The organism is Novosphingobium colocasiae (genome assembly GCF_014652555.1).
Classification (GTDB): Bacteria; Pseudomonadota; Alphaproteobacteria; order Sphingomonadales; family Sphingomonadaceae; genus Novosphingobium; species Novosphingobium colocasiae.
Genome location: NZ_BMZA01000001.1, coordinates 581,156 through 637,082, shown reverse-complemented (window position 1 = coordinate 637,082; position 55,927 = coordinate 581,156). Strand labels below are relative to the sequence as shown.

Annotated in this window: 57 protein-coding genes (2 of these 57 cut by a window edge); 23 read left to right on the top strand and 34 right to left on the bottom strand. The window is 66.6% G+C overall.

The genetic code is table 11. The annotated features are described in order from the left end of the window. The 8 genes from IE122_RS03155 to IE122_RS03120 all read right to left on the bottom strand — a co-directional run. A protein-coding gene (locus IE122_RS03155; protein WP_505830951.1) for a peptidoglycan D,D-transpeptidase FtsI family protein crosses the window boundary here: on the bottom strand, nt 1-1,027 show its 5' portion. It extends 761 nt beyond the left edge of the window; 1,027 of the gene's 1,788 nt are visible here — the first part of the coding sequence; the start codon lies at nt 1,025-1,027; the stop codon falls past the left edge of the window. After that, entirely contained in the window at nt 1,024-1,557 is a 534-nt protein-coding gene (locus IE122_RS03150; protein WP_189619598.1) for a hypothetical protein, read from the bottom strand. Before IE122_RS03150 ends, IE122_RS03155 begins: the two co-directional genes overlap by 4 nt. Next, nucleotides 1,554-2,564: a 16S rRNA (cytosine(1402)-N(4))-methyltransferase RsmH gene (gene rsmH, locus IE122_RS03145; RefSeq protein WP_189619597.1), complete on the bottom strand. Its 1,011-nt coding sequence runs from the start codon at nt 2,562-2,564 to the stop codon at nt 1,554-1,556. The genes IE122_RS03150 and rsmH overlap by 4 nt, the downstream gene beginning before the upstream one ends. Next, nucleotides 2,561-3,025: a division/cell wall cluster transcriptional repressor MraZ gene (locus IE122_RS03140; protein WP_229813678.1), complete on the bottom strand. Its 465-nt coding sequence runs from the start codon at nt 3,023-3,025 to the stop codon at nt 2,561-2,563. The genes rsmH and IE122_RS03140 overlap by 4 nt, the downstream gene beginning before the upstream one ends. A gap of 410 nt (nt 3,026-3,435) precedes the next feature. Further along, the gene (locus IE122_RS03135; RefSeq protein WP_229813676.1) at nt 3,436-4,197 is read right to left on the bottom strand and encodes a motility-associated ABC transporter substrate-binding family protein; all 762 of its coding nucleotides are present in this window, start codon (nt 4,195-4,197) and stop codon (nt 3,436-3,438) included. 25 nt (nt 4,198-4,222) lie between these two features. Then, the gene (locus tag IE122_RS03130) at nt 4,223-4,591 is read right to left on the bottom strand and encodes a hypothetical protein (RefSeq protein ID WP_229813674.1); all 369 of its coding nucleotides are present in this window, start codon (nt 4,589-4,591) and stop codon (nt 4,223-4,225) included. Nucleotides 4,592-4,606: 15 nt separating this feature from the next. After that, a complete protein-coding gene (locus IE122_RS03125) occupies nt 4,607-5,641 on the bottom strand; it encodes a cysteine synthase A (protein ID WP_189619594.1) in 1,035 nt (344 codons plus the stop codon). Between the two features lie 132 nt (nt 5,642-5,773). Further along, nucleotides 5,774-6,091, bottom strand: coding sequence for a 2Fe-2S iron-sulfur cluster-binding protein (locus tag IE122_RS03120; protein WP_189619593.1), 318 nt, complete (start codon nt 6,089-6,091; stop codon nt 5,774-5,776). Nucleotides 6,092-6,225: 134 nt separating this feature from the next. Here IE122_RS03120 and IE122_RS03115 point away from each other — a divergent pair, with 134 nt between their 5' ends. The 3 genes from IE122_RS03115 to IE122_RS03105 all read left to right on the top strand — a co-directional run bounded on the left by IE122_RS03115 (nt 6,226) and on the right by IE122_RS03105 (nt 7,582). Further along, the gene (locus tag IE122_RS03115; protein WP_189619592.1) at nt 6,226-6,843 is read left to right on the top strand and encodes a DNA-3-methyladenine glycosylase family protein; all 618 of its coding nucleotides are present in this window, start codon (nt 6,226-6,228) and stop codon (nt 6,841-6,843) included. Between the two features lie 100 nt (nt 6,844-6,943). Further along, entirely contained in the window at nt 6,944-7,297 is a 354-nt protein-coding gene (locus IE122_RS03110) for a type II toxin-antitoxin system RelE/ParE family toxin (protein ID WP_308430393.1), read from the top strand. Between the two features lie 3 nt (nt 7,298-7,300). Beyond that, a complete protein-coding gene (locus tag IE122_RS03105; RefSeq protein ID WP_189619591.1) occupies nt 7,301-7,582 on the top strand; it encodes a helix-turn-helix domain-containing protein in 282 nt (93 codons plus the stop codon). Between the two features lie 137 nt (nt 7,583-7,719). On the opposite strand, the gene IE122_RS03100 is transcribed toward IE122_RS03105, so the two are convergent. Together IE122_RS03100 and IE122_RS03095 are read right to left on the bottom strand one after the other, a co-directional pair. After that, complete coding sequence (locus IE122_RS03100; RefSeq protein WP_229813716.1) at nt 7,720-8,268, bottom strand: suppressor of fused domain protein; 549 nt, start codon at nt 8,266-8,268, stop codon at nt 7,720-7,722. 366 nt (nt 8,269-8,634) lie between these two features. Continuing rightward, nucleotides 8,635-8,928, bottom strand: coding sequence for a 4a-hydroxytetrahydrobiopterin dehydratase (locus IE122_RS03095; RefSeq protein ID WP_189619589.1), 294 nt, complete (start codon nt 8,926-8,928; stop codon nt 8,635-8,637). Between the two features lie 81 nt (nt 8,929-9,009). On the opposite strand from IE122_RS03095, the gene ccmA reads away from it, so the two are divergent. The 4 genes from ccmA (at nt 9,010) to malQ (ending at nt 13,089) form a co-directional block, all read left to right on the top strand. Next, entirely contained in the window at nt 9,010-9,603 is a 594-nt protein-coding gene (gene ccmA, locus IE122_RS03090) for a heme ABC exporter ATP-binding protein CcmA (protein ID WP_189619588.1), read from the top strand. Further along, nucleotides 9,600-10,259, top strand: coding sequence for a heme exporter protein CcmB (locus tag IE122_RS03085; RefSeq protein ID WP_189619587.1), 660 nt, complete (start codon nt 9,600-9,602; stop codon nt 10,257-10,259). The genes ccmA and IE122_RS03085 overlap by 4 nt, the downstream gene beginning before the upstream one ends. 297 nt (nt 10,260-10,556) lie before the next feature. Next, entirely contained in the window at nt 10,557-10,994 is a 438-nt protein-coding gene (locus IE122_RS03080) for a hypothetical protein (RefSeq protein WP_189619586.1), read from the top strand. A 160-nt stretch (nt 10,995-11,154) separates the two neighbouring features. Beyond that, on the top strand, nt 11,155-13,089 hold the full coding sequence (malQ, locus tag IE122_RS03075; RefSeq protein WP_229813672.1) for a 4-alpha-glucanotransferase: 1,935 nt from the start codon (nt 11,155-11,157) through the stop codon (nt 13,087-13,089). Between the two features lie 126 nt (nt 13,090-13,215). Here malQ and IE122_RS03070 read toward each other — a convergent pair whose 3' ends face one another. The 3 genes from IE122_RS03070 to IE122_RS03060 are packed head-to-tail and all read right to left on the bottom strand — an operon-like array spanning nt 13,216 to nt 20,010. After that, nucleotides 13,216-14,097 (bottom strand): transglutaminase family protein, encoded by an 882-nt coding sequence (locus IE122_RS03070; RefSeq protein WP_189619763.1) that lies wholly within the window; start codon nt 14,095-14,097, stop codon nt 13,216-13,218. Then, the gene (locus IE122_RS03065) at nt 14,097-16,583 is read right to left on the bottom strand and encodes a circularly permuted type 2 ATP-grasp protein (RefSeq protein ID WP_373299102.1); all 2,487 of its coding nucleotides are present in this window, start codon (nt 16,581-16,583) and stop codon (nt 14,097-14,099) included. Before IE122_RS03065 ends, IE122_RS03070 begins: the two co-directional genes overlap by 1 nt. Before the next feature lie 46 nt (nt 16,584-16,629). Beyond that, entirely contained in the window at nt 16,630-20,010 is a 3,381-nt protein-coding gene (locus tag IE122_RS03060; protein WP_189619585.1) for a transglutaminase family protein, read from the bottom strand. Nucleotides 20,011-20,233: 223 nt separating this feature from the next. Here IE122_RS03060 and IE122_RS03055 point away from each other — a divergent pair, with 223 nt between their 5' ends. After that, nucleotides 20,234-22,348, top strand: coding sequence for an RNA degradosome polyphosphate kinase (locus IE122_RS03055; RefSeq protein ID WP_229813714.1), 2,115 nt, complete (start codon nt 20,234-20,236; stop codon nt 22,346-22,348). A gap of 54 nt (nt 22,349-22,402) precedes the next feature. After that, nucleotides 22,403-23,872, top strand: a complete 1,470-nt coding sequence (locus IE122_RS03050; protein ID WP_189619583.1) for a Ppx/GppA family phosphatase — start codon at nt 22,403-22,405, stop codon at nt 23,870-23,872. Nucleotides 23,873-23,887: 15 nt separating this feature from the next. Here IE122_RS03050 and IE122_RS03045 read toward each other — a convergent pair whose 3' ends face one another. After that, the gene (locus tag IE122_RS03045) at nt 23,888-25,186 is read right to left on the bottom strand and encodes a dicarboxylate/amino acid:cation symporter (protein ID WP_189619761.1); all 1,299 of its coding nucleotides are present in this window, start codon (nt 25,184-25,186) and stop codon (nt 23,888-23,890) included. A 58-nt stretch (nt 25,187-25,244) separates the two neighbouring features. Continuing rightward, the gene (gene dapE / locus IE122_RS03040; RefSeq protein ID WP_189619582.1) at nt 25,245-26,408 is read right to left on the bottom strand and encodes a succinyl-diaminopimelate desuccinylase; all 1,164 of its coding nucleotides are present in this window, start codon (nt 26,406-26,408) and stop codon (nt 25,245-25,247) included. Nucleotides 26,409-26,474: 66 nt separating this feature from the next. On the opposite strand from dapE, the gene IE122_RS03035 reads away from it, so the two are divergent. Next, complete coding sequence (locus IE122_RS03035; RefSeq protein ID WP_189619581.1) at nt 26,475-26,936, top strand: cupin domain-containing protein; 462 nt, start codon at nt 26,475-26,477, stop codon at nt 26,934-26,936. Between the two features lie 785 nt (nt 26,937-27,721). Here the strand turns inward: IE122_RS03035 and IE122_RS03030 are convergent. Then, nucleotides 27,722-28,396: a glutathione S-transferase family protein gene (locus tag IE122_RS03030; RefSeq protein ID WP_189619580.1), complete on the bottom strand. Its 675-nt coding sequence runs from the start codon at nt 28,394-28,396 to the stop codon at nt 27,722-27,724. A gap of 108 nt (nt 28,397-28,504) precedes the next feature. Here IE122_RS03030 and IE122_RS03025 point away from each other — a divergent pair, with 108 nt between their 5' ends. Continuing rightward, nucleotides 28,505-29,104, top strand: a complete 600-nt coding sequence (locus tag IE122_RS03025) for a hypothetical protein (protein ID WP_189619579.1) — start codon at nt 28,505-28,507, stop codon at nt 29,102-29,104. 119 nt (nt 29,105-29,223) lie between these two features. On the opposite strand, the gene IE122_RS03020 is transcribed toward IE122_RS03025, so the two are convergent. The 8 genes from IE122_RS03020 to IE122_RS02985 form a co-directional block, all read right to left on the bottom strand. Further along, entirely contained in the window at nt 29,224-30,225 is a 1,002-nt protein-coding gene (locus tag IE122_RS03020; RefSeq protein ID WP_189619578.1) for an inorganic phosphate transporter, read from the bottom strand. A gap of 15 nt (nt 30,226-30,240) precedes the next feature. Continuing rightward, complete coding sequence (locus tag IE122_RS03015) at nt 30,241-31,392, bottom strand: DUF47 family protein (RefSeq protein WP_189619760.1); 1,152 nt, start codon at nt 31,390-31,392, stop codon at nt 30,241-30,243. Nucleotides 31,393-31,531: 139 nt separating this feature from the next. Then, entirely contained in the window at nt 31,532-32,191 is a 660-nt protein-coding gene (gene yihA, locus IE122_RS03010) for a ribosome biogenesis GTP-binding protein YihA/YsxC (protein WP_189619577.1), read from the bottom strand. Beyond that, entirely contained in the window at nt 32,175-33,947 is a 1,773-nt protein-coding gene (yidC, locus tag IE122_RS03005) for a membrane protein insertase YidC (protein ID WP_189619576.1), read from the bottom strand. The genes yihA and yidC overlap by 17 nt, the downstream gene beginning before the upstream one ends. 51 nt (nt 33,948-33,998) lie before the next feature. Beyond that, nucleotides 33,999-34,256: a membrane protein insertion efficiency factor YidD gene (gene yidD / locus IE122_RS03000; RefSeq protein ID WP_189619759.1), complete on the bottom strand. Its 258-nt coding sequence runs from the start codon at nt 34,254-34,256 to the stop codon at nt 33,999-34,001. A gap of 17 nt (nt 34,257-34,273) precedes the next feature. Beyond that, on the bottom strand, nt 34,274-34,657 hold the full coding sequence (rnpA, locus tag IE122_RS02995; RefSeq protein WP_189619575.1) for a ribonuclease P protein component: 384 nt from the start codon (nt 34,655-34,657) through the stop codon (nt 34,274-34,276). Between the two features lie 134 nt (nt 34,658-34,791). Continuing rightward, nucleotides 34,792-34,926: a 50S ribosomal protein L34 gene (rpmH, locus tag IE122_RS02990; RefSeq protein WP_011444236.1), complete on the bottom strand. Its 135-nt coding sequence runs from the start codon at nt 34,924-34,926 to the stop codon at nt 34,792-34,794. 149 nt (nt 34,927-35,075) lie between these two features. Then, nucleotides 35,076-35,804, bottom strand: a complete 729-nt coding sequence (locus IE122_RS02985; RefSeq protein ID WP_189619574.1) for an alpha/beta hydrolase — start codon at nt 35,802-35,804, stop codon at nt 35,076-35,078. Nucleotides 35,805-35,952: 148 nt separating this feature from the next. Between IE122_RS02985 and IE122_RS02980 the strand changes: the two genes are divergently transcribed. Next, nucleotides 35,953-37,473, top strand: a complete 1,521-nt coding sequence (locus IE122_RS02980) for a YifB family Mg chelatase-like AAA ATPase (protein WP_189619573.1) — start codon at nt 35,953-35,955, stop codon at nt 37,471-37,473. 40 nt (nt 37,474-37,513) lie between these two features. Here IE122_RS02980 and IE122_RS02975 read toward each other — a convergent pair whose 3' ends face one another. Then, entirely contained in the window at nt 37,514-38,275 is a 762-nt protein-coding gene (locus IE122_RS02975) for an esterase/lipase family protein (protein WP_189619572.1), read from the bottom strand. Between the two features lie 162 nt (nt 38,276-38,437). Next, nucleotides 38,438-39,007, bottom strand: a complete 570-nt coding sequence (locus IE122_RS02970; RefSeq protein WP_189619571.1) for a DUF3617 domain-containing protein — start codon at nt 39,005-39,007, stop codon at nt 38,438-38,440. Nucleotides 39,008-39,143: 136 nt separating this feature from the next. On the opposite strand from IE122_RS02970, the gene uvrB reads away from it, so the two are divergent. The 5 genes from uvrB (at nt 39,144) to IE122_RS02945 (ending at nt 42,741) form a co-directional block, all read left to right on the top strand. Beyond that, entirely contained in the window at nt 39,144-41,348 is a 2,205-nt protein-coding gene (uvrB, locus tag IE122_RS02965; protein ID WP_189619570.1) for an excinuclease ABC subunit UvrB, read from the top strand. Between the two features lie 101 nt (nt 41,349-41,449). Then, a complete protein-coding gene (locus IE122_RS02960; protein WP_189619569.1) occupies nt 41,450-41,740 on the top strand; it encodes a type II toxin-antitoxin system RelE/ParE family toxin in 291 nt (96 codons plus the stop codon). Next, nucleotides 41,712-42,032, top strand: a complete 321-nt coding sequence (locus IE122_RS02955) for a HigA family addiction module antitoxin (protein WP_189619568.1) — start codon at nt 41,712-41,714, stop codon at nt 42,030-42,032. The genes IE122_RS02960 and IE122_RS02955 overlap by 29 nt, the downstream gene beginning before the upstream one ends. A gap of 233 nt (nt 42,033-42,265) precedes the next feature. Continuing rightward, complete coding sequence (locus tag IE122_RS02950; protein WP_189619567.1) at nt 42,266-42,520, top strand: type II toxin-antitoxin system HicA family toxin; 255 nt, start codon at nt 42,266-42,268, stop codon at nt 42,518-42,520. Continuing rightward, nucleotides 42,520-42,741, top strand: coding sequence for a type II toxin-antitoxin system HicB family antitoxin (locus tag IE122_RS02945; RefSeq protein WP_189619566.1), 222 nt, complete (start codon nt 42,520-42,522; stop codon nt 42,739-42,741). The genes IE122_RS02950 and IE122_RS02945 overlap by 1 nt, the downstream gene beginning before the upstream one ends. A gap of 10 nt (nt 42,742-42,751) precedes the next feature. Here IE122_RS02945 and IE122_RS02940 read toward each other — a convergent pair whose 3' ends face one another. The 4 genes from IE122_RS02940 to tsaD all read right to left on the bottom strand — a co-directional run bounded on the left by IE122_RS02940 (nt 42,752) and on the right by tsaD (nt 47,120). Beyond that, the gene (locus tag IE122_RS02940; RefSeq protein WP_189619758.1) at nt 42,752-43,351 is read right to left on the bottom strand and encodes a helix-hairpin-helix domain-containing protein; all 600 of its coding nucleotides are present in this window, start codon (nt 43,349-43,351) and stop codon (nt 42,752-42,754) included. 204 nt (nt 43,352-43,555) lie between these two features. Then, nucleotides 43,556-45,034 carry a lipopolysaccharide biosynthesis protein gene (locus IE122_RS02935; protein ID WP_229813712.1) on the bottom strand — a complete coding sequence of 493 codons (1,479 nt, stop codon included), beginning with the start codon at nt 45,032-45,034 and terminating at the stop codon, nt 43,556-43,558. Between the two features lie 53 nt (nt 45,035-45,087). After that, entirely contained in the window at nt 45,088-46,089 is a 1,002-nt protein-coding gene (locus IE122_RS02930; RefSeq protein WP_189619564.1) for an NAD(P)H-dependent glycerol-3-phosphate dehydrogenase, read from the bottom strand. Next, nucleotides 46,086-47,120, bottom strand: a complete 1,035-nt coding sequence (tsaD, locus tag IE122_RS02925) for a tRNA (adenosine(37)-N6)-threonylcarbamoyltransferase complex transferase subunit TsaD (protein ID WP_189619563.1) — start codon at nt 47,118-47,120, stop codon at nt 46,086-46,088. Before tsaD ends, IE122_RS02930 begins: the two co-directional genes overlap by 4 nt. 71 nt (nt 47,121-47,191) lie before the next feature. Here tsaD and hemC point away from each other — a divergent pair, with 71 nt between their 5' ends. The 6 genes from hemC to IE122_RS02895 all read left to right on the top strand — a co-directional run bounded on the left by hemC (nt 47,192) and on the right by IE122_RS02895 (nt 53,775). Continuing rightward, nucleotides 47,192-48,130 (top strand): hydroxymethylbilane synthase, encoded by a 939-nt coding sequence (hemC, locus tag IE122_RS02920; RefSeq protein WP_189619562.1) that lies wholly within the window; start codon nt 47,192-47,194, stop codon nt 48,128-48,130. 5 nt (nt 48,131-48,135) lie between these two features. Next, entirely contained in the window at nt 48,136-48,828 is a 693-nt protein-coding gene (locus IE122_RS02915; RefSeq protein ID WP_189619561.1) for a uroporphyrinogen-III synthase, read from the top strand. 31 nt (nt 48,829-48,859) lie between these two features. Continuing rightward, on the top strand, nt 48,860-49,849 hold the full coding sequence (locus IE122_RS02910; protein ID WP_189619560.1) for an MICOS complex subunit MIC60: 990 nt from the start codon (nt 48,860-48,862) through the stop codon (nt 49,847-49,849). A gap of 55 nt (nt 49,850-49,904) precedes the next feature. Further along, nucleotides 49,905-50,873: an oxygen-dependent tRNA uridine(34) hydroxylase TrhO gene (trhO, locus tag IE122_RS02905; RefSeq protein WP_189619559.1), complete on the top strand. Its 969-nt coding sequence runs from the start codon at nt 49,905-49,907 to the stop codon at nt 50,871-50,873. 94 nt (nt 50,874-50,967) lie between these two features. Beyond that, nucleotides 50,968-52,959 carry a threonine--tRNA ligase gene (gene thrS, locus IE122_RS02900; RefSeq protein WP_189619558.1) on the top strand — a complete coding sequence of 664 codons (1,992 nt, stop codon included), beginning with the start codon at nt 50,968-50,970 and terminating at the stop codon, nt 52,957-52,959. Nucleotides 52,960-53,103: 144 nt separating this feature from the next. Continuing rightward, nucleotides 53,104-53,775, top strand: a complete 672-nt coding sequence (locus IE122_RS02895; RefSeq protein WP_189619557.1) for a spermine/spermidine synthase domain-containing protein — start codon at nt 53,104-53,106, stop codon at nt 53,773-53,775. 26 nt (nt 53,776-53,801) lie between these two features. Here IE122_RS02895 and IE122_RS02890 read toward each other — a convergent pair whose 3' ends face one another. The 4 genes from IE122_RS02890 to IE122_RS02875 form a co-directional block, all read right to left on the bottom strand. Then, nucleotides 53,802-54,689: a bestrophin family protein gene (locus IE122_RS02890; protein WP_189619556.1), complete on the bottom strand. Its 888-nt coding sequence runs from the start codon at nt 54,687-54,689 to the stop codon at nt 53,802-53,804. Further along, complete coding sequence (locus tag IE122_RS02885; RefSeq protein WP_189619555.1) at nt 54,686-54,916, bottom strand: hypothetical protein; 231 nt, start codon at nt 54,914-54,916, stop codon at nt 54,686-54,688. The genes IE122_RS02890 and IE122_RS02885 overlap by 4 nt, the downstream gene beginning before the upstream one ends. Before the next feature lie 177 nt (nt 54,917-55,093). Beyond that, nucleotides 55,094-55,231: a hypothetical protein gene (locus IE122_RS02880; protein WP_189619554.1), complete on the bottom strand. Its 138-nt coding sequence runs from the start codon at nt 55,229-55,231 to the stop codon at nt 55,094-55,096. 35 nt (nt 55,232-55,266) lie between these two features. Beyond that, nucleotides 55,267-55,927: the 3' portion of an agmatine deiminase family protein gene (locus IE122_RS02875; protein WP_189619553.1), read on the bottom strand. 335 nt of this gene lie beyond the right edge of the window; 661 of the gene's 996 nt are visible here — the last part of the coding sequence; its start codon lies beyond the right edge, outside the window; it ends in the stop codon at nt 55,267-55,269.

Sequence of the window (55,927 nt, the reverse complement as noted above, 5' to 3'; positions counted from 1 at the left end):
TGGTGAACCCGGCGATATGCAGCGGCGCGGCGGGCCAGCGGCGACCAAGATCGGTGATCGTGCCGGCATCGAGGGCAGCGGCGACAGTGATCGGCTTGAAGGTGGAGCCCAGCTCATAGACCTGGTTGGTCACCCGGTTGAAGCCATGCGGCACTTCGCCCATGCGCGCCTGTTCGGGCGAGATCATCATGTCGGTCGGCTGGACCCGGTTGGGATCGAACGAAGGCAGCGATGCCAGCGCCAGCACTTCGCCGGTATCGACATCAAGGACCACGCCGGCCGCGCCCTTCGCCGCCGACAGCTTCATGCCCCGGCCCAGTTCGTCTTCCAGCGCCCCCTGTACTCGATAATCGATCGACAGCACTGCCGGCTGACCGCGCCCGTCGGCCGAGGTCAGTTGCTTGTCGAACGCCTGCTCCATGCCGACCTGGCCCTTGCCGAAGCTGTCGACATAACCCAGCACATGCGCCGCCATCGATCCTTGCGGGTAATAGCGGGTGGCCTCCTGCGGATATTCCAGCGCCGGCTCGCCCAGCGCATGAACGCGGTTCGCTTCTTCGGGGAGGATCGACTTGCGCAGATATTGCGCCTTGCCCGAAGCCAGCTTGGCGGCGGTTTCAGTCACGTCGAGATCGGGGAAAATGCGATGCAGCCCTTCGGCCACCTCGCGCGGGGAATGGATCAGGGGCGAACCCTCGGTCATCGCGCGGGGGTTGTACCACAGCGAATAGACGCGAAATTCGCGCGCCAGCGGCACGCCCTGGCGATCGACGATCTCGGCCCGCTGCGGCAGCAGGGCATCTGCCGGATTGAACGCCGGGGCAGCGGCACCGACCAGCCCCAGCCAGGTGATGCGCGCCATCGCACACACCCCTACGATGGTGAAGCCCGCCAGCACCCACAGCGTCCGCCACTTGGCCACCAGCAGCGCCCGCTGCCGCACGTTGGCCAGTTTGCGCCGTCCGCCCGAAACCGTCGTCGGGATCGAGAGGCCACCATGGGCGGTGATGGCGGAGTAGGCGTTCACTGCTGGCTGGCTTGCGGCAGTTCGATGCGCGCCAGGCGCTGGGAAAGGTTGGCCGCATCGCGGGCGAGCTTGCGGCGTTCAGCCGCCTCGGGCCCGTTCACCGTCGCCGCCGCTGCCGAAGCGCCGGTCACCGGCGAGACCATCGCCAGCAACGAATTGCCGGTATCCTTCTCGGGCGCTGCAGAGCCGTCATCGTGGGCATAGAGCAGCGGCGCGGGGGCGTTCGGGCCCACCGCCTTGCCCAGCGCCAGCAGTTGCCGTTCGCCTTCCAGGTACTGCTCGGCAGTCGGCGCACCGTAGCCGAACTCGACATCGTTGAGCAGCTTGAGCTGCTGCTGGTTGGAGCGGGTCTGGAATTCGGTTTCGAGGAAGGCGATGTCCTGCTGCACCGCGACGATCCGCTTGTCGGCCTGATGGACCTGGCTCTTGACCGCGTTCACCCGCAGCGTCAGCGCCACCGTCAGCACGAAGCACACCAGCAGGATCGTGGCCCAGCCGATCGAATAGACGCGGTCTCGGGTGAGGTTCATGCGGCACTCCTCTGATCGCGGGGCCAGTGATCGCGGGGGGGAACATCGGTCCTGACGGCGCTGCGCAGCGTGGCCGAACGGGCGCGCGGATTGGCCTGCACTTCGGCCTCGCCGGGGCGCACGGCCTTGGCGACCTGCGCGAACACGGCCTGACGGGGCGGCGCGGCCTGCGGCAGGTGGCGCGATCCGGCGGAGGTTACGGCCGACGCATCGCGCAGAAACTGCTTCACCTTGCGGTCTTCCAGGCTGTGGAACGTCACCACCGCCAGCCGCCCGCCATCGCGCAGCAGCGTTTCCGCCGCACCCAGCCCGGCGTCCAGTTCGTCCAGTTCGCCGTTCACGTGGATGCGGATCGCCTGGAAGCTGCGGATCGCCGGGTCCTTCTGAGCCCCTCCCTTGCCCTTGTAGGCCGGATTGTACCCCAGCGCCTTGCGCACCACGCGGGCCAGTTCGGCGGTGGTGGCGATCGGGCGGGCGGCGACGATGGCACGGGCGACCCGCCGCGACTGGCGCTCATCACCATACAGGAACAGCACGTCGGCAATCGCAGCTTCGTCCGCCTCATTCACGAAATCGGCTGCCGAAGGGCCGTTCCGGCTCATCCGCATGTCGAGCGGGCCGTCAGCGCCGAAGGCAAAGCCGCGCTCCGCCTGATCGAGCTGCATGGAACTGACGCCGATATCCATCACCACGCCGTCGACGCTCTTCACCCCCGCCTGAACCAGCGCATCGACCATTTCGGAGAAGCGACGGGGGTGCAACACGAGGCGCGGCGGATTCTGGGCGATTTCCGGCCATTTCCCCGGATTGTTATGCACAGCCGCAATCGCGTCCGGATCGCGGTCGAATGCGTGCACCGTGGCCCCGCTGTCGAGCAGGCGGCGGGTGTAGCCGCCGGCACCGAACGTGGCATCGACGATGACGTCGCCGCCCTGGGGGTTCAGGGCGGCGACGACCTCCTCCAGGAGGACGGGAACATGGGGGGCGGCACCCTCGACGCCGCTCACTTGCGCTTCGCCTTCGCGGTTTCCTGCGCCACCAGCGTATCGCAGGCGACCTGGGCGACCTTCCAGGCGTCGCCCATCGTCTTGAGGTTGTCCGGGCTCCACACCGTGAAGAAGTTCACGTTGCCGCGGAAATAGAGCGTGTCGGTCACATTGCCGATACCGGCCAGTTCGGGCGGAAGAACGAAGCGGCCGCTATCGTCGAACGGCACCTCAAGCGCGGTCATGATCGAATCCGCCAGCAGCTCGCCATCGAAATCGTTGCGGCCGGCACGCAGGGCATTGTCGCGCAGCTCGTCGAGTTCGGCCTTGAAGTTATCCGCGCGCGAGCGGCCGAAGCCGATCAGGCAGGGCCAGCGATCGTGGCTGGCCAGACACACCACGTTGCCACCGCTCGATTCCCGAAGCGTGGCGCGGAAGCAGTTGGGCAACACAAAGCGGTTCTTGTCGCGAAGCAGCGACAAGCCCTGTCCTTTGTAATTGATCGATTGCGCCGCCACTTGCCCCGACTTCCCCCAAAGGGTTGCCCAAACGGAACACGCCTTTCCCGCCCCTGCGCGCCGTAACGGCACAGGTTGCGCGCCTTTCAACACGACGAGACTCAACCATTCCGATGGACTGTTCTTCTATATCGCGAGATCGGGGGAGGGAAGGGATTTTTGGGGATCATCGGGATTCACTTGTGGGTAAATGCCGCAATTCCCGCGCATCTGGTCTACCCGCCTTCAGAGGCTTTGACAGAAAATCTCGATTTTCAGCCATTTTTTTGGCAGAATTACTGCATTCAGCCCGCGGCAACGCTTTCCCGTCGCATCCCCGGTTGAATCGGAAAAAAGCCGCTTTTGTAGATGTATCCGGGAAATTCGGTGGCGATTCAGCGCGGCGAAGTAACGCGGGCCAACAGGGCCCGAATCCCCTTCCAGCGGCGGGTTCGTTCGCCCCAATCCGCCGAATCATCCAGCATCGCGGCGTCGGCGACGGCCACGACCCGGCCCTTGCCGATCGCGCAGTCGGCCAGCAGGCCACCATCCTCGATCCGGCATCCCGGATTTTCCCCGATTGGCGCGAAACGCCCCGGCAGGTCGACCGGGACATCCTGTCCGGCAAGCTGCACGGGATGCTCCCTCGCCGGTTGGTCCTCGGGAAACTGCAGTTCCAGCCCCCAGTGCGCGAGAATCGGCGAGAGCAGGACGATATCCTGCGGGCGGCGCGGATCGCCGATCGCAAAGCGGCTGTGCGCGGTCAGCATCGGATCGGCGAACAGCAGCAAATGCCCGCCGCCGCGCACCCAGGCATCGAGCGCGACATTCTCCACCGCCGCCAGCGGACGCGGCTGGGCCATGATGAGGGTGCCGCCCGAGGGCAGCGGCAACCGGCCATCAGCATCGGCCAGAACATCCAGCGGTGCCAGGTCGGGCGGCGGCAGGGCATCGCGCAGCCAGTGCCGCGCCTGCCCGCCAGCCAGCAACTCGCCCGGCCCGTCAGCCTCGGCCCACAGGATCGGCAGCGACGTGAACAGGCCGATGCCGGACGCGGCCACGCGGGCGTTCAGCGCCTCATGCCCGGCCGTCGTGTTCTCTGCGGTATCATGCCCTTGCGAGCCGCCGCACGCCGCCAGGCAGGCGGCCAGCAGCACCGCGAAGGCTCCGCGCCGATGGCGCTTAGCGGCGGGGCGCACCCTGCACGGCCGCAGCGGGCTTGTCAGCCGAGGTTCCGCCGGTGCTTCCATCGGCGGGCGAGGGATCGGAGGCGGGCACCACGCCGATATCGGCGAGCGGATCGGCGGCGGATTTCTTGGGCTGTTCGTCCACCGCGACGACGTCCTGGATCGGATCATCGACTTGCGCCAGCCGCGCCCGCTCCATGATGACATTGGCGAGCGCCACGATCATCAGCATCGCGCAAAGGCCGAACAGGCCGATCTGCAAGCGGTGGACCGCCTGCGCACGCCGTTCGCGCACGCTGGGCTGCGCGAAATGGCGGGGCTGGGTCAGCGGCTCGACGACGGGGATGGTCTTGAAATCGGGCACGCGCACAGGTTTATCCTAGTTCGCCAGCCAGGGGAAGACCGGCAGCCCTTTCGCCCGCAGCCAATCGGCGTTGTAGAGCGAGGAGAGATAGCGAAAGCCGGTATCGCACAGGATTGTCGCCACGCGCGGGGCAGCCCTGCCCTGCGCCACCAGCGCGCGGCCCAGCGCCACCGCCCCGGCCACGTTGATCCCGGACGACAGGCCAAGGCACAGCCCTTCCTCGCTCAGCAGGCGACGGACCCATTCGATGCCTTCCTCGTCCGAGATGCGGAACTGGGTATCGATCGGTGCGCCTTCGAGGTTGGCGGTGATCCGGCCCTGGCCGATGCCTTCGGCCACCGATGTGCCCTCGGCCTTGAGTTCGCCGTTGGCGTAGTAATTGTAAAGCGCCGCGCCATGCGGATCGGTGAGCGCGACGGTGATCGCGTCATCGAACGCCTTGAGCCCCATGCCGGTGCCGGCTATCGTCCCGCCGGTGCCTGCGGCGCAAGTGAACCCGTCGATCCGCCCTTCCATCTGCGCCCAGATTTCCGGCGCGGTGGATTCGATGTGCGCCTTGCGGTTCGCGACGTTGTCGAACTGGTTGGCCCAGACCGCACCCTCGGTCTCCTCGGCCAGGCGGCGCGAGGTGTGGACGAAGTGGTTGGGATCGGCAAACTTGGTCGGCGGCACCAGCACCAGTTCGGCACCCAACGCGCGCAGGGTGTCCATCTTTTCCTTGGACTGGTTGTCCGGCATCACGATGACGGTCTTGTAGCCCAGCGCATTGGCGACCAGCGCGATGCCGATGCCGGTGTTGCCCGCCGTCCCTTCGACCACGGTGCCGCCGGGCTTCAGCTCGCCCCGCCGCTCCGCATCGCGCACGATCCACAGCGCCGCCCGGTCCTTCACCGAAGCACCGGGATTAGCGAACTCGCACTTGCCCCAGATCTCGCAACCGGCCGCCTCGCTCGGCCCCTTGAGCAGGACGAGCGGCGTATTGCCGATCAGATCGAGCGTGGAAGTCCGCACCGGGGCGGGCGCGTCGGCGGAAGGAGCGTTTTCGATCATACGGCGGAAACTAGGAAGTGATGCGCGGGCGCGCAATCGAATTGCGCCTTACCCCGGCAAACCGCAGCTTGCCGGGCCGTGCAAGGTCCGTTGCCGCGAACGCACAAGAAGCGCATTCGCGGCCCGGAAAAATCAGTCTTCGGGTGCGATCGTGAACCGCGCCCCGGCGATGTCGCCGGTCACCTTCACCTGGCACGACAGGCGCGACAGTTCGGTGCGGTGGTCCGAGCTGTCGAGCAGATCGTTCTCGTCCTCGGACATCGCCGGCAGCTTGGCGAACGTGTCGGCATCGACATAGACGTGGCAGGTCGCGCAACTGCAGCAGCCGCCACACAGCGCGAGCAGTTCGTCGAACCCGCCCTCGCGGATGACTTCCATCACGTTGTGGCCTTCGGTGGCGTCAACCACGGTTTCGTCGCCGGCATGATTGACGACGGTAATCTGCGGCATTCCCGAGCCCTCCATCAAGCGAACCCGGCTCTGCACGCCGGGATTTTCGCGAATCTCGCGCGGCTGCTAGAGGGTTGGCGGTATTTAGGCAAGCCGGGCACCTCCCGGCATCACGGCGCAGGACAGCGAAACTTATGGGATTGACCGCAGATCTGATCCGCACCGGGCTCGACAGCACCGCCCTGGCCGACGCCCGCTTCGTCCGCGCGCTGGAACTGGCCGGATATCCTGAGCCGCGCATCCGCGAACGCGGCTACGCCACCTTGCTGCGCACCATCGTCGGCCAGCAGGTCTCGGTAGCCGCGGCGGCATCGGTGTGGGGCAAGCTGGAAGCGCTGCTGGGCCCCGACCTGCCGCCCGCAGCCCTGCTCGCCGCCGAATTCGACGCCCTGCGCGCCTGCGGCCTGTCCCGCCAGAAGCAGGGCTATGCCCGTTCGCTGTGCGAACTGGTGGAAGCCGGCACGCTCGACCTCACCGCCCTGCCCGAGGACGACGAAGAAGCCATCGCGCAACTGGTGCGGATCAAGGGCATCGGCCGCTGGTCCGCAGAGATCTACCTGCTGTTCGCCGAGGGCCGCCCGGATATCTGGCCGGCCGGCGATCTAGCCGTCCAGGCCGGCCTCCACCGCATCCTCGGCCTGGAAGCACGCCCTTCGGAAAAGCTCACCCGCGAACTGGCGGAACTCTGGCGACCGCACCGGGGCGCGGTGGCGCTGTTCACGTGGCATTGTTATAATAACCCGGCGTTGTGAGGGCGGGGGCAATCCGGGAAAGCCCGAATCTATTCAGTGGTTTACGCGATCATCACCGTAGTTGCGTGACTATAATCCCGTGATTTCGCTTTGATCTCACTTGTCCTTGTGTATAAAATTTGATACACCCCTCCTGAAACAGATTTCGTTCCTGGGTGACAGACTCGCTCGGCTTCGTGATTTTCCGAATGATGCCCGCTCCGAAGCAGGCCATCAGCTTAACGAGGTCCAGATCGGCAACGATCCCGACGACTGGAAGCCGATGAAGACCATCGGCCCCGGTGTGCGCGAGATCAGGATCAGAGAACAATCCGGGGCTTTCCGGGTGATCTATCTGGCGACGTTATCCGAGGTCGTGCTTGTCCTCCACGCCTTCCAGAATAAAACCCGGGCGACCCCGCAAATGGACATCGAGCTGGCCGGGAACCGGTTGCGGGCATGGAAGAAGGAATAGGCGATGGAAGTCCAGACTTTCGATAGCGTCTTTGACGCACTGGCCGACACCCCGGCTGAAGCCGCGAACATGAAGGCACGTTCCGAACTGCTGTCGGCGCTGAAAAGCCGTATCCGCACCTGGGACATGCCGCAGGAAGCGGCGGCTGCACGCCTCGGCATCACGCGGCCCCGACTGAACGATCTGTTGCGCGGGAAGCTCGGCAAATTCTCCCTTGATGCGCTGGTAAACCTCGCCACGGCATCCGGCCTGACACTGGAAATCAGGATCACGGAAGCGGCATAATGTTGCCGATCGACGTGGAGGCGCTGGGCGAAGTCGCGGGCGATGGGAGCATTCCGGGAAACACGAATTTCGGTGATGATGAGCGATTAAATGCACTGTCACCTTAATTCCGCAGTTTTCAGTCCAATTCCACAACGTCATACCACACTTTTTCTCAAGGGGTTGACGTAATCAAATCCAGATTGGTCAAGTTTAATCTCTAAAGCCTCAAGTCCATAAGCCTTCTTAAACATAACTTCCGATGACGTAATAGGTATTAGCCAATAGAATTTAACCAATCGCGCGCCTATCGATAAATTTTCTAAATTTTTCCCATCCAGATAGGGAAGAGAAATTAGTCCGTAATTACATTCCGATGGATTTATCCAAGGCTTCCCAAAATTAACCGAGTCACCCGGCCGCAGTTTGGTCGAGGTGCGATGAAAATGCGCCGTGGCAAATAGTAATTCAACCACCTCCCCACTTTCGAAAGGACTAAATATATGGAGTTCCAAGGGGTTATGGTCATCAGGTAGAGACATGCAGCGCGTTGCATAAGTCCACATTTTCCTACCATTGTGCGGTGGAAATTTCAGAACTACAAAGCCATTAGGAAGTTGCCCAATTGGCCCCGCAAAAAATTCGCAGATGCTTCCCCTAGTACTCCAAACATCTTCGTAATGATTTTCGATATTGGTTTGCCACATCACAGGCCGTATTTCCTTCTCATATTTCGAGAATATGCCGACATCTGGCCGCCTTGTGAATTGGAATCAGCCTGCGACTGGGAGTTACGGTGACACTGGAGTTACGGTGACACTGCATTAATTCGCCTTCGCCGGTCGCCTCCGGGTTCGCCCCCACAACTTTCCTACACCCCCCACCCGCTGCTACAATCCGCCTCGCGCGCCAGCGCCGCTCTTTCGCATTGTCGATCCGCCCGATCCCCGGCACGCTTGATTTCGCGCGCAAGGTGTAACTTTCGCAATTCCTCAATAAACACCTGATAAACCATCACAAAATGGCGAAATCGAAAGTTACACGGTGTAACCTTTGTAAACTTCGCCCGGCCCTCACCCCGCCACGCCGTCGATAAACCGCGCCATCTCCACGTCCCGCGTCGATAGCCCGCCCGCGTCGTGCGTCGTCAGCACCACCGTCACCCGATCGTAGACGTTCGACCATTCGGGGTGGTGGTCCGCGCGTTCGGCCTCGAAGGCGACGCGGGTCATGAAGGCAAAGGCTTGGGCGAAGCTGGGGAAGCGCAGGCGGCGTTCGATCGCGGTGCCGTCTGCGGACAGACGCCACAGGGGCAGCTCCGCCAGCGCCGCAGCGCGCTCTTCCTCGGTCAGACGGGCAATCGCCATGTCGCTCTCCCTTGCCACTCGCGCCATAGGCCGAAGGGCCGGCCTTGGCACCGGGGCGGGTTTCCCTTATCGCGTGCCGCCATGCAAGCGCCCAGCATCGCCGTGAACGATCTCGCGTGCCGTAGGGGCGACCGCGTGCTGTTTCGTGCCCTGTCGCTGCAACTTGCTGCGGGCGAGGCGCTGCGGGTGACCGGGCACAACGGCATCGGCAAATCCAGCCTGCTGCGCATCATCGCCGGCCTTGCCCCCGCCTTTGCCGGTACGGTGGCCACGCGAGGGGCGATCGGGCTGGTGGACGAACGCCACGCGCTGGACACCGCGCTGCCGCTGGGCAAGGCGCTGGCGTTCTGGCAGCGGATCGACGGGGCCGCCGATAACGAACTGGCCCGGCTGGGTCTCTCCCCCCTGCTCGACGTGCCGGTGCGCTATCTCTCCACCGGCCAGAAGAAGCGCGCGGCGTTGGCGCGGCTGATCGGGCAGAAGGCGCCGATCTGGCTGCTGGACGAGCCGCTAAACGGGCTGGACGGCCATGCCGCCACGCTGGCCGAGAAATTGGCGGCGGAGCATTGCGCCGGAGGCGGCATCGCGGTGATCGCATCGCACCAGCCGTTCGCGGTGCCCGGATTGCGCGAGATGGCGCTGGCCGATTACGCCCCGCGCGAGATGGCGGCATGAACGGCCGCCTGGTCACCCTGTTGCGGCGTGATCTGGCGCGGCTGCTGCTGGGCGGGCGCGGTGGCGGCGCGGCGATGCCGGTGTTGTTCTTCCTGTCGGTGGCGATGCTCTATCCCTTCGCGGTCGGGCCTGATGCGACGCTGCTGGCGCGCACCGGCGGCGGGGTGATCTGGGTGGCGGCGCTGCTGGCGGCGATCCTTCCGCTCGACCGGCTGGTGGAACCCGATATCGAGGCCGGGCTGTTCGACCAGTGGGCGCTGCGCGGCATCGCCGAGGAACTGGTGATCGCGGTGCGGGTGCTGGCGCACTGGCTGAGCTTCGGGCCGCCGCTGATGCTGGCAACGCTGCCCGCCGCCGCACTGCTGGGGCTGGACGGGCGCACCTTGCGGATTGTCGAGATCGGGCTGCTGGCGGGCACCCCGGGGCTGGCGGCGCTGGGCGTCACCGTAGCCGCGCTGACCGCCGGTTTGCGCGGGGGCGCGGCACTGGCCGGGCTGCTGGTGATCCCGATGGCGGTGCCGGTGCTGATCTTCGGTGCCGGCGCGCTGTCGATCGGCGGTGAAGGCGGCCTGGCGCTGACCGGCGCGGCCAGCCTAGTGCTGCTGGCCATCGCGCCGTTTGCCGGCGGCGCGGCCGTGCGCGCGGCGCGGGGGTAACCGGTCCTTCCGCTGCGGCGGAGCTGTGGACAAGCTTGCGCATAGCCTGCGCAAAACCTGTGGCTCGCCCGTGAAAAAATGGCCGGGTCCAATGGGGGTAGGACCCGGCCAAGGTTCACAGGAAGACCAACGTCCGTTGAGAGTCAGGGAGGGACGGACGCGATCGGGCTTGACGGGGCGGTCAAGCCGCGTATCAATAGCTAATGATAATCATTCGCATTTACAAGCCCCTCATTATCTGATCTGTTCTGATCCTATTCCCGTCCGCCAGACTGCGGACAAAGCCGGAGATTCCCGATGTACCAGTTCGTTGACCGCCCGCTGGAAACGCTCGACGCGGGATGCCGCTTCGTCGTCTGGTCGATGCGCGCCTGGGTGTCGTCGCTGACCAGCAAGGGTTGCCCGGCGCGGTTCCTCGCCCAGCCTTTCGCGCGCTGGCGCATGATCGGCGGGTTGCAGCCGTTCCATCGCCTGATGCTGGTGCTGAACCGCGATGCGCTCGAATCGCTGCATTTCCACCCCTTGCCCTGCCCCCGCGTATCCGAGCACGAGGCGCTGGTGCTGTCGCTGCTGGTGACGGTGGCCGGCGGCGGCGCGGCACAGACCCGCGATACGCTGTGCCTGTTCGTGGCCGAAGACGGCATCGGCGATGCCCTCGATTCGCTGAGCGCGCTGTCGGCGGCGCTGGCGATCGCCGGGCTGATGCCGGTAGAGCCCGCCGAAAGCAAAGGCTGATTGCCGCCGGAGCCGGCCGGAGCTACCGTGCTATACTTGCTCGACAAGGACCCGCACCATCGCCGCAGCACCGGATCAGCCCGCCCCTTCCCCGCTGCACCGGCTGGCGGAAATCCTCGGTATCGCGCGCGTATGGCACGATGTCGCCGGACGCGAGCAGGTGGTGGCGGATGGGTCGCTGATCCGCATCGCCACCGCGCTCGGCTACCCCGCCGGGACGGGGACGGAGATCGCCGCCAGCCTGGACCGGATCGCGCAGGAACGGCGGGAGCCGCCGGCGATGCTGGTGACCGGGGTGGGCCTGCCCACGCCGCTGCCGCCCGGCCTGATCGAACTCGCCTTGGCGCGGGAAGACGGCACTCCCGTCCCCGGCGATCAACCGGTCTGGGAACTGCCGCCGATCGGCGAGCCGGGCTATTACAGGCTGACGATCGGCGAGCATCGGCTGACGCTGGCGGTCGCCCCCGACGCCTGCCCGACCGTCGCCGACCTGCTGCCGGAAAGCCGCCGCAATGACCGGCTGTGGGGCGCGGCGGTTCAGGTTCCGGCCTTGCGCAGCGCACGGCCGCAAGCCTTCGGCACCTTTGCGCAGCTTGCCGAGGCGGTCGAATTGTTCGCCGGGTTGGGGGCCGATGCGCTGGCGATCAATCCGGTTCATGCGCTGTTTCCCGGCAACGGCCACGGCTTTTCACCCTATTCGCCATCGAGCCGCCTCTATCTCAACGCCGCGATGGGCGATCCGGGGCTGGTGGGCCTGCCCGCACCGCCGCTCGGTGAAGCAGCCGCAGCGGACGGGCTCATCGCCTGGGAAAGCGCAATGCCAGAGCGGCAGGCGCACTTGCGAGCCGTGTTCGACGGCCTCGACGCGCAGACCCGCGCGCGCATCGTCGCCGATAATGCCGCGTATGAGCCGGGGCTGACGCGGCAGGCGGTCTATGACGCGCTCGATTGCCGCTACCGGCCACAAGGCGCGCACGGCTGGCCGGACTGGCCGGAAGAACTGCGCTCACCCGATAGCGACGCGGTGGCCCGGTTCGCGGCGGACCATCCCGAGGAGGTGGCCTTCCATGCCTTCACGCAGTGGCTGGCGCGCGAAAGTCTGGGCGAGGTCCAGCAGCGGGCGCGCCGAGCGGGGATGGCGATCGGGCTGGTGGGCGATCTGGCGGTGGGCGTGGACCCGGCGGGGGCGGATGCCTGGGCCATGCGCGACGATCTGCTGGACGGGTTGACGATCGGCGCGCCGCCCGATCCGCTGGGCCCGCTCGGCCAGAACTGGATGCTCACCTCGTTTTCTCCGCAAGGGCTAAAACGCAGCGGCTATGCGCCATGGATCCGCATGGTCCGCGCCGCGCTGGCGACGTCGGGCGCGCTCAGGATCGATCATGCCTTCGGGCTCGCCCGGTTATGGGTGGTCCCCGAGGGCGAGGATTCGTGCGCCGGGGCCTATCTCGAATACCCCTTCACCGATCTCGTCCGCCTGGTTGCGCTGGAGGCGCACCGGGCGGGCGCGCTGATCATCGCCGAAGACCTCGGCACCGCGCCGCACGGGTTCCTGTCCGCCATCGAAAGCGCGGCGATGCTGGGCATGCGCGTACTGTGGTTCGAGCGGGCGGCGGATCAGGGCTTTATCGGAGCCGCCGACTATGCGGTCGAAGCGGTGGCGATGACCGGCACACACGATACCGCCACCGTGGCCGGCTGGTGGACCGGGCGCGATCTGGACTGGGCCGAGGCATTGGGCCGACTGCCTGACGGCACGACCCGCACCGATGCCGAGGATCGCCGCGCGTGGGACCGGGGCCTGCTGTGGGCGACCCTTACCGGCGACCACACCCCGCGCCCCGCACCCGAAAACCCAGGCCCGGTAGTCGCTGCGGCGCTGGCGCACATCGGCCGCACCCCCTCGCGCCTCGCCATCGTGCCGCTGGAAGACTTGCTCGCCGAAGTAGAGCAGCCCAACCTGCCGGGCACGGTAACCGAGCATCCCAACTGGCGGCGGCGGCTGGCCGCACCGCTGGCGGAACTGCTGGCCCAGCCGGACACGGCAGCGCGCATCCGGGCACTGGCGAATGGCCGGGCGGGGACGGGGGAATAAGCCCGCTCCTCCCGTTCGTGTCGAGCGCAGCCGAGACACTATGACACGGCGCTGCGGTGTCTCGACTACGCTCGACACGAACGGGGGTTGAGATATGCACACGGGATAGCAGTGACGAACCGCGCCTCAGTCCAGCGGGGCGACGTCTACCGAATAGTACATCTTCTGCTGGGCCGAGCCGCGGAAAGTGCCGTCGAGCGGGGCGACATCGGAATAGTCGCGGCCCATGCCGATCATGATGTGATCGGTATCGGCGAGCTTGGCGTTGGTCGGGTCGAAGCCGACCCAGCCAAGCTCCTCGCCGCACCACAGGTTGACCCAGGCGTGCATGGCGTCCGCGCCGACCAGCCGCTCTTGCCCCGGCGGCGGCAGAGTGCGCACGTAGCCGCTGACGTAAGCTGCGGGGATGCCGTGCGCACGGGCGGCGATGATCATGACGTGGGTGAAATCCTGGCACACCCCGCGCCGGTGGCGGAACGCCTCGATCGGGGGCGTATCGGTGGCTGTGGCGGCAGCATCGAAGGTGAACTGGTCGTGGATCGCCATCATCAGCGCGTGGCCCGCCGCCATCACCGGCATCGATTCGCGCAGCAGCCCGGATGCCCAGCCGGTGATCTCATGCTCCGGCCCGGCGATCGGTGATGCGAAGATGTACGAGGCCGGCGATTGCGGCGACAGATCGCGCCGCCGCATCGCCCGTTCGCGCAAGTCGGCCAGCCCCGGCCCATCCTCGTCCGTCACGAAGAACGGCAGCGGCTCGCGCTCAGCGATGAAGCGGCTTTCGATCTGCAGCAGGTCGAACGGCTCGCGCAGGGAAAAGCGCGTTTCGTTGATGTAATAGCCGCCGGGACTGTCGAACACCTGCGCCGGGCGCGGGTCGATATCGAGGTGGTAATCGGTGACCGTCTGGCCGGGCCATTCCGCCGGGCGCAGGCGGACGTTGAACTGCGCCAGGCTGACGGGGGTGGCATATTCCAGCTTGGTGATGTGGCTGACGGAGTAGCGCATCACATCAAACGCGTCCGCGCCGCCGGCTGATCGCGGTCAACCTGTAGGAAATACCGCAGCGAAATCGCGTCGGACAGGTCAAGCAGATCCACCTCCAGCGCCATGACCCGCTGCATGGTCATGTCCTGCGCGGTGGCGGATTGCAGTTCGCCGATCAGCGCCCGCGCGGTGCGCAAGGGCAGCTCGGGCAGATTGTCGTCCCTGCCGCTGGGCAGAGCGATCAGATGCGCGGCAATCTGTTCGACCTGTGAGACCAGCGCGCGGGGATTGTCCTGATCCAGCAGCACCAGATCACGCACGGGGTTGGCCATCGGCCCGGTCAGGTAGCGGGAGCGGTAGACGATCTGGCTGTCGCACAAATCGAGCAACGCGCCCAGCGCGCCCCGGTTGCGCGGTTCGGCGCTGAGCGCGCCGGCCATCCGGCACAAGCCTTGCGCCCGTTCGATCCGCTGGCCCATTTCCAGGAACCGCCATGCCGCCGAGCGCACCATGTTTTCGGAAATCAGCCCGGCGAGGGCGCTGAAATTCTCGGTCTGCTTGCGGGCGAATTCCAGCATGTCCTGTGGACGGCTGGTGCTGACCGGGGGATAGGGGCGGCTGACGATCCGCCAGAAATCGCGCGCGAAGCGTTCGCGCAGCGAAAGGCCGGTTTCGAGCCGCCGCCGCAGGAGGCTGGATACCGAACCGGTGCGCGCCATGTCGGTCAGCGCCTGGGCGCAAATCTCGACCGGGCTGGCATCGACCATGTCCGCCTCGATCGCGCCGATCTGGACCAGCAGTTGCGCCAGCAGGCGCTGGGTGCCGCTGTTCTCCCGCGCGCCTTCATCCAGTTCGATCGAACTGCCCAGCATCGTGCGGACCAGCCGGACGACATATTCCGCCCGCTCATTATAGCGGCCGAACCAGAACAGGTTATCCGCCGCCTGGCTGGCGAGGATGCCGCCGCCGCGCGAAATCGGCGGCTCTTCCGTCAGCAGTCCCGATCCCTGCTTGTCGGCCGAACCCTGATCGATCACCCAGACATCGGCGGAGAGATCGCCCGCGCCCATCATCGAGGTGGGCAGCGCATTGCTGGACGACAGACGCGCGAACCCGCCCGGCATGACCTTCCACTGTCCGTCCGCCGTGCGGGCAACGAAGGCGCGCACGGTGAACGGGCATGGCACCACTTCGCCGTCGATGATCGCCGGGGTGGTCGACAGGCTGACGATCTCCTGCCCGCAATAATCCATCGGCCGGCGCCAGATCGCCTCCAGCAGCGCCTTGCGGCTCGCTTCATCGAGCCCGGCCCCGGCGACCGCCCCCCGGCCCGACAGGCCTTCGACCGGCTGGCCGAACGCGGACTGGACGGTCATCTCGTCCAGCCGGGCGACCACAGTGGACGCCTCGGCCGCCTGGCCGCACCACCAGGTGGCGATGTTGGGCAGGATCAGCGGCCCGCCGGTCAGGATCCGGCACAGGCGCGGGATGAAGGCGGAAAACGCGGGCGATTCCAGCACTTCGATGCCGGGCCAGTTGACCATCTCGACCCCGCCCGAAGCCCAGGCTTCGAACAGGTTGGCGACGCCCAGTTGCGATTTGACATCGAAGGCCAGCGGATCGAGCGCATTGGTGTTGATCCACCGCCACAGCGCATCCACCCGCTTGGGCCCGGCGATCGTGCCGATGTAGAGCTTGTCGTTCAGCACCGACAGATCGCGCCCCTCGACCAGCGGCAGGCCCAGATAGCGGGCAAGGTGCGCCTGTTCGGCATAGGTCTGGTTGAAGCGGCCCGGCGTCAGCAGCGCGATGCGCGGCTGCTCGCGCCCGCAGGAGGCGGCGACACCGGCGCGCAGATCGGCGAAGAACCCGGCCAGCCGGCGGACATGGCTGCCCCCCAGCACATCGCCGGCGGCACGGGTCATCACCAGCCGGTTTTCCAGCGCATAACCGATGCCCGAGGCGATGCGCAGGCGATCCTGCAAGACACGCCACTGTCCGCGCGGCCCCCGCGCCAGATCGGCGGCGTAAAGCTGGATGAAATGGCCACCCTTGGGCGTGCGGCCCAGCATCTTGCGCGCGAAGAACGGACTGCCCGCCACTACCGCCGCCGGCAGGTGCCCTTCCGCCACCAGCTTTTGCGGGCCGTAGACGTCCGCCGCCAGTTCCTCCAGCAGTTCGGCGCGCTGGATCAGGCCACGTTCGATCACCGCCCATTCCTGCGCGCTGATCAGCAGGGGCATCGCGTTGAGCGGCCAGTCCCGCTCCTGCTCGTCCCCGGCGATGCGGAAGGTCAGCCCCAGTTCCACCGCGTGGCGCGAAGCGGCATCCTGCAGTGCGGCGGGATCGCCATCGCCCAGCCCGGCCAGCCCCTTGGCGACGCCCCGCCACACTTGCGCCACCGGCTCGGCGGCATCACCGAACAGATCGCCGCCCGATACCTCGACCGGGTAAGCATCCAGCCAACCAGCCCGCCCCGGCTCCGCCGCTTGCGCAGCCGCGGCGATAACCGGCGCGCGCGGGAGTGTGTCCGCGCCCTTGTCGGGCGGTCGCTTAGTAGACACGTCCCTGGCGCCTGAGATCGAGCGAGAAGGGGAATTCGCCCGGCGCTTCCTCTGGCGGAACGGGCATGAAGCCGGGCGAATGGCCGTGATCCTGGAACCGCGCCTTGCGCCGCGCCTCTGCCTCATAGCCGTTGATCGGCACGTCGTCGTAATTGCGGCCGCCCGGATGCGCGACGTGATAGACGCAGCCCCCCAGCGAACGGTTGTTCCACAAGTCGTAGATGTCGAAGGTCAGCGGCGTATGCGGCGGCAGCATCGGGTGCAGCGATTCCGACGGCCACCACGCCTTGTAGCGCACGCCGGCCACCCCTTCGCCAAAGCCGGTCCTGGCCAGCGGTACACGGCGACCGTTGCAGGTGATGACATGGCGGCCATCGACCAGCCCGGTTGCCTTTACCTGCAAACGCTCGGTCGAACTGTCGACATAGCGCACGGTGCCGCCGATCGCCCCGGTTTCGCCCATGACGTTCCACGGTTCGAGGGCGTGGCTGATCTCCAGGCTGACGCCGCCACCTTCGACCGTACCGTGGACGGGAAAGCGGAACATGCGCTGCGCCTCGAACCAATTGGGATCGAAATGGTACCCGGCCCGGCCAAGGTCCGCCAGCACGTCGAGGAAATCTTCCCACACGAAATGGCCCAGCATGAACTTGTCATGCAACTGCGTGCCCCAGCGCATCAGATCGCCCGATACCGGCTTTGCCCAGAACATCGCCGTCATCGCCCGCAGCAGCAGTTGCTGGACCAGGCTCATCCGCGCGTCTGGCGGCATCTCGAAGCCGCGAAACTCGACCAGCCCCAGCCGTCCGGTCGGGCCATCGGGGCTGAACAGCTTGTCGATGCAGATTTCGGTGCGATGGGTATTGCCGGTGACATCGACGAGCAGGTTGCGGAACAGGCGATCGACCATCCACGGCGCGGGCTGGAGCATTTCCGGGCCCGGCACCTGCGCCAGCGCGATTTCCAGTTCATAGAGCGAATCGTGCCGCGCCTCGTCGATGCGCGGGGCCTGGCTTGTCGGGCCGATGAACAGGCCGGAGAACAGGTAAGACAGCGACGGATGGCGCTGCCAGTAGGTCACGAAGCTCTTGAGCAGGTCCGGCCGGCGGATGAACGGGCTATCGAGCAGGGTCGGGCCGCCCAGCACGATGTGGTTGCCGCCGCCGGTGCCGATGGAGCGGCCATCGACCATGAACTTGTCCGCCGTCAGCCCGATCTCGCGGGCGATATCGTACAGCGTCTCGGTGATCTCCACCGTTTCGGGCCACGAAGCCGAAGGGTGGATGTTCACTTCGATGACGCCGGGATCGGGCGTGACCTTGAGCACTTGCAGGCGCGGATCGGGCGGCGGCGGATAACCCTCGATCCGGATCGGTATGCCCTGCTCCTCGGCCACCACTTCGACGGCAGCGACGATTTCGAGATAGTCCTCCAGCCATTCGGTCGGCGGGATGAACACGGCCAGGTAATCGCCGCGCGGCTCCACCGCCACCGCGGTGCGCACCGCGCCTTCGATCAGCGTCTGTTCGACATAGGCGTTGCCGCTGCTTTCGCCGGCGGAGCGGACAAATTCGCTGCGCTGCTCCAGCGTGGAGCCGGTTACGCGCGCCTGTTCGCCGCGCGAAATCACCTGCTGGCGATAATCGGCCAGCGGCTCGCGTTCCTCGGCGGTGTCGCGCGGGTGGATATAGGGGTAATAGCTGGGCGGCACCCAGGGCAGCGCCCCCAGCGGCAGGCGATAGCCCAGCGCGCTGTCACCGGGCACCGCGATCAGGACGCCGCGTCGCACCTTCCAGTATTCGCTCTTCCAGCGCGGCACCGGCATCGACTTCGCCTGCCAGCGCTGGATCGGCAGGACGAACCCCACCGGATTTTCGAACCCCCGGCGATAAGTCCGGCGGAACCGGCGGCGCAGCTCCTCATCCTCGACATGGCTGTCGATCGGGGTGACGTTGACCGGCAGTTCCTCTTCCCTCAGCCGCCAGAGGATATTGTCCTCGTAGACCGGCTGGACGAACTCTTCCGCCACGCCCAGCCCCAACGCCACGTCGCGCAGCAACAGGTCGGCCTTGTCCGGCGTGATCGAAGGCGTCGGATCGGGATCGCCATCCTTGGCCAAGGGCTTTTCGGGCGCGAGCAGACTGTCATCGCGCCAGATCGGCATGCCGTCCTTGCGCCAGTAGATCGAAAAGCCCCAGCGCGGCAGCGTTTCGCCGGGGTACCACTTGCCCTGCCCGTGATGGAGCAGAGATCCGGGCGCGAACTTGTCGCGCAGCTTGCGGATCAGTTTGTCGGCATAAGCGGCCTTGGTAGGGCCCACGGCGGCACCGTTCCATTCCGCCGCCTCGAAATCGCTGGCGGCGATGAAGGTCGGCTCGCCCCCCATCGTCAGGTTGACGCCGGCCGCCACCAGATCGGCATCGACCTGTTCGCCCAGCGCCTGCACCGCGTCCCACCGCTCATCCGTGAACGGCTTGGTGATCCGCACCGCCTCGGCGATGCGCGAGACGCTCATCTCGAAGTTGAAATCGATCTCGGCGGGTTCGGCCATGCCCTCTATCGGGGTGGCGGAACGGTAGTGCGGGGTCGCGCAGAGCGGAATGTGCCCTTCCCCGGCGAACATGCCGCTGGTGGCGTCGAGCGCGATCCAGCCGGCACCCGGCACGTAGGCTTCGGCCCAGGCGTGCAGATCGGTCACGTCCTGCAACACGCCCTGCGGGCCTTCCTTGGGCAGCACGTCCGCCACCAACTGGATCGAATAACCCGATACGAACCGCGCCGCGAAGCCGAGCCGCCGCAGCAGGTTGACCAGCAGCCATGCGGAATCGCGGCACGATCCGAGTTCGGCCTCCAGCGTTTCCTCCGGGGTCATCACCCCGGGCTCCATGCGGATCACATAGTTGATGCGCTTTTGCAGTTGGCTGTTGATATCGACGAGGAAATCGACCGTGCGCCCTTCGTAGTCGGCGTGGCTGGCGACCAGTGCGTCGAACAGCGGACCGGTGGCGGGATCGACCTCGAAATAGGCGGCCAGATCGGACTGCATCGTTTCGGAATAGGCGAAGGGATATTCCTCTGCCGATGGCTCCACGAAGAAATCGAACGGGTTGATGACCGCCAGTTCGGCCAGCAGATCGACCTCGATCGAGAAATGATCGACCGGGTCCGGGAATACCACCCGCGCCAGCCAGTTGCCGTGCGGGTCCTGCTGCCAGTTGAGGAAGTGTTCCGCCGGACTGATCTTGAGCGAATAGTTCGGCACCGCCGTCCTGCTGTGCGGTGCAGGACGAAGCCGGATCACCTGCGGGCCGAGACGAATCCGCTTGGAATAGCGGTATTGGGTGAGATGGTGGAGCGCTGCCTTGATCATCGCCGCAGACATTGCGACAAACTATGCTGCACCGCAACGATTGGTTACAAAGGAACGGTTCCTAATCTGCAATAAGGCAATTCAGCCGTCACGATTGCCGCATCAATGTCACAATGGCATGTCAGGGGCGCACGGAAGCTGGGACATCATGACTGAGATCACCGAATCGCTCCGCATCCTTCCGCCGCTCGATGCGGTCGAGTTCTCCGCGTCGCCCTCGCCGATGGCGAGCCTGCCCGCGCGCTACTTCAACCGCGAACTGAGCTGGCTGGCCTTCAACCAGCGGGTGCTGGCCGAAGCGACGAACGAGCACTATCCACTGCTGGAACGGCTGCGGTTCCTGTCGATCTCGGGCAACAACCTTGATGAATTCCTGATGGTGCGCGTCGCCGGGTTCGCCGGGCAGGTACGTCGCCAGATTGAGGAGATTTCGATCGACGGGCAGACCCCGTCGCAAACCCTCGCCGCGATCCATGACAAGGTAATTGAACTCGAAGCGATCCAGCAGGCGGCGTGGAAGGATCTCAAGACGCTGCTGGCCGAAGCGGGCGTGCGCGTGGTCGGCGACGACAAGCTCGATGCCGGGCGCGAGACCTGGCTGGTCGACTATTTCGTGGAATCGATCCTGCCCGTCATCACCCCGCAGGCGATCGACCCCGCCCACCCCTTCCCGTTCGTCACCAATCAGGGCATCGGCGTGCTGTTCTCGCTCACCCGAGAGGCGGACGACGCGCCGGTGATGGAGATGGTGCTGATCCCGGCGGCATTGCCGCGCTTCGTCCGCATCCCCGGCGATGAAGCGGCGTGGATTTCGATCGAAGACCTGATCTGCCGCCACGCCGAAGTGATCTTCCCCGGCTTCCATGTCCACGGCCACGGCGTCTTCCGCATCCTGCGCGACAGCGACATCGAGCTGGAAGAGGACGCCGAAGACCTTGTGCGCTACTACCGCACCGCGATCCAGCGGCGGCGGCGCGGCATGGTCATCGTGCTGCAATTGCAGGGCAAGTTCGATCCGGCGGCAGAGGAACTGCTGCGCACGCAACTGGGCCTCGACAAGGCGCTGATCATGAAGACCGAGGGGCTCATCGGCTTCTCCGGCCTTGCCGCGATCTGCGACGAGGACCGGCCGGAGCTGAAGTTCGAACCGTACTCCCCGCGCTATCCCGAGCGCATCCTGGAGCACGATGGCGATTGCTTCGCCGCGATCCGGGAAAAGGACATCGTGATCCAGCACCCCTACGAAAGCTTCGAGGTGGTGATCGATTTCCTGCGCCAGGCGGCGCGCGATCCCGATGTCATCGCCATCAAGCAGACGCTGTACCGCGCCGGCAAGCAATCGGCGGTGATCTCCGCCCTGATCCAGGCGGCCGAGGCGGGCAAGTCGGTCACCGCCGTGGTCGAACTGAAGGCGCGGTTCGACGAGGAGCAGAACCTGTTGTGGGCGAGCCAGCTCGAACGCGCCGGGGTGCAGGTGATCTACGGTTTCGTGGACTGGAAGACCCACGCCAAGGTATCGATGGTGGTGCGCCGCGAGGCCGAAGGGTACCGGACCTACTGCCACTTCGGCACCGGCAATTACCACCCGATCACCGCGCGCATCTATACCGACCTGTCCTATTTCACCGCCGATCCCGCCTTCGGCCGCGATGTCGGCCGGCTGTTCAATTTCATCACCGGCTATGTCGAGCCCAAGGGCGCGGAACTGCTGGCGATCTCCCCCATCTCGCTGCGCGCGCGGCTCTATGCCTGCATCGAAGCGGAGATCGCCAACGCTCGCGCCGGCAAGCCCGCGCAGATCTGGGCCAAGCTCAACTCCTTGACCGATCCTGCCCTGATCGACCGGCTCTATGCCGCCAGCAGCGCCGGGGTGGAAATCTATCTGGTGGTACGCGGCATCTGCTGCCTGCGGCCGGGGATCGAGGGCCTGTCGGAGAATATCGAGGTCAAATCGATCATCGGCCGGTTCCTTGAACACTGCCGCATCTGGGCCTTCGCCAACGACAGCGAACTGCCGAACCGCGATGCCCGTGTGTTCATCACATCGGCCGACGGGATGAGCCGCAACCTCGACCGCCGGGTCGAGGTCATGGTGCCGATCCGCACCAAGACGGTGCACGACCAGATTCTGAGCCAGGTCATGCTCGCCAACCTGCTCGATACCGAACAAAGCTGGCTGCTCTCGCCCGACGGCACTTATGCGCGCACGCCCCGGGGCGATACGCCGTTCAATGTCCATCGCTATTTCATGACCAATCCGTCGCTGTCCGGGCGCGGGGCGTCACTCGCCAGTGGACGAAAGGTGCCAAAGCTCTCGCTAAGGCGCGGCAATATCTGACATAGGAGCGGCCTTCCGCCTGGAACCGGGCCTCATGCGATTCGTCTTTGCGATATGATCGGCATCAGCCAGTCCAGCGAACGCCGCGCGATCATCGATATCGGATCGAACACGGTCCGGCTCGTGGTCTACAACGGCCCGCCGCGCGCGCCGACGGTGGTGCTGAACGAGCGGGTCAACGCCCGGCTCGGCCGCGATCTGGCCCGCACCGGGACCCTTTCCGACAAGGCGATGCGCACCGCGCTCTCCGCCCTCGCCCGCTTCGCAACGCTGCTGCGGCTGCAGGGCGTGACCAACATCGAATGCGTGGCCACCGCCGCCGCGCGCGATGCGAGCAACGGACGCGCGTTTCTCGATGCCGTGCGGGCCATCGGCCTCAACCCGCGCCTCCTCAGCGGTGACGAGGAAGCGCGCGCCAGCGCCACCGGCGTGATCGCGGCCTTCCCGGGCGCGACGGGAACCGTGGCGGATCTGGGCGGCGGCAGCCTGGAACTGGTCGGCGTGGACAGCGGCGCGATCCTCAACAACGGGCTGACTCTCCCGCTCGGCACTCTGAGGCTCTCCGACCTCAGGGCCAGCGGCAGCGCCCGGCTGGGCTCGGTGCTGCGCGCCGGCCTTGCCAAGGCAGGCTGGAGCCACGGTGCGGGGCAGACGCTCTATATCGTCGGCGGTTCGTGGCGCGCGCTCGGCCTGCAGGCGATGCGCACGCTCGACTGGCCCGTGGATGATCCGCACGGCTTTGCCCTCCCCGCCGAAACCGCGCTGCTGCTGGCCCGTCGCTTCGCCAAGGGCCGCATCGGCGAGCCCGACCCGCGCACCTCTACCTCGCGCGTGGCCAGCCTGCCCGATGCGGCGGCGCTGCTGGTCCAGGTCATCAGCCAGCTCAAGCCGTCGCGGCTGGTGTTTTCATCGTGGGGCCTGCGCGAAGGCCTGCTGTACAAGCAGCTTGAGCCGGCCGTGCGCGCGCAGGACCCGATGCTGGCCAGCGTGGCGGGCTTTGCCATCAGTTCACGCGTTTCGGCGCAGGACGCGGTGGCCGTGGCATCATGGACCGCGCCCGCCTGCACCGAGAACAGCCGCGATGGCAGCCTGCGGCAGGCGGCCGGCATGCTGGCGCTGGCGGCGATGAGCACCGAACCCAACATGCGCACCGAGGAAGCGCTGGCCTGGGCGCTGCGCAAGCGCTGGATCGGCCTCGACATGCGCGGGCGGGGGATGATGGCGATGACCGTGTTCGCCAACTCCGGTCAGACCACCCCGCCCGATCAGCTCGCCCAGCTCGCCTCGGCCGAGGACCTGCGCCATGCCGTCGGCTGGGGGCTGGCGGTGCGCCTGTGTCGCCGGCTCACCGGGGTTACGGATATCGGCCTGACCCAGACCACGCTGGAACGGCGCGACAGCGCGCTGGTGCTGTCGCTACAGGAACCGGTACAGGCGCTCTACAGCGCCAGCGTCGGCAAGGACCACAAGGCACTGGCCGACTGGCTCGGGCTGGAAACCATCGTCGAGGTGGTTTCCGGGTAGCTGACGCCCGATTGCTCAGGCCAATGCCTCTTCCCCGCTGACCGCCGAGATCACCGTCGCGCAGACCAGGTCGCCGACCACGTTGAGCGTCGTGCGGCACATGTCGAGGAAGCGGTCCACCCCCACGATCAGGCCGATGCCTTCGGGCGGGACGCCCACGCTGCCCAGGATCAGCGCGATCACCGGGAGCGAACCGGCCGGCACCCCCGCCGTGCCGACCCCGGCGAGGATGCAGATCGCCATGACGAACAACTGCTCGCCAAGACTGAGATCGACGTGGAAGAACTGGGCGAGGAACAGCACCGTCACCCCTTCGAACATCGCGGTGCCGTTCTGGTTGGCGGTCGCCCCGATGGTCAGCACGAAGCGCGCCACGCGATCGGGCAGCTTGAGCTCGTCATGCGCCACCCGCAGCGAGGTCGGCAGGGTGGCGTTGGAGCTGGCGGTGGAGAACGCCATCACGCTCGCCTCGCGGGTTTCGCGGAAGAAGACGATGGGGCTCTTGCGGGCGACGAACGCCAGCAGCGCCGAGAACACGCCGAACATCTGCAAGGCCAGCGCCAGCAGCACCACGCCGACATAGGCCGCCAGCTTGAAGATCAGGTCCCAGCCGAACTGCGCGGCCAGATTGAACATGAAGCAGAAGATCGCATAAGGGGCCATGCGGATGACGAGGCCGATGAGCTTCATCGACACCTCGAACACGCCTTCGATCGCATCCTTGAGCGTCGCCGCGCGCGGCGTCTGCACCAGCAGCAGGCCGATCCCGAAGAACAGCGCGAAGAACATCACCGCCAGGATATCGTTATCGCTCATCGCGGTGATGATGTTCGACGGCACCAGCCCCAGCACCGCCTCGACGCCCGACTTGCTGTCGTGCGATTTCTCGATGATCGCCCCGGCCGCCGCCGCGCTCTTGTTCAGCAGCTCCTGCGCCGCAGCGCGGTCCACCCCGTCACCGGGACGCAGGACATTCACCACGACAAGGCTGAGCGCCACCGCGATGCCCGAAACGATGAAGGTGTAGATCAGCGTTGCCGCGCCGACTTTGCGCAGCGCGCGGATCTCGCCCATCTCGGCGATGCCGACGACGAGCGCCGAAAACAGCAGCGGGATCACCAGCATGAACAGCAGGCGCAGGAAAATCTGGCCGACCGGGATGGTGCCATAGGCGATCAGCCCCTGCACCCAAGGCGCATCCCGGGCGAACGTGTAGACCAGAAGGCCCATCACGAGGCCGAGTACGAACCCGATCAGGATGCGCCATTGCAAGCCCTTGTGGCCGGCCTCGGCTGCGGCGTTGGTTTCCGCCATGGCTGTCATTCGCGCTGCTTCTCCATTGTCCCGCCGCGACTGTGGCGGGCGGCAGGCGCTATTGTCCAGCCCCGAGGGCAGCCAGCGCGGCGCGGCGGTAAATCCGGGCGAGCAGATCGAGATCATCGACCGCCACCGCCTCGTCGCGCTTGTGCATCGTCGCGTTGCACAGGCCGAACTCGATCACCGGGGCCACATCCTTGAGGAACCGTGCATCGGAGGTGCCGCCGCTGGTCGACAGTTCGGGATCGATCCCCGTTTCCGCCCGGATCGCCTCGGCCAGCAGGGTGGAGAACGGCCCCGGCGGGGTCAGGAACGCCTCGCCCGATATCAGCGCGCGCGCGGTGCCGCCGTGCTTCGCAGCGATAGCGCTCACCCGCTCGGCCAGCCCCGCACCGGTGTGGGTATCGTTGAACCGGATCGAGATGCGCGCTTCGGCGCGTGCCGGGATGACATTGTGCGCCGGATTGCCGACGGTGAGGTCGGTCACCTCCAGGTTCGAGGGCTGGAACCAGTCAGTCCCGTCATCCAGCGCCAGCGCCTTCAGTTCGGCCAGCATCGCGACCAGCTTCGTGATCGGGTTGTCGGCCAGATGCGGATAAGCGACATGGCCCTGCACGCCTTCGACGGTGAGGAAGATGTTGACCGAGCCGCGCCGGCCGATCTTCATCATGTCGCCCAGCCGGTTCACGCTGGTCGGCTCGCCCACCACGATCACATCGGGAACCTCGCCGGCTTCGCGCATATGCTCGATCAGGGCGACGGTGCCGTAGCGCGCCGGTCCTTCCTCGTCGCCGGTGATGATGAAGCTGAGCGTCCCCGCCTCGGCCGGAATCTCGCGCGCGGCGGCGATCATCGCGGCGATAGACCCCTTCATGTCCACCGCACCGCGCCCGTAGAGCAGGTCCCCGCCCGGCGCGCTGCGCACTTCGGGTGCGAACGGCGCGCTGGTCCAGCCATCGCCCGGCGGCACCACATCGACATGCCCGGCAAACGCGAAGTGGCGCGATCCCTCCGGCCCGCGCCGCACGGCATAGAGGTTCTCCACCGGCCCATCCGGCGCTTCGCCGCGCACGAACCGGGTCACCGCGAAGCCGAGCGGGGCAAGCTGCGCCTCCAGGCAATCGAACACCAGCCCCTGCGCCGGGGTGACGCTGGGGCAGGCGATAAGGGCTTGCGCGAGGTCGATGACGCTTGCCGCGGCGGATGCGATCTGGGACATGGTGCAGCCCATCGCACAGGGCGGAACGCTTGGCCAGTGGGGCCAGACCTGTGCCGGAGAGCACGCATGCCCCGGATCGATATCGAGGCGCTGCCCCAGACCAACGCCACCGGTTACCCCGCTCCTTTCGACAAGGCCGTCTCGGGCCGCTGGTATCGCCGCCTCGCCCCGGCGGCGGGATTGACGGCGATGGGTGCCAGCCACGTCGTGCTCAAGCCCGGCGCATGGTCGAGCCAGCGCCACTGGCATCGCGGCGAGGACGAACTGCTGGTGATGCTGACCGGCGAAGCGGTGCTGATCGAGAACAGCGGCCGCACCGTGATCCAGGCCGGCGACGTCTGCGCCTGGCCCGCCGACAGCGAGGACGGCCACCACCTCGTCAACGAGAGCGAGGCCGATTGCAGCTTCATCGCGATCAGCGCCGGACCCGACAACGGCGGCGACTATCCGGATATCGACATGATCTGGAACGAGGCCGGATACGCCCACAAGGACGGTACGCCCTACGAAACGGAACGGCCGGCTTAGGCGGCGTGGGCCGGGCGTGGCCGCCCGAAGAAAGAAAAAGAGGGTCGCGCAGAGACGCAAAGGCGCAGAGGTGTGCGCGATGGCGCAGCCCTTGTCTCTGTTTCCACGGCGAGAAAAACGCACCCTCGGAAAGGACAGCCGCGCTGCGGCAAGCTGGACATCTCTGCGCCTTTGCGTCTCTGCGCGAACCTGTTTCCTCCTTGCGAAGTTTACAAAGGTTACACCTTGTAACTTTCGAAAATCGATATTTTCGATTTTAAATCAGTAACTTGAACAGGAAATACGAAAGTTACACTCATCCGACATTGCACGGCATTTCGGCTTCCAACGATGGGAAAGAGCAGGCGCAGGCGCACCGTTGCGGATTTTGCCGCAAGTGGGGGATGTAGGAAAGGACTGAGGCGGGCGTTGCGCTCGGGATGCACATCCGATCGGCTCGAGGCAGGAAAAGTGGTTCACGCAAAGGCGCGGAGGCGCAGAGGTGTTGCGGGTGGCGCAGCCATTCTCGCCGTTCAACGGTGAGGCACACGCATCGTCGGTAAGGATAGCCGCGCTGCGGCAAGCCTTACGTCTCTGCGCCTTCGCGCCTCCGCGTGAACCATTTTTCTTCTCGCCGCTCTCGCCCACCCCGTCCGGCTAGGCGATAAAATCGCCAAGCCTTCCGGCCCTCCCGCAAGCGGGAAGGCATGCCCGGGTATCCCCGCCCGCTCGCGGGAGGGGAGCGAGACTTGCGTGCGCAGCACGTTAGTCGCAGCGGGGTGGGCCCGGCGTGACCGCCCAGCCGCTCAAGCCCGGGTCGGTGCCCCCACCTCAAACTGCTCGATCACCCATTCCTCGGCTTCCGCGGCGGCGATCCAGGCTTGCATCCATTCGTGTTCCCACACCGCCTGCATATAGGCCTGCGCGAAGCCGGGGACGCCGATGCCGTAGGTCAGGAACCGGCTGACGACCGGGGCGTAGATCACGTCCGCCGCGCAGAAGCTGCCGAACAGGTAGGGGCCGCCCTTGCCGAACCGCGCCCGCGCTTCGGCCCACAAAGTCAGGATGCGGACGATATCGGCGCGCACATCCGCCCCGATGTCGATGCCTTCCACACGCGCGCGGATGTTCATCGGCAGCGAGCGGCGCAGCGGCAGGTAGCTGGAATGCATCTCCGCCACCATCGAGCGGGCCATCGCCCGGGCATCGTCGGCCTTGGGCCAGAAGCGTTCACGGCCCACCTTGTCGGCCAGGTATTCGATGATCGCGAGGCTATCCCACACCACCGCATCGCCATCCCACAGCACCGGCAGCTTGCCGGCGGACGGGGCGATCTCGTCGGTCCCGCTCTTGAGCGCTTCCCAGTCCTCGCCGAGCAGCGGGACGGTCATCTCCTCGAAGGCCACGCCCGATTGCTTGGCGGCCAGCCAAGCGCGCAGCGACCAGCTCGAATAGTTCTTGTTGCCGATGATGAGTTTCATGGGTCCGGGCATTCCTTGCGGCGCAAGGGCCCTCGCCTAACCATCCCGGACTGCGCTGTCGAGCCGGAACGGGCGGCGCGCCTGTCCGTTCCGGCAGGAGCGCCCTGCTTGCGGAGTACCCCCATGCGCCTGATCCCGCCCACCGTGCTGGCCCTGACCCTGACGCTTTCCGCCTGCAACCAGCCGGACGCCCCGTCACCGCAGACGAGCGACACGGTGGCCTTGCCGGATGATCCGATGACCGCGCCGCAAGCCGTCCCATCGCCCACCCCGGAGGAGGAAACGCACGCCCCTCCCGAAACCATGCTGCCCTCGCCCACGCTGCCGCCGATGACGCAGGCCGAAAGGGGCGAGAAGGGCGCGCGAGCGGTCCTGCTGACCTGGGCGCGGGCGCTCGAAAACCGCCGGTTTGATGAAGCCTGGGCCCAGTTCCGCTATCCGCAGTCGAGCCGCGCCGCCTTTGCCCAGTGGTGGAGCCGCTATCGCACCATCACCGTGGCGGTGCCCGGCGGCGAAATGGATGCCGGGGCCGGATCGCTCTATTACACCGCGGCCGCCGTGCTGACCGGGGTGCGACAGGACGGCAGCCGCTATCGGCTGGAGGGCGACGTGGTGCTGCGCCGGGTCAACGATGTGGACGGGGCGACGCCGGCACAACTGCGCTGGGGCATCGAGAGTGCTGACTTGAAGGACGTGGCGGTGGACTGATTACGTCAGCTCCGGTCGCCCCTGCTCCGTTCGTATCGAGCGAAGTCGAGATACGCTGGCCCTGCGCTCACGTATCTCGACTTCGCTCGATCCGAACGGAAATTGGTCGTTATCGTTGCTCAGAACAGCGTCGTAAGCCCATAGAACAGCGCGCCGACGAAGGCGCTGGCGGGGATGGTGATGAACCAGGCGACGATGACCCGGCTCGCCACGCTCCACCGCACGGCGGAGGAACGCCGCGCCGCGCCGGTGCCGACGACCGACCCGGTGATGGCGTGAGTGGTCGATACCGGGATGCCCATCGCGCTCGCGCCGAACACCACGAACGAGCCGGCGGTGGAGGCGCAGAAGCCAGAATGGTGGTTGAGCTTGGTCAGCCGCGTGCCCATCGTCTTGATGATCTTCCAGCCGCCAGACAGCGTGCCCAGCGCGATGGCGGTGTAACACGACAGAACCACCCATTGCGGCACCGCGAAATCGCCGGTGAGGTGGCCGGTGGAATAGAGCAGGACCGTGATGATACCCATCGTCTTCTGGGCATCGTTGCCGCCGTGGCTGATCGAATAGGCGGCGCTGGAGATCAGGTGCAGGCTCTTGAACGCGCCATTGGAAGCGCGCGGGCCAACGCCGCGGAAGCACCAGCTTGTCAGCAGCATCAGCGCCATGGCAATCGCGAAGCCGATCACCGGCGAGAGGACGATGGCGATGACCGTCTTGCTGGTGCCGCTGCTTTCGACAACGCCGAACCCGCCATGGGCGATCCCTGCGCCCAAGAGGCCGCCGATCAGCGCGTGGCTGGAGCTGGAGGGAATGCCCTTGAGCCAGGTGACGACGTTCCAGAACATCGCTCCGATCAGCGCCCCGAACACCACCGCCGGGGTGATGGTATCGGCCGAGACGATGCCCTTGCCGACGGTTTCGGCAACGTGGAGACCGACGAACCAGTAGGCCGCGAAGTTGCCCGCAGCGGCGAACAGCACCGCGACCACCGGTGACAGCAGCCGGGTCGCCACCACCGTGGCAATGGCGTTGGCGGCATCGTGCAGGCCGTTCAGGAAATCGAACGCCAGCGCCAGCGCCACCAGGCCGATCAGCAGCGGCAGGGCAAGAGTGTGGTCCATCGTTGCGGCAGCCGGTCAGGCGTGATCGATGACGAGACCGTCGATCTCGTTGGCGAGGTCCTCGAACCGGTCGACCACCCGCTCCAGCCGCTTGAACATCTCCTGGCGCACCAGGAAGTGCAGCGCATCCGCCTCGCGCCCGCCGCGCGCGTTGGCTTCGAGATAGATGCGCTTGAGGCCCTGCGCGTGGATTTCGTCGGCGTGGCCTTCCATGCGCACCAGACGCTCGGTCAGCTCGTGGAGGCGGTGGCCGTTATCGGCGATCCGGCGCAGCAGCGGCATCGCTTCTGCGGTCAGCCGCGCGGCGTCGACGATGATCGCCGCCATGTCGCGCATTTCGGGCTCGAAATCGGCCACCTCGTAAAGGCTGACAGCCCCGGCAACGTGCTGCATCTCGTCGATGGCATCGTCCATCGTGTTGATGAGGCTGGTGATCGCCGAACGGTCGAACGGCGTCAGGAAGCTGCGGCGGACGGTCTGGAGCACTTCGCGGGTGATATCGTCGGCATCATGCTCGCGCTCTTCGATCTCGCGGATGTGCTGGGCGCTGGAGGGGCCGCCCTGCGCCAGCCGCGCCAGTGCGTCGGCCCCGGCGACAAGGGTGACGGCCTGCTTCTCGAACAGGTCGAAGAATTGGCTCTGCTGCGGCATCAGCTTCTGGAACCAGGCGAACATGGCATTGACCCCTGTCTTGCTGGCCATCTTGTCGGCCATCGCCCCGATCAAACGGGCGGGACTGGCGGCGGCACGGAATTCGCGCGCGCCAAAACTGCGGATCAGCGCGCGCAGGTCATCCTCGTCGACCGCGCTCGCTGCTTCGCCAAGGCTGAACCAGCGCCGTTCGCGCTGGTGCTGCTCGTCCCAGGTGTCGAGTTCCTCGGTGACGGCAAACGGAAACACATCGACATCGGCCCACACCGCCGCGCCCGACTGGCGGCGCTTGCGGTAGCGGTAGGAACCCAGCGGCGTCGGGCAGGCGGCCCCGCGCACGCCGGCTTCCTCTTCCGCTTCGGCGGCAGCAGCGGCATGCGGGGCCAAGCCCTTCATCAGCCCGCCCTTGGGCACCACCCAGCGCCCCGTCCCGCGCGAGGTGATCAGCAGGATCTGGATCGGCGCATCGACGCCGGAACCCAGCGTGCGGTAAGGCAGGACGGCAATCTGGCGAATGGCGCAACCTCCCCTAAAGTAAAGCCGCCCTTCCGGCGGCCGCGACATCGGCGCCCTCCTATGAGAGCACCCGCCGTCATGCAACCGTCACATATGCGTCCAGCGGCGGAATTCGGGTGAAAAGCGCTCTGCCGTGCGTTCAGATTTCCGAATCGCCCAGGATCGCTGCGCGCAGCTCCTCTATGCCCAGCCCCTTTTCCGAACTGGTGACATGGACCTGCGGGAAGGCCGCAGAGTGCTTGCGCGCTTCTGCCGTTGTCGCAGCATAGACCGCTTCCAGCTCGCTCGCCTTGATCTTGTCGGCCTTGGTCAGGACGATGCGATAGCCGACGGCGGCGCTATCGAGCATGTCCATCATCTCGGCGTCCACCGCCTTCACCCCGTGGCGCGCATCGACCAGCAGCAGCGTGCGCTTCAGCACCACCCGCCCGCGCAGGTAATCGCGGACCAGCCGCTTCCACTTTTCGACCACGGCGGGCGGGGCCTTGGCGAAGCCGTAGCCGGGCATGTCGACCAGCCGGAACAGCAGCGGATCGCCGACCTCGAAGAAGTTCAGCTCCTGCGTGCGCCCCGGCGTGACCGAGGCGCGCGCGATCGACTTGCGCCCGGTCACCGCGTTAAGCAGCGATGACTTGCCGACGTTGGAGCGGCCGCACAGCGCGATTTCCGGTGCCGTGGGATCGGGCAGGAACTGCAGCGCCGGCGCGCTTTTCAGGAACGTCACTGGTCCCGAAAAGAGCTTGCGGGCGCGTTCGGTCAAGTCTTCGGCATCACTGTCCACGTCAGGCCTTCGCCCCATTATCGCGCGCGGCGATGCGGGCCTTGTCGTCCGCCTCCTTGGCCTGCTGTTCGCGCAGTTGCGGGTGGCGCGAATAGAGGAACTTCTGCTGCGCGATCGTCAGGATGTTGGAGGTGATCCAGTAGATCAGCAGACCGGCCGCGAACGGTGCCATCACGAACATCATGAACCACGGCATCAGCGCGAAAATCTGCTGCTGCGCGGGGTCCATCTGCGCCGGGTTGAGCTTGAACTGGAAGTACATGGTCACGCCCAGCAGCAACGCCAGCACGCCGATGGCGAGGAAGCCCGGCGGCTGGAAATCAAGCAGACCGAACAGGTTGAGGATATGCGCCGGATCGGGCGCGGAAAGGTCCTTGATCCACAGCACGAACGGCTGGTGGCGCATCTCGATCGACAGGATCAGCGTCTTGTAGAGCGCGAAGAACACCGGGATCTGCAGGAAGATCGGCAGGCAGCCGGCCAGCGGGTTGACCTTTTCCTGCTTGTACAGTTCCATGATCTTCTGCTGCTGGACCTGCTTGTCGTCCTTGTAGCGTTCCTGCAGCGCCTTCATCTTCGGCTGGATCGCGCGCATCGCCGCCATGCTGGCAAACTGGCGCTGGGCGACCGGGAACATGATCCCGCGCACGATCAGCGTCAGCAGGATGATCGCCACGCCGAAGTTGCCGACGAGGCTGAACAGCTTCACCAAGAGCCAGAAGATCGGCTTTTCGAACCAGCGGAACCAGCCCCAGTCGATGGCAAGGCCGAAGTTGGCGATGCCCTGCTTCTCGTAAGCGTCGAGCACCGTGTGCTCCTTGGCACCGGCGAAGATGCGGGTGGTGGTCGCAACCGTCTGGCCGGGCTGCACCACGGCCGAATCGTAGATCAGATCGGCGCGGAAGATGTCGGCGCTGACTTTGCGGAATGAGCCCTTGGCGGGGGCACCCTGCGGAGCCAGCACGCTCATCCAGTAAATGTCGGTGAAGCCGATCCAGTCGGTCCTTCCCGGCTCCTGAATGGTGCCGGCATCGGCGACGGTGCTGTAATTGGTGGCGAAGTTCACCGATCCGTCGAACGCGCCGATCGGGCCGGACTGGACGTTCCAGGTATCGAGGCTGGCGGTCCGGTCAGTGCGGTTGACCAGCGCGAAAGGCTGCAGTTGCACCGGCCCGCTGCCGCCGTTGCGCACCGCCTGGCTGGCGGTGATCAGATAGTTCTCGTCGATCCTGTACGTGATCGCAAAGGTCTGGCCGGTGGCGTTGCTCCAGGTCAGGGTGACCGGGGTCGCCGGGGTCAGCTTCGCGCCGGCGGGGGCGGTCCACACGGTCCTGCCGTCCGGCGTCACCACGCCTTCACCCACCCAGCCCACTTGCGCGAACTGCTGCGCCGGGGTGCCGGCGGGCGAATAGATGCGCACCGGGCCGGAGTCCTTCTCCACCGTTTCGCGGTGGCGGTTCAGAACGAGATCGTCGATCACCGCGCCGCTGAGGTTGATCGAACCCGACAGCCCCGGCGCGACAACCGGAACCCGGCCGGGCGCGGCCAGCGCAACCTTCAGGTCCTGCTTCTCCAGCGCCATGTCGGCGGCATCGCGCAGGCCGCCTTCGCGAGTCGGCTTGGTGGTGCCGGCGGTGCTGGTCGATTCGGCCTGCGGTGCAACCTTCGCCGGTTCATTGGCGTGCGGATAGAAATAGCGCACGCCCGCGTCCCATCCCAGCAGGATAAGCGCGGTGAGAAGCACGGCAAGGATGAGGTTACGCTGGTTCTGCACGAAGGCTTTCCTGTCGCATTTGCGGTCGATAGGCCGTCTGGAAATGACGGCTCAGTCTTGTCCGGGGCAGCAGCCGCCCGGTTTGTGATCGGTCTTCTCGGGGACGGGATCGTAGCCGTGTCCCCCCCACGGTTGGCAGCGCAATAGCCGCCATAGCGCCAGCAATCCACCCTTGATCGCACCATGGCCCCGAACCGCCTCAATGGCGTACTGCGAGCACGATGGCGTATAGCGGCAGGTGGGCGGAAGCAGCCGCGACGGCCCCAGTTGCCAGCCCCGCGCGATGCCGATCAGCAGCAGGCCCGGCAGCCGTGCAAGCGCCCGGATCACTTGCGACGCCCCCGGCCCGATCCGGGCCGGCGCGGCGGATCGCCCTTCCCCGCCGCCGCCCGTTCAAGCGCGGCCAGCAGTTCGGCGCGCAGGGTCGCGAAATCCCGCTCCACCCCGCCTTCGCGGCCGATCAGGACATGATCGGTATCGGCCAGCGCATGGACGGGCAGCAATTCGCGCAGCAGCGCCCGGAAGCGCCGCTTCATGCGGTTGCGGACAACCGCATTGCCGATCTTCTTGGTAACGGTGATCCCGGCGCGCGCGCCATGGCCGCCATTGGGATGCGCCAGCAGCACGAACCCCGGCCGGGCGACTCGCAAGCCCCGGTTAGCGGCGACGAAATCCGCGCGACGGGTCATCGTGGCGTAAGGCGCGGTCATGGGGTCAGGCGGGTATCAGGCCGGAGAAGCCGGAAACGGCGTCGGCCCGCGTCTCCATCCGATCGCCGCACGGAAGCGGAGCGAACCGGAAGGGGACGCGGGCCGATGCCGCATCCAGCCGTGAGGCTGAAAGCTTAGGCCGACAGCTTCTTGCGGCCACGCGCGCGGCGGGCGGCAAGGACCTTGCGGCCACCGACGGTCGCCGTGCGGGCGCGGAAGCCGTGACGGCGGGCGCGGACAAGGCGGCTGGGCTGGAACGTGCGCTTCATGGCAAACCTCGAAAAACTAACCTGCCCCGAAAGGCAACGAATCTCCTCGCCCCTGATGGGACGAGCCGAAAACAGGCCCGGGCCGTTACTGGAGCCGCCCCCCCAAGTCAAGCAAGAGCGCGTGCAAGGGAGCGATATTCCGGCGGCCGTCACCCCTGCGAAGGCGGATCCAGCTTCACCCACTGGCTCATGACCTGCGGACCGAACCAGCGCGCCGAATCGAACGGCACCGAATTGGTCATCGCGTAAAACGCCTCGGCCTCGATCGGGCTCATCCCCATCTGGCGATAGTAATCGAGGTAGCGGCGGTTTTCCGGCGCGGTGGCGGGAAAATCCGAAGGGGCGCGGCCGTCCTCGTCCTGCCAGGAATGGACCGCGAATTCGGCCCCCGGATCGGCGATGCGGCGCGTGCCGGCCAGGAACAGTTCCACGCCGCCGGATCGCACCGAGCCACCGGCAGGCACGTGGGTGGCGATGGCATGCGCCCGGATCAACCGGCCCAGTTGCAGGTTGGCGAGATCATCCTCGGTACCGGGGCATTCGACCAGCCGCAATTCGGTGATGCCCGGATATTGCCGCAGGAGCGCGGCGAACTGCGCGGGGCTTTGCGAATCGGTGACATCCACCAGCGACGCGGTGTGCGCATCGATCACCCGGAACGGGCCGAACCCGGCCACGGCATCAGTCGTCGCCGGGGCAGCAGTAACCGCAGTGGCCGGCAGCATGCGCTCGCCGCCGCTGTCGAGCGGACCGGCATCCGGCTCGACAAGCTCGTAGGCGATGTTCACCAGCGGCAAGTCCCTAATCGACGCGTGAGCCGAAGGGGGGGCCACGATCAGGGTTGCCAGTGCAACGAGCGAGACGGCGAGCGAGCGCATGGCCGCAATCTGCGCCCATGCATCTTACCCGAATCATGAGGAATGCAGTTAAAACGCTGTAAGCCGAGCCCTCAGGACACTCCCGCTGCTCGACAATGGCGGTGCCCCTCTCCAACACTGCTGCGGTTACTTAGGGAGAACAAGCAAAGTGGTCGCTCTGGTCTCGACCGTGGCCTACCTTGGCCTGGAAGCGCGCGCGATCGAGGTGCAGTGCCAGGTCGCGCCGGGCATGCCCGGCTTCGCGGTGGTCGGCCTGCCTGACAAGGCGGTGGGCGAAAGCCGCCAGCGGGTCAGCGCGGCGCTGACCGCGATGGGCCTGGCCCTGCCCCCCAAGCGCATCACCATCAACCTGTCACCCGCCGATCTGCCCAAGGAAGGCTCGCACTACGACCTGCCGATCGCGCTGGCCCTTTTGGCGGCGATGGGCGTGATCGATGCCGAGCAGGTCTCCGAATATGTCGCGGTGGGCGAACTGGCGCTTGATGGGCGGATCATCCCGTCACCCGGCGTTCTGCTCGCCGCGATCCATGCCAGCGGGCGCGAACTGGGGCTGATCTGCCCCGCCGCGCAAGGCGCGGAGGCGCGCTGGGCATCGACCGGGATCGGCGGCATCCCGATCGTCGCCGCGCCGGACCTCATCAGCCTGCTCAACCACTTGCGCGGTCGGCAAGTCCTGCCGGTGCCGGCTCCGGGGCGGGTCGATCCGCCGGTGCGCGGAGCCGATCTGAAGCAGGTCAAAGGGCAGGAAACCGCCAAGCGCGCGCTGGAAATCGCGGCGGCGGGGGCACACAATCTGCTGATGATCGGGCCGCCGGGGGCCGGCAAGTCGCTGCTCGCCAGTTGCCTGCCGGGGGTCCTGCCCGATCTGTCGTCGGCCGAAGCGCTCGAAGTGTCGATGATCGCGAGCGTCGCCGGTACGCTGGAAGAAGGCGCGATCAGCCGTTCGCGCCCGTATCGCGCGCCGCATCACTCGGCATCGATGGCGGCGCTGACCGGGGGCGGCCTGAAAGTGCGGCCGGGCGAGGTATCGATGGCGCACCTCGGCGTCCTGTTCCTCGACGAACTGCCCGAATTCCAGCGCGCGGTGCTCGATTCGCTGCGCCAGCCGCTGGAGGTGGGCGAAGTGACCGTGGCGCGGGCCAACGCCCACGTGACCTACCCGGCGCGGGTGCAACTGGTCGCGGCGATGAATCCATGCCGGTGCGGCCACCTCGGCAACGCCGCCCTCGCCTGCAGCCGCGCACCGCGTTGCGCCGCCGATTATCAGGGCAAGGTATCGGGCCCGCTGCTCGATCGCATCGACCTGCATGTGGAAGTCGATCCGGTGCGCGCGGCGGACCTGACCCTCCCCCCGCCGGCCGAAGGCAGCGCCGAAGTCGCCGCCCGTGTCGCCCGTGCCCGCGCCCTGCAGACCGCCCGGCTGGAAGGCACCCGCTTTCGCACCAATGCAGAACTGGAGGGCGAGCTGCTGGATGCCCATGCCACGCCTGACGAACCCGGCCGCCGCCTGCTGATGCAGGCCGCCGAGGCCCTGCACCTGTCAGCGCGGGGTTACACACGCATCCTGCGAGTGGCCCGCACCATCGCCGATCTGGGCGGACAGGAAGGCATCACCCGCGTTCATGTGGCAGAGGCGCTCAGTTACCGCAGGCAGGCACCGAGGGCGTGAAGCGCTTCGCGCGACGATCGTTACACCCCTGTTGCGTCGATTACGGCCGCTCGGTCTCCGCCACGTCCAGTTGCCGCAACACTTCACGGATCGCCTCCGGCGCGCTCGCAAAGCCGAGGTGCGAGCAGCGCAAGGCAACTGCGCGATCGCGTTCGCCGGGCCAGCCGGCAGCGCTGCGCGGATGAATCACGCCATCGCGCGGGCTCCACAGGGCGATGGTCGGCACCGGCGGCTTGGCGGTGAAATCGCATTCGACCGGCGGCGCATCCACCGCGTGGCCCGTGACCACCTGATAGGCGCGCCAGGCATTGTTGGCGCGCGGATCGCCGGAAAACGGGGTGCCCATCGTAATCACCTTGGCGACGAGGCGCGGTTCGCGCCGCGCGATCTCGCGCGCGAACAGGCCGCCGAGACTCCAGCCGACCAGCGCCACCGGCGTGCCGTGCCAGCGCGCGATGGTCGCCACCCGGCGCATGAGCAGCGCGAAGTTCTGCGGCGTCGGCCCGAAGTTGAAGCCCAGCCCCCAATCGTGGACCGCGTGGCCCGCCTGTTCCAGCGCGCGGGCCATCGGCTCCATCCGTTTGGGGTGGGCACCGAAGCCGGGGAGCAGGATCACCGGCAGCGGCCGGAGTGCGCGCGGTGCCTCGAACGGGGCGGCGCGCCCGCGCCGCAACCCCTTCAGTTCGGACAGGAACAGCGGCAGCGGCGGGGCCTTCACCCCTTCCGGACGCGGCTGGCGCAGCAGCGCGCTGCGCCGCACGCCTTCGTTCCAGAACCGGGTGATCGAACCAGCCGTAGCCATGCGCCTTGAACCTGCGAAAGTGCCGAAATGCCTTTGCTATCGCGCGGCTGCTGACTGCGCGATGAAGCATCGGCCTTTCCGCAGGCGGCCTGTCCCGTCAACAGACGGACGCAAGTGTCATCGAACTGCCATAAACGTCGCAGGCGCAGCAGCGCCCGGTTTTCAGCCGCCGGTCTTGCAATCGCCCAGCCGCGCGGTGGTCATGTGCATGGTCATCTTCATATCGCCCATCGGGTTCTTCGAACCCGCCTGATCGATGCTGACCGTGACATCCGATCCGTTCGACGAAACCTTGCCGTTCAGCGCGATCGTCGCCGTGCCCTCGTTCGGGTTCTTGCAGTTCATCACCGCATCCAGCGTCCCGCCCGAAACGTCGAAACGGGAATAGGAGCATTCGCCGCCCTTGCCCACTTCATCGAACATGTCCTTGAAGCCCTTTTCGGAATCGGCCGGGGTCAGGCAGAACGTGCGTTCCTGGCTGGCCTTCATCATGCCCTTCATCGCCTCGGCCTGCTTCGGGTCCATGCCGGGGATGTCGAGCCGGGTAACTTCCATCGTCTGCTTGTATTCGCCCGGATCGGGGCGATCGAGCTTCTTCGCCTCTTCCTGCGCCTCGGCCATGGTCTTGGGGCCGGTGTCCTTGGCGGCATCGGTGCCCGCGTCCTTCGATCCGCAGGCGGACAGCGCCAGCGCGGCGGCGATCAGCGTGGCGCAAGTATAGGCAGGCTTCATCCAGGTTCTCCCCCATCGGCGACCAGCCGTCGCCATCTCCTGCCACGGCTAACACCGCGCAGGCCCGCTGCCAATGTGAGATCGGCCACGGGCAACGACGTTGCGGCGGCGGGTGATATACCCCATATGTTCCGCCATGGCAGAGATCATCATTCGCCGCGGCCTGGAAGAGCCCGACACCTCGGGCGGCTTCGTTCCCCACAAGCCCGCCCGCCCCGAAAAATCGCTGCCCGGCAGGCGGCTTGAAATCGTCTCGGAATACGAACCCGCCGGCGACCAGCCGACCGCGATCGCCGATCTCGTCGCCGGCATCCGGGGCGAGAACGGGGGCGAGGGGGAGAAGACCCAGGTGCTGCTCGGCGTCACCGGATCGGGCAAGACCTTCACGATGGCCAAGGTGATCGAGGAACTGCAGCGCCCGGCCCTGATCCTCGCCCCGAACAAGATCCTGGCCGCGCAGCTCTATGGCGAAATGAAGGACTTCTTCCCGAACAACGCGGTGGAATATTTCGTTTCCTATTACGACTATTACCAGCCCGAAGCCTATGTGCCCCGGTCCGACACCTACATCGAGAAGGAAAGCTCGGTGAACGAGGCGATCGACCGCATGCGCCATTCCGCCACACGGGCGCTGCTGGAGCGGGACGACGTGATTATCGTCGCCTCGGTTTCGTGCCTTTACGGCATCGGCTCGGTCGAGACCTATTCCGCGATGATCTTCGACCTCAAGGCGGGTGAGACGCAGGACCAGCGCGAGATCATCAGGAAGCTCGTGGCGCTGCAATACAAGCGCAATGACGCCGCCTTCGCGCGCGGCAACTTCCGGGTGCGCGGCGACAATCTGGAACTGTTCCCCAGCCACCTGGAGGACACCGCCTGGCGCATCAGCTTCTTCGGCGACGAGATCGAGGAGATCGCCGAGTTCGACCCGCTGACCGGCAAGAAAAGCGCCACGCTGGAAAAAGTGCGGGTCTACGCCAATTCGCACTACGTCACCCCCGGCCCGACGATGAAGCAGGCCAGCGAAGCGATCCGGTTCGAACTAACCGAACGGCTGAAGGAGCTGGAGGCCGAGGGCCGGCTTCTGGAAGCGCAGCGGCTGGAACAGCGTACCAACTTCGACCTGGAGATGATCGCCGCCACCGGATCGTGCAACGGCATCGAGAACTATTCCCGGTTCCTCACCGGTCGCCTGCCCGGCGAACCGCCGCCGACGCTGTTCGAGTACCTGCCCGACAACGCGCTGCTGTTCGTCGATGAAAGCCACCAGACGGTGCCGCAAGTGGGCGCGATGGCGCGGGGTGACCACCGGCGCAAGATCACGCTGGCCGAATATGGCTTCCGCCTGCCCAGTTGCATCGACAACCGGCCGCTGCGCTTCAACGAATGGGACGCGATGCGGCCGCAGACCGTGGCCGTTTCGGCCACCCCGGGCGGCTGGGAACTGGAACAGTCAGGCGGTGTCTTCGCCGAACAGGTCATCCGCCCGACCGGACTGATCGACCCGCCGGTGACCATCCGCCCGGTCGAGGACCAGGTGCAGGACTGCATCACCGAATGCAAGGCGACCGCCGCCAAGGGCTATCGCACCCTCGTCACCACCCTCACCAAGCGCATGGCAGAGGACCTGACCGAGTTCATGCACGAGGCCGGGGTGCGGGTGCGCTACATGCATTCCGACGTCGAGACGCTGGAACGCATCGAACTGATCCGCGACTTGCGGATGGGCGTCTATGACGTGCTGGTCGGCATCAACCTGCTGCGCGAGGGGCTCGACATTCCCGAGTGCGGGCTGGTCTGCATCCTCGATGCCGACAAGGAGGGGTTCCTGCGCAGCGAGACGAGCCTGATCCAGACCATCGGCCGCGCCGCGCGCAACGTGGACGGCCGGGTGATCCTCTATGCCGACCGGATGACCGGCAGCATGGAACGCGCCATCGCCGAAACCGACCGCCGCCGCGCCCGGCAGGAGGAATTCAACACGCTTCACGGGATCACCCCGCAAACCATCAAGCGCCGCATTGCCGATATCGTCGCCGATACCGCCAGCCGCGACGGCGTGGTGGTCGATCTGGAGGACGATGGCGTCAACAACCTCGTCGGCCACAACCTGCGCGGCTACATCGAAGACCTCGAGAAACGCATGCGCGCGGCGGCGGCGGACCTGGAGTTCGAAGAGGCGGGCCGGTTGCGGGATGAGATCAGGCGGCTGGAGGCGACGGAGCTGGGCTTGCCGGACACCGAACACCGCGCGCCGAAAGTGGGGCGCAGTAACGAGGGCAAGCCGGGGACGCGCAAGGGGCGTTTTGGCAGGGAGAGCAAGCGGAAGTTTGGGAGGTGACAAGTTGTCGTCCCAAAAATCCAACTCCTGCGAGCGTAAAGATGTTGCTGCATCAAAAAAATGTGATTCATAGGAAGCCTCGTTTAGATTGAGGCCCCGCCATGATCCGCTCCTTCGCCAACACCCGTACCCAAACCGAGCGCATCTGGAATGGCGTGCGGAGCAAACGCGTCCCGGCAAGCCTCGGAAGCCGTCCTCTCGACAAACTGAAGATGCTGAACCGCGCGAAGACTCTCGACGACCTTCGCAATCCGCCCGGCAATCGCCTCCACCCGCTCAAGGACGACCGCGCCGGGCAGCATTCCATTTCCATTAATGGCCAATGGCGTATATGTTTCCGCTGGAAGGATGGAAACGCATACGATGTCGAAATCGTCGACTACCACGACTGACCCCGATTGGCTGGACAACAACCACGCCGGCGAAATGCTGGTATTGGAGTTCATGGAGCCGCTCGGGCTGACGGCTGCGGCCTTGGCCGAAGCGCTGGCTATCGCACCCGCGCGCCTCGAAGGCGTGATCGACGGGCACATGCGCATGGATGCCGATCTGGACCTGCGCCTGGCCCGCTATTTCCGCATGTCCGAAGGGTTCTTCCTGGGCCTTCAGGACGATTACGAACTGCTGGAAGCCAAGCGCGCGTTGAACGGCGATCTGGAGCGGATCGTTCCGCGCGCCGCTTGACGCCTTTTTCGGTTACGCCCCGCGCAGCCGTTCGTATCGAGCATGCCGAGACACCCTGCACCAACGGCACGCTCGAACAAGAAGGTGCGGTGGACCGGAAGACCGGGCTTCGTAAGGCCAACGTAGAGTCAAGCTCCGCTTTTCCACAGTTCTGCCCCTGACATGGCTGATTGTTGTTGAATTGCGAAAAATTTGTGATTCATAGGAAGCCTCGCTTTCTGACGAGGCTTTCAATGGTCAAACCCGCCAAGCTTTACGCGCAGCTTCTGCTATCAACGGACCGCTCTATCGATTTTCGCGACTTTGTTGCCATGATCGAAGCATTCGGGTTTCGGCATGCCCGGACGAAGGGGAGCCACCGATCCTATGTTCACCCGGACTGCCCTGCGGTTCTGGTCATTCAGCCCAAAGGCAAGGATGCAAAGCGCTATCAGGTTCGCGAATTTCTTGGTATCGTAGAGGAGTACGGACTCACTTTGGGCGACTGATGCAGCACCGCTATCACATCAATGTTTTCTGGTCCGCCGCAGACGAATGCTGGATCGCGGACGTTCCTGACCTGAAGCCCTGTTCTGCCCACGGCGATACGCCGGAAGAAGCCATCGCTGAAGCGCAGGTTGCGATCGAACTCTGGATCGAAACCGCGACGGATCGCGGCCTCCCCATCCCGGAACCCCGCTATCGTCCGGCGATATACGCGGCCGCGTAAGGCGGCGCGCTCACAACTTCCCGAATTCCGCCTCGTATCCGCCGGTGTCGCCGCTGGCGAGGAGGCGTGCCTGTTCGACCCACTTGTCGCGCCGGGGGCGGCCGGCGAAAGCGCCGAGGTTCGCGTCCAGGGCATCGAGGTCGGCGTCGGTCCAGGCGGCGATCTGCGCGAAGGTCGTCACGCCGAGCGACGCCAGCAGCGTCTGCAGCTTGGGGCCCAGGCCCTTGATCCGGCGCAGATCGTCAGCGGTGGCGGGTGCCGGTTCGGCATCCGGCGCGGGCTCGGCGGCGATGGTCTGCGGCGGGGTGTGGTCGTGATCCACCGCGCGATCGACTTCTTCCTGCGCCGCAACCGCGATCACTTCGCCGAGGCCGGCCATCGTGCCTGCCATTGCCGGGGGATCGATATGCACGGGCAGTTCGTACTGTGCGGCGGGCGGAGCGGCATCGATCAGCGCCTGGTTGCGCTGCGCCGGGCCGACGCCTTCATCCAGCACATCTGGGCGGTGGCTGCGCTCCGGCCCTTTGGAACCGCGCGCGAACAGCCACCAGGCGATGACGATGCAGATCAGCAACGCCGCCGCAAAGATCAGCCAGTTCGCCTCGATCATCTGCACCACGAATTATCCTTTCCGTTTAACCGCCGACTGTGCGCCGGTCACCTGAACCCAAAGTTCGCCACCCCAGCCACGTCATGCTGAACTTGTTTCAGCATCCATCGCGCCTTCGGAAACGGCGGCGCGGGGGGAGAGATGGACCCTGAAACGAGTTCAGGGTGACGAAGCTTTTAGATCACGAACAGCAATTCCATCATGTTAGGCCGTCTTCGTCTTCCTGAAAAGCTGCCGGTCCTCAGGCCCGAAGGCGCGGCGCCAGATGATGAAGAGGTACAGGCCCAGGATCGCCGGGATGCCGAATGCCAGTTCCGCCCATTCGGGGAGGAAATGGGTGACGCAATAGCCCAGCACGACCGCCGGCGCGGCGGCCCAGACCAGCGCCATGCGGAAGGTGTTGACCGTCTCGCCCAGATAGCGCGCCAGCAACCGGGCCTTGATCACCGAGGCGAAGGCCAGCGCCAGCATCAGCGCGATCGCCGCCGCCGCGGCCTGGAACAGCGCGTTCTTGCCCAGATACTGCATCGCCCAGATGCCGGCGAAAGTCAGCACCGCCTGCAGGCCGATGGTCACGACCGAGATCATCAGGTTGCGATAGCGATCGAGGTAGATCAGCGCCGCTTCGCTGACGACGGCGGGCGATGCCACCACTTCGGCCAGCAGCAGGAACGCGAGCGCGCCGGTCCCGCCGACGAACTGGCGACCGACCAGCCCCATGACGCCTTCGCCGGGGATCGCCAGCGCCAGCCCGATGCCGGCCTGCGCAGCGAGAATCCAGAAGCCCACCTGCCGGACCTGCTTGGCAATGGCGGCATAGTTGCCGTCCTTGAGGTTGCGGGTGATGACCGGGCCGAGCACCGGCTCGAAGCTGGTCTTGAGCTTCTGCGGCAGGCTGGCCACCTGCTGGGCGGCATAATAGACCCCAACGGCAGAGGAGGGCGCCATGAAGCCGAGCAGGAACACATCGACCCGGCGCGTGCCCCATTCGATCGTATCGGCCAATGCGATCGGCAGCAGCCGCATGGCCAGCCTCGGCAGCTTGCGGCGGTGCGGTCGCCATCCTCGCGGCAGGCCGTAAGCCCGCGCGAACGGGATGAACGCGGTCAGCGCTGCGGCGAAGATCGAGGCGATATAGGCGATCGACAGCCCGCTTTCGGGGGCGACGAAGATCATCGCCCCGGCCATGATCGAGATCGTCCACGGCTCGACAATCGCGCGCGACCACACCGTGGGGCTGACCTGGAGGCGGCAGGCGAGCGCCGCCAGCCAGATTTCGGTGAGCGCCAATGGCGGGATCGAGATGACGATCAGACGGTCGATCTGGGTATAGTGCCCGCCCGGAAACATCGGTTCGGGCACCAGCCAGAACAGCAGCGCCATCGCGCATGAAGCGCCCAGCGCCAGCAGCGCGCCATCGGCGACGACGTTGGCAGGGTGCTCGCCATTGTCCTCGGCATGCGACAGGCGCTGGGCCAGGCCGCGCTTTTCACCCATCGAGCAGACCAGCGCGGTCAGTTCGATGACGACCAGCGCCGAGGCGAACCGGCCGAGCGCGGCGGGGCCGTAGGACGCCGCCCGCCCCGCGATGAACAGGAACGGGATGCGCGCGGCAAGGCGGAGGAAGAAGCCGAGGAAGTTGGTCCGGCCGCCCTTGGCGAGCGCGGCGAAATCCTCGTTCAGGCGCGCGTCGTCGCCCGCTTCATCGCGTCCGCCCGCGGGTGCCGGGCCATCGGTCAAACGCCGCCCTCCTGCTCGGCGCGCAGCGGACGGGCCAGTAGCGCCGCCACCACGTCACGCGCCGGGGCTTCGCCTGCGAGCAGGCGGCACACGCCGGTGACGATCGGCATGTCGATCCCGCGCCGCGCCGCCAGTTCGGCCAGCACCGGCGCGGTGGCCGCGCCTTCGGCGACGCTGGCCTTGCCCGCCAGCGCCTCTGCCATCGAACGCCCCTGCCCCAGCGCGAGGCCGAGCGAGAAGTTGCGGCTGGAAGTGGAGGAGCAGGTCAGCACCAGATCACCGAGGCCGCACAGCCCGGACAAGGTTTCCGCCCGCGCACCCAAGGCCAGGCCGAAGCGCGACATTTCGGCGAACCCGCGCGAGATCAGCGCCGCGCGGGCGTTCTGCCCCAGGTTCAGGCCTTCCACCACGCCGCAGGCGATCGCCAGCACGTTCTTGATCGCCCCACCCACTTCGGCACCGGTGACGTCATCGGAATAATAGGGCCGCAGCGCCGGACGCGCGATCAGCGGGGCAAGACGCCGCCACTGCGCTTCGCCCCCGGCGCAGGCAAGCGTCACCGCCGTGGGCAGCCCGGCGGCAACTTCGTGCGCGAAGGTGGGGCCGGACAGCACCGCAAGCCGGGCCAGCGGCGCGGCCTGTGCCGCGACATCGGCCATCAGCCGCCCGCTGCCCGCTTCGATGCCCTTGGCGCACAGCACCAGATCGCGCGGCCTATCGGGCAGCCCGGTCAGCACAGAGGCGAGGAACTGGGCGGGGACGACCACCAGCAGCGCGTCGAGCGGCACCAGTTCCGCCAGATCGCCGGTGGCGCGCACGGTCGGCGCGATCAGGGCGCTGGGCAGATAAGTCCGGTTCGTGCGGCTGGCATTGATCTCCGCGACGAGTTCCGGCTCGCGCGCCCACAGCAGCACGGACGACCCATCGGAGGCCAGCGCCTGCGCCAGCGCGGTCCCCCATGCGCCCGCCCCGATCACGCCGATTTTCGCCATGGTCATGCCTTCACTCCCGCCCCGCGCGCCGGTTCCGCTTCGGGATCGAGCGGCCAGCGCGGCCGTGCGACGAAATCCAGCGGATCGTTCTGGCCCAGCGCCAGCCGCTCCACCCCGGCCCAAGCGATCATCGCCGCGTTATCGGTACAGAGCATCGGCGGCGGGGCGATGAACGGCAGGCCGTGTCGCGATGCCAGAGCTTCGAGCGCAGCGCGGATCGGCTTGTTCGCGGCGACCCCGCCGGCGACGACCAACGCGCTGACCGTTCCTGCCGCGTCCAGCGCCCGCGCCGTGCGATCGATCAGGCAATCGATCGCGGCCTGCTGGAACGATGCGGCGATATCGGCATCGGCATGCTCGCCGCTTTCCTTGGCCCGCAAGACCGCGCTTTTGAGGCCGGCGAAGGAAAAATGGGGTTCGGCATGGCCCCTCAGCGGGCGCGGCAGCGGCACGGCGCGGGGGTTTCCGGTGGCCGCCAGCCGTTCGAGCGCCGGGCCGCCGGGATAGCCCAGCCCCAGCACTTTGGCCGATTTGTCGAATGCCTCGCCCAGCGCATCGTCGATGGTGGTTGCCAGCCGCCGGAAGCGGCCGACGCCGTCAACGCGCAGGATCTGGCAGTGCCCGCCCGATACCAGAAGGAGCAAATAAGGGTACGTCAGCGAGGCATCAGCGAGGCGGGGAGAGAGCGCGTGGCCTTCGAGGTGGTTGATCGCGATCAGCGGCTTGCCACCGGCCAGCGCCAGTGCCTTTGCGGTCACGAGGCCGACCATGACCCCGCCGATCAGCCCCGGCCCGGCGGTGGCGGCGATGGCGTCCACCGCGCCGAGCGCCATCCCCGCATCGGCCAGCGTCGCCTCGATCAGCGGGGTCAGCCGTTCGGCATGCGCCCGCGCGGCGATTTCGGGCACGACGCCGCCATAGGGACGATGGGCATCGTCCTGCGACGCGATCCGCTGGGCAAGGATGGCGCGATCGCTCGTCACCAGCGCCGCGGCCGTCTCGTCGCACGAGGATTCAATGCCGAGAACTACCGCCAAATACCCTGTCCTAAAGCCCCACGCCGCAGGGCCTTTCCCTGAACGACATTGACGGGTAGCACAACCCGCCGATGACCGACCCACATTCCTCGCCCCGCTTCCGCCTCGGCACGCGCCGCTCGCCCCTCGCCATGGCCCAGGCCGAAGAAACGCGCGCGCGCCTTGCCGGTGCCCACGGGATCGATCCGGCGCATATAGAGATCGTAGCGGTGACCGCCAGCGGCGATCGCATCCAGGACCGGGCGCTGGCCGAAATCGGCGGCAAGGCGTTGTGGACCAAGGAACTGGACGCCTGGCTGGCGAGCGGCGAGATCGACTTCGCCGTCCATTCGGCCAAGGATGTGGAGACGCTGCGCCCCGAAGCCTTCGCCATCGGTGCTGTGCTGCCGCGCGAGGATGTGCGCGATGTGCTGGTCGGCGCGGCCTCCATCCACGCCTTGCCGCAAGGCGCGATCGTCGGCACCAGCGCGCCGCGCCGCGCCGCGCAACTGCTGCATGCCCGGCCCGACTGCACGGTTGTGACCTTTCGCGGCAATGTCGCCACCCGGCTCGCCAAGCTGGCCGCCGGTGAGGCCGATGCGACGTTCCTGGCCGCTGCCGGGCTGAAACGGCTGGGCGAAACCGGGACCGGCCACCCCTTGGACGCGGAAGACTGGCTGCCGGCACCGGGGCAGGCGGCCATCCTCGTCGAATGCCGGGCCGACGATGCGCGAACCCGCGATTTCCTGTCAGCGATCGACGATGCACCCAGCCGCGCCAGCCTGCTGGCCGAGCGCGCGTTGCTGGCGGCGCTGGGCGGCAATTGCCACAGCCCGATCGCGGTGCTGAGCCGCCACGATGGCGACGCGCTGGTCATGCGCGCCGCGCTCTACAGCCCGGACGGGGCCGAGAAAGTGGAAGGCAGCGCCCGGTTTCCTGCCGAAGACCTTGAAGGCCCCGCCCGCCTCGCCGCCGATCTGCTTTCCCGTGCGGTTCCCGCCATCGCCGATCACTTCGCCGGTCCGGGCTGAGCGCCATGCTGCCGGTGATCGTCATCCGCCCGGAACCGGGCGCATCGGCCACTTGCGCAAAAGCCCGGGCGCTGGGGCTGGACGCCGTATCGGCCCCGCTGTTCGCGGTCCGGCCGCTGGCGTGGCAACCACTGCCGCGCGAGGAAGTGGATGCGATCCTTCTGGGCAGCGCCAATGCCCTGCGCCACGCCGGCCCCGCGCTTGAATGCTATCGCTGCTGCCCGACCTATGCCGTCGGCCTGACCACGGCGCAGGCGGCGATAGCGGCTGGGCTTGATGTGGTGGCGACGGGATCGGGCGGGTTGCAATCGGTGATGCCGCTGCTGGACCCCGCCCATCGCCGCCTGCTGCGGCTGTCCGGGCGCGAGCGGGTGGAGCTGGAGCCGCCGCCCGGCGTCATGGTGGCCTTGCGCGAAGTCTATGCCAGCGAGCCGCTGCCGTTGCCGCAGCCGCTGCGGGACCGGCTCGCCGCGCCCGCGCTGGTGCTGCTTCATTCGGGCGAAGCGGCGGCGCATTTCGCGCAAAGCCTCGACGCCGCCGGGATCGGCCGGGGCATCCACCGTATCGCCGCCCTTGCCCCACGTGTTGCCGAGCGCGCCGGGAGCGGATGGGCGGCGCTGGAAGTGGCGGAGCGGCCGGACGATGCCGCGCTGCTGGCATTGGCGGTACAGATGTGCCAAAGGTTCAGTCTGGGCTAACGGGACCGCGGATAACCAGAACACAATCTTGATGCAGGACGACCCCGACCTCTCCCCCGCCGCACCCGGCTACACCGCCGCGTCCAACCCGCCGCCGGCGCGCCGACGCGGATCGGCGCGCGGCCAGCTTGTGGTCGCGCTGCTCGCCTTCGCGACGGGCGGGGCGCTGGTCATCTGGGCGAGTATCCAAGGCTACCTGCCGCGCTACCTTGGCGCGCCTGCTCCTGCCGTCACCCAGACTGCCCCCGCTGTCGAGCCCGATGCGGCGGATGCCGGCAGGGCTGCGGCGGGAGACCTTGCCGGGGCTGCATCATCAGCAGCAAAAGGTAGCCCGGAAACCGTCGCTTCGCTCGAAGGGCGGCTGGCGATGCTGGAAGACCGGCTCTCGCGGATCGACTATCAGTCAGGCGCTATCGTCGGCAACACCGCCCGCGCCGAAGGCATGCTGATCGCGTTTGCGGCCCGGCGCATGGTCGATCGCGGTGAACCGCTCAGCTATGTGGCGGACCAGTTGCGACTGCGCTTCGCCAACGCCCAGCCTCGCGCGGTGCAGACCATCATCGATTTCTCGCGCAAACCCGTCACCATCGACGAACTGAGCGCCCGGCTCGAAGCGCTTTCCCCGCAACTGTCGAACACGGCCGGCAGCGTCGGCCTGTGGTCGCGGGTGCGGCGCGAGGTGACCGGCCTGTTCGTGGTGCGCAGCGACAATGCCAGTCTGGTCACCCCGTCGGCGCGGATCGACCGGGCCCGGCTGATGCTGTCGTCGCGCCGGATCGGCGGCGCGATCGAGGAAGTCGAACGGCTGCCCGGGGCCGACAGCGCCACCAACTGGATCGCCGATGCCCGCCGCTATCAGGAAGCGCAGCGCGCGCTGGACCTGCTGGAGACGACCGCGATGCTCGAACCGCATCGCCTGGCTGACGGTGCCGGCCACGCGGTCAACCAGCCGAGCCCGCTGGCCCCGGCCCCTGCGGCGACGCCCCCGACCGCTTCGCCCACCCCCGCCGCGCCCGACTGAACCCGGCCTGCCGGCGCTGCTGACGAAGGCGGATGCCCGCGCTATAGGCCCGGCCATGTCGCACACCACCAGCGAATCACCGCCGCCCTTGCGCGTTGCCGCGCTGTACCGTTTCGCCCGGCTGCCCGATTATGCGGACTACCGCGCATCGCTTGATGCCCTGTGCCGCCGGCACGGCATCAAGGGCTCGCTGCTGCTGGCGGGCGAAGGGATCAACGGTACCGTGGCCGGCACGCCCGACGCCATCGCCGCCGTGATCGCCCATATCCGCGCCCTGCCCGATTGCGCCGATCTGGACGTCAAGTATTCGAGCGCCGCCACGATGCCGTTCCACCGCATGAAGGTGCGCCTCAAGCGCGAGATCGTGACGATGGGCGTGGCCGGGATCGACCCGCTGGACAGCGTCGGCACGTATGTCGCCCCGCAGGACTGGAACGCGCTGATCGCCGATCCCGACACCATCGTGATCGACACCCGCAACGACTATGAAGTCGCCGCCGGCACGTTTCAGGGCGCGATCGATCCGCAAACGCAATCGTTCCGCGATTTTCCGGGCTGGTTCCGCGCCGAGCGCGAGCGGCTACTGGGACAGGGCAAGCCGCCCAAGGTGGCGATGTTCTGCACCGGCGGCATCCGCTGCGAGAAATCGACCGCGTTCCTCAAGGCCGAAGGGGTGGATGAAGTGTTCCACCTCAAGGGCGGCATCCTGCGCTATCTGGAAGAGATGCCCGAAGCGGACAGCCTGTGGCGCGGCGAATGCTTCGTGTTCGACCAGCGGGTCACCGTCGGCCACGGCCTGACGGCGGGCAGCTATGGCCTGTGCCATGCCTGCCGCCGCCCGGTCAGCGAGGATGATCGCCGCTCACCGCTGTACGAGGACGGGGTGAGCTGCGCCGCCTGCCATGGCGAACGCAGCGAGGAGCAGCGCGCCTCGGCCCGCGAACGCCACCGGCAGGAACGCCTCGCCCGCGCGCGCGGCACCGCGCATGTCGGCGCGGCGATGGACCGAACCCGTCCCGATTGAACCCGATTGCGGCGCGGTCTTCCGCCGCCCGACCTTCACTTGCCCGCGCGCCTGTGCCATGGCGCGCTACGTTGCCCAGGAAGAACGAGTTTCCATGTCCGAGATGTTCAAGATCAGCCTCCCCGATGGTTCGGTGCGCGATATGCCCGCCGGCTCCACCCCGGCTGACGTGGCCGCCGCGATCGGGCCGGGCCTCGCCAAGGCGGCGCTGGCCGCCCGCGTCGATGGCGAACTGGTCGATCTGTCGCGCCCGTTCACCGGCGATGCGCAGCTCGCGCTCGTCACCGGGCGCGACGAGGCCGAGGCGCTGGACCTTGCCCGGCACGATTTCGCGCATGTGCTGGCCGAAGCGGTACAGCAGTTGTTCCCCGGCACCCAGATCACCTTCGGCCCTTCGACCGACGACGGCTTCTATTACGATTTCGCCCCCGCAGACCGTCCCTTCACCGAAGAGGACCTGCCCGCCATCGAAGAGGCGATGCGCGCGATCATCAAGGCCGACAAGCCGCTGCGCCGCGAAGTGTGGAGCCGCGAACAGCTTATCAGCCGGTGGAAGCAGCAGGGCGAGACGTTCAAGGCCGAATGGGCCGCCGAACTGCCCGGCAACGAAGATCTGACGGTCTACTGGAGCGGTGACGACTGGCTCGACATGTGCCGGGGCCCGCACCTGCCCAGCACCGGCAAGCTCGATCCCGCCGCATTCAAGCTGACGCGGGTTTCGGGTGCCTATTGGCGCGGCGATCAGAACAACGCGATGCTGAGCCGCATCTACGGCACCGGCTGGCTCAACAAGAAGCAGTTGAACGAGCACCTGACCCGGCTGGAAGAAGCCGCCAAGCGCGATCACCGCAAGCTGGGCGGCGAGATGGACCTGTTCCACCTTCAGCACGAAGCGCACGGATCGGTGTTCTGGCACCCCAAGGGCTATCTCATCTGGCGCGAGCTGGAAGCCTACATGCGCCGCGCCATTGACGCGGGCGGCTACAAGGAGGTTAAGACCCCGCAGGTCATGGATGCCCGCCAGTGGGAGCAGTCGGGCCACTGGGGCAAGTACCGCGAGAACATGTTCGTCATCCCCGACGAAGTGCCGAACGTGGAAGACGAAGGCCCGCTGGTATCGGACGATGCGCAGTGGATGGCATTGAAGCCGATGAACTGCCCGGCGCACGTGCTGATCTTCCGCCAGGGCATCAAGTCGTACCGCGACCTGCCCTTGCGCATCTATGAAAACGGCTGCTGCCACCGCAACGAACCGCACGGGGCGCTGCACGGGCTGATGCGGGTGCGCCAGTTCACGCAGGACGATGCCCATATCTTCTGCCGCGAGGACCAGATCGTGGCGGAAGTGCAGGCGTTCTGCGAACTGGCGGACCGGATCTACAAGGACTTCGGCTTTACCTATTCGATCAAGCTGGCGCTGCGCCCCGAAAAGCGGTTCGGTTCCGAAGCGATGTGGGACCAGGCCGAAGCCGAACTGCGCGACGCGGTGATCCGCGCCGGGCTCGCCACCGAGGCTTACGGCTGGGAAGAACTGCCCGGCGAAGGCGCCTTCTATGCGCCCAAGCTGGAATGGCACCTGACCGACGCGATCGGCCGCACCTGGCAGGTCGGCACCATCCAGTCCGACCGCGTGCTGCCTGAACGGCTCGATGCCAGCTACATTGGCGAGGACGGCGAAAAGCATCGCCCGGTCATGCTGCACCGCGCGATCTTCGGCAGCTACGAACGCTTCATCGGCATCCTGATCGAGCATTTCGCCGGCAAGCTGCCGGTCTGGCTCGCCCCGGTGCAGGCGGTGGTCGCCACGATCGTTTCGGATGCCGACGGCTATGCGGCCGACGTGCTGGCGAAGTTGAAGGCAGCGGGCGTGCGCGCCGAGACAGACCTGCGCAACGAGAAGATCAACTACAAGGTGCGCGAACATTCGCTCAAGAAGGTTCCTCACCTGCTGGTGGTGGGCAAGCGCGAGGCGGAAGAAGGCACCGTCGCCGTGCGCACGCTGGGGGCCGAACACCAGAAGGTGATGCCGCTGGACGAGGCCGTCGCGATGCTGAAGGCGGCGGCGATGGCACCGGATCTGGCGTGACATCCATTGCCCTCTCTCCTTCAGGGTAGAGGGTTGGGAGAGGGGATACGTCCCACGCCCCTCTCTACTGCGGCTAGGCGGCCAAGCCGCCAAGCCTTCGTATCTCTCCCCTGAAGGGGAGAGAGTACCTGGCGGAGTTGACCCATGATCCAGCGCGAACTGCTCGATACCGCCTATGTCCCCGGCGGGGAGAAGCTGGAGCTGTTCCGGCACGATCGCGATTTCATGATCGTGCTGGGGCACAACGAACTGATGAGCACGCGCAAGTGGGGCTCGGAGGAAGCGCTGGCGACGATGGCGCTGGAGCGGGTGGGGAGCGTGCGCAAGCCGCACTTCCTGATCGGCGGCTATGGCATGGGCTTCACCCTGCGCGCGGCCTTGCGCATCCTGCCCGCAGACGCGCGGATCACCGTGGTCGAACTGGTCCCGGAAATCATCGAATGGGCTCGCGGGCCGATGGCCGAGGTGGCGCAGGGCTGCCTCGACGATCCGCGCGTGAACCTCATCATGGGCGATGTCGCGACGATCATCGCCGCCGGTCATGCCGATTACGATGCGATCCTGCTCGATGTCGACAACGGACCCGACGGGCTGGTGCGCGAGGACAACAACATCCTCTATTCGGGCAGCGGCCTGCGCACGGCCAGGCGGGCGCTGACGCCGGACGGGGTGATGGCGATCTGGTCCGCCGGGCCCGACCCGGCCTTCACCCGCCGCCTCGAAAAGAACGAGTACTCGGTGGATGAGGTTCGGGTGGCCTCGCGCAGCAACGGCAAGGGGCCCAAGCACATCATCTGGTTCGCCCGGCCGCGGTGATCGCAGCGCCGGGTTTCAGGCCGGCTTCACCACAAGACCCCATCGGGCCCCGGCCTGAGCGGCTCGGGCGCCTCCATCCCGATCGACTGCAGCAGATCGATCTCGATGGTGCGGCACATCTGGTTGAGCGGCAGATCGTGATCGGTGTTGGCAAACGGATCGACGAGCTGGTCACCGATCGTCAGCACCGCCATGAACATCAGCCCCGCGATGGTCGAGCCCAGCGGCGTCGCGTATTGCAGCGTTTCTACCAGTCCGATCGGCAGCAGGATGCAGAAGATGTGGACGAAGAAAGTGGGCAGGAAGCGGTACTGGCTCGGCAGAGGCGTATTCTTGAGCCGTTCCATGCCTCCTTGCGCATTGGCGATATCCACCAGGACCGCTTCCATCTGCGCCTGCTGGATGGTGTCAATCCAGCCGGCGCGGCGCGCCTCGTCGATCCGCCGGCCCGTGCCATCCAGAATGCCGTTAGCAACATTGGCGCGGTTCAGCGCAAGGTCGGCCTCATGCCGGGGCAGTAGCCGGATGACTTCGCCATCGGGCGGTTGCCGGCGCAACTGGCAGCGCAGCGCGTTGACATAGGCAATCTGGCGCAGGACGATTTTACGTTTGTGATCCGCCGCGTCCGGATCGGGCATGAAGTTGCGTGTGGCCCTGGCGAGGTTGCGGCTGGCGTTGATCATCAGCCCCCACAGGCCGCGGCCCTCCCACCAGCGCTGATAGGCAGAGTTGCTGCGAAACCCGAGGAACAGCGCCAGCACCGAACCGAACAGGGTGACCGGCAATTCCGGCGCATCGAACGGCAGGTAAAAGTAGGTCACCGTGACGACCACGTCCCACAGGAACAGCAGCGTCAGCGGTTTCCACACCTCTCGGACCATGTTGGCGAAGCGCGGTGTCGAGGTTACGATCATTGTGCGGCAGCATCCTTGTATTGATCGGAGGAACTGGCTTCGGAAGGCACGCTGCTCGCGACCGACAGGGCAATAGAGGTCCCCGTCGCCGGGCGGATGGACAGCCAGTCCACCCGGTCGATCAAAACGAAAAAGCCCAGAACTGCAAAGCCGAACAACAGCAGTAGCACTTTGCTCATGGCGCGATCACGGCGTTCGGCGCTATCAAATTCTGTAAACTGGTGCATTGTTGGACGAACCCTTTGTATGGTGGGTCCGACAATCTGGGTTTGCCTCGTTATCCTGCCACTATTACAGCGCAACAAATTATTGCTGTGCCGCAGGGCTGCGACAGTCCGCGCCATAAGCACGACAACCCCCATGCGGTCTTGAAGCACGAACCGGACAAGCGGCGAACCGCAGTTTCAGAGGTGGAGGAAAGGCAGCGCTGCCTTTGCGCAGATCAGCGCCAGCGCGCAGCCGCAGACGATCAGCGTGCGCAGCCAGTCAGCGTCCGACGCGGGCGCGGCGTGGTGGCGGGCAAGGGCGATGACTTTGGCCATTCCCCGGACACTGCGCCCAAACCCTTAGCAAAGCGTTAACCCGCCGCGATGCTGGACGGCATCTGCTGACTGGAGCAGTGGAACGATCCGCCGCCGGCCAGCACCGCATGGGCAAGGATGCCCACGGTATCGCGATCGGGGAACAATGCGGCGATCGCGGCCACGCCGTCCTCGTCGTGTTTCGTGCCATACGTCGGAACCACCACCAGCTTGGAGGTGATGGCGAAGTTCATGTAGCTGGCGGGTTCGATCCGGCCGCCTTCGCTTTCCACCCGGCCGGGCGATGGCACTTCACGCACCGTCACCCCCGCCGCCTCGGCCCGCGCTTTGGCATCGGCATAGATGTGCGCGTTGGGATCGCCCACCCCGGTCGCACGCGGGAGCGCCAGCACATTCGGGGCCACGAACCGCGCCAGATTATCGACATGACCGTCGGTATGATCGTTCATCAGCCCGTCGCCCAGCCACAGTACCCGGTCATACCCCAGATCGCGCGCCAGCCGCGCCTCGATCTGGACGCGCTTGAGGTGGGGGTTGCGGTTGGCGTTGCGCAGGCACTGTTCGGTGGTGACGACGAGCCCGGTGCCATCGCCGTCCAGCGCCCCGCCTTCCAGAATCCAGTCCGCCGTTTCCACGTCGAGCCCGGCGCTGGCCGCCAGTTCCGCCCCGATCTCCTGATCGCCGTCCATCAGGTAT

Bases quoted from the DNA above. Each gene is read 5' to 3' on its own strand.
- IE122_RS03150 (WP_189619598.1), bottom strand. From the start codon at position 1,557: ATGAACCTCACCCGAGACCGCGTCTATTCGATCGGCTGGGCCACGATC.
- IE122_RS03125 (WP_189619594.1), bottom strand. From the start codon at position 5,641: ATGATCGAAAACGCTCCTTCCGCCGACGCGCCCGCCCCGGTGCGGACT.
- IE122_RS03120 (WP_189619593.1), bottom strand. From the start codon at position 6,091: ATGCCGCAGATTACCGTCGTCAATCATGCCGGCGACGAAACCGTGGTT.
- IE122_RS03115 (WP_189619592.1), top strand. From the start codon at position 6,226: ATGGGATTGACCGCAGATCTGATCCGCACCGGGCTCGACAGCACCGCC.
- IE122_RS03105 (WP_189619591.1), top strand. From the start codon at position 7,301: ATGGAAGTCCAGACTTTCGATAGCGTCTTTGACGCACTGGCCGACACC.
- IE122_RS03100 (WP_229813716.1), bottom strand. From the start codon at position 8,268: ATGTGGCAAACCAATATCGAAAATCATTACGAAGATGTTTGGAGTACT.
- IE122_RS03095 (WP_189619589.1), bottom strand. From the start codon at position 8,928: ATGGCGATTGCCCGTCTGACCGAGGAAGAGCGCGCTGCGGCGCTGGCG.
- ccmA (WP_189619588.1), top strand. From the start codon at position 9,010: ATGCAAGCGCCCAGCATCGCCGTGAACGATCTCGCGTGCCGTAGGGGC.
- IE122_RS03085 (WP_189619587.1), top strand. From the start codon at position 9,600: ATGAACGGCCGCCTGGTCACCCTGTTGCGGCGTGATCTGGCGCGGCTG.
- IE122_RS03080 (WP_189619586.1), top strand. From the start codon at position 10,557: ATGTACCAGTTCGTTGACCGCCCGCTGGAAACGCTCGACGCGGGATGC.
- IE122_RS03070 (WP_189619763.1), bottom strand. From the start codon at position 14,097: ATGCGCTACTCCGTCAGCCACATCACCAAGCTGGAATATGCCACCCCC.
- IE122_RS03060 (WP_189619585.1), bottom strand. From the start codon at position 20,010: ATGATCAAGGCAGCGCTCCACCATCTCACCCAATACCGCTATTCCAAG.
- IE122_RS03055 (WP_229813714.1), top strand. From the start codon at position 20,234: ATGGCGAGCCTGCCCGCGCGCTACTTCAACCGCGAACTGAGCTGGCTG.
- IE122_RS03050 (WP_189619583.1), top strand. From the start codon at position 22,403: ATGATCGGCATCAGCCAGTCCAGCGAACGCCGCGCGATCATCGATATC.
- IE122_RS03045 (WP_189619761.1), bottom strand. From the start codon at position 25,186: ATGGCGGAAACCAACGCCGCAGCCGAGGCCGGCCACAAGGGCTTGCAA.
- dapE (WP_189619582.1), bottom strand. From the start codon at position 26,408: ATGTCCCAGATCGCATCCGCCGCGGCAAGCGTCATCGACCTCGCGCAA.
- IE122_RS03035 (WP_189619581.1), top strand. From the start codon at position 26,475: ATGCCCCGGATCGATATCGAGGCGCTGCCCCAGACCAACGCCACCGGT.
- IE122_RS03030 (WP_189619580.1), bottom strand. From the start codon at position 28,396: ATGAAACTCATCATCGGCAACAAGAACTATTCGAGCTGGTCGCTGCGC.
- IE122_RS03020 (WP_189619578.1), bottom strand. From the start codon at position 30,225: ATGGACCACACTCTTGCCCTGCCGCTGCTGATCGGCCTGGTGGCGCTG.
- yihA (WP_189619577.1), bottom strand. From the start codon at position 32,191: ATGGGGCGAAGGCCTGACGTGGACAGTGATGCCGAAGACTTGACCGAA.
- rnpA (WP_189619575.1), bottom strand. From the start codon at position 34,657: ATGACCGCGCCTTACGCCACGATGACCCGTCGCGCGGATTTCGTCGCC.
- rpmH (WP_011444236.1), bottom strand. From the start codon at position 34,926: ATGAAGCGCACGTTCCAGCCCAGCCGCCTTGTCCGCGCCCGCCGTCAC.
- IE122_RS02985 (WP_189619574.1), bottom strand. From the start codon at position 35,804: ATGCGCTCGCTCGCCGTCTCGCTCGTTGCACTGGCAACCCTGATCGTG.
- IE122_RS02975 (WP_189619572.1), bottom strand. From the start codon at position 38,275: ATGGCTACGGCTGGTTCGATCACCCGGTTCTGGAACGAAGGCGTGCGG.
- IE122_RS02970 (WP_189619571.1), bottom strand. From the start codon at position 39,007: ATGAAGCCTGCCTATACTTGCGCCACGCTGATCGCCGCCGCGCTGGCG.
- uvrB (WP_189619570.1), top strand. From the start codon at position 39,144: ATGGCAGAGATCATCATTCGCCGCGGCCTGGAAGAGCCCGACACCTCG.
- IE122_RS02960 (WP_189619569.1), top strand. From the start codon at position 41,450: ATGATCCGCTCCTTCGCCAACACCCGTACCCAAACCGAGCGCATCTGG.
- IE122_RS02955 (WP_189619568.1), top strand. From the start codon at position 41,712: ATGTCGAAATCGTCGACTACCACGACTGACCCCGATTGGCTGGACAAC.
- IE122_RS02950 (WP_189619567.1), top strand. From the start codon at position 42,266: ATGGTCAAACCCGCCAAGCTTTACGCGCAGCTTCTGCTATCAACGGAC.
- IE122_RS02945 (WP_189619566.1), top strand. From the start codon at position 42,520: ATGCAGCACCGCTATCACATCAATGTTTTCTGGTCCGCCGCAGACGAA.
- IE122_RS02940 (WP_189619758.1), bottom strand. From the start codon at position 43,351: ATGATCGAGGCGAACTGGCTGATCTTTGCGGCGGCGTTGCTGATCTGC.
- IE122_RS02930 (WP_189619564.1), bottom strand. From the start codon at position 46,089: ATGACCATGGCGAAAATCGGCGTGATCGGGGCGGGCGCATGGGGGACC.
- hemC (WP_189619562.1), top strand. From the start codon at position 47,192: ATGACCGACCCACATTCCTCGCCCCGCTTCCGCCTCGGCACGCGCCGC.
- IE122_RS02915 (WP_189619561.1), top strand. From the start codon at position 48,136: ATGCTGCCGGTGATCGTCATCCGCCCGGAACCGGGCGCATCGGCCACT.
- IE122_RS02910 (WP_189619560.1), top strand. From the start codon at position 48,860: ATGCAGGACGACCCCGACCTCTCCCCCGCCGCACCCGGCTACACCGCC.
- trhO (WP_189619559.1), top strand. From the start codon at position 49,905: ATGTCGCACACCACCAGCGAATCACCGCCGCCCTTGCGCGTTGCCGCG.
- thrS (WP_189619558.1), top strand. From the start codon at position 50,968: ATGTCCGAGATGTTCAAGATCAGCCTCCCCGATGGTTCGGTGCGCGAT.
- IE122_RS02895 (WP_189619557.1), top strand. From the start codon at position 53,104: ATGATCCAGCGCGAACTGCTCGATACCGCCTATGTCCCCGGCGGGGAG.
- IE122_RS02890 (WP_189619556.1), bottom strand. From the start codon at position 54,689: ATGATCGTAACCTCGACACCGCGCTTCGCCAACATGGTCCGAGAGGTG.
- IE122_RS02885 (WP_189619555.1), bottom strand. From the start codon at position 54,916: ATGCACCAGTTTACAGAATTTGATAGCGCCGAACGCCGTGATCGCGCC.
- IE122_RS02880 (WP_189619554.1), bottom strand. From the start codon at position 55,231: ATGGCCAAAGTCATCGCCCTTGCCCGCCACCACGCCGCGCCCGCGTCG.